At 72.1% G+C, this 48,227-nt stretch carries 48 protein-coding genes, 3 tRNA genes and 2 pseudogenes; 9 read left to right on the forward strand and 44 right to left on the reverse strand.

Annotated features, from left to right (window positions below):
* The 19 genes and pseudogenes from ASE20_RS25670 to ASE20_RS18005 form a co-directional block, all read right to left on the reverse strand.
* Positions 1-81 (reverse strand): annotated as a pseudogene (locus ASE20_RS25670) (P-II family nitrogen regulator); the annotation flags it as partial.
* Positions 78-1,406, reverse strand: coding sequence for an ammonium transporter (locus tag ASE20_RS17930; RefSeq protein ID WP_056895947.1), 1,329 nt, complete (start codon positions 1,404-1,406; stop codon positions 78-80). The gene ASE20_RS17930 and the pseudogene ASE20_RS25670, both read right to left, overlap by 4 nt.
* 91 nt (positions 1,407-1,497) lie before the next feature.
* Positions 1,498-1,737 (reverse strand): P-II family nitrogen regulator (locus tag ASE20_RS17935; protein ID WP_225869234.1); only part of this gene is annotated, 240 nt, incomplete at its 5' end.
* Position 1,738: 1 nt separating this feature from the next.
* A pseudogene (locus ASE20_RS25675) lies at positions 1,739-1,819 on the reverse strand (P-II family nitrogen regulator); the annotation flags it as partial.
* A 16-nt stretch (positions 1,820-1,835) separates the two neighbouring features.
* Positions 1,836-3,149: an ammonium transporter gene (locus tag ASE20_RS17940; protein ID WP_056895948.1), complete on the reverse strand. Its 1,314-nt coding sequence runs from the start codon at positions 3,147-3,149 to the stop codon at positions 1,836-1,838.
* 102 nt (positions 3,150-3,251) lie between these two features.
* Positions 3,252-4,397, reverse strand: a complete 1,146-nt coding sequence (gene ftsY / locus ASE20_RS17945; RefSeq protein WP_056895949.1) for a signal recognition particle-docking protein FtsY — start codon at positions 4,395-4,397, stop codon at positions 3,252-3,254.
* 80 nt (positions 4,398-4,477) lie between these two features.
* On the reverse strand, positions 4,478-4,666 hold the full coding sequence (locus ASE20_RS17950; RefSeq protein WP_056895950.1) for a hypothetical protein: 189 nt from the start codon (positions 4,664-4,666) through the stop codon (positions 4,478-4,480).
* A gap of 106 nt (positions 4,667-4,772) precedes the next feature.
* Positions 4,773-5,231 carry an acyl-CoA thioesterase gene (locus ASE20_RS17955; protein WP_056895951.1) on the reverse strand — a complete coding sequence of 153 codons (459 nt, stop codon included), beginning with the start codon at positions 5,229-5,231 and terminating at the stop codon, positions 4,773-4,775.
* Positions 5,228-8,824, reverse strand: coding sequence for a chromosome segregation protein SMC (gene smc, locus ASE20_RS17960; RefSeq protein ID WP_056895952.1), 3,597 nt, complete (start codon positions 8,822-8,824; stop codon positions 5,228-5,230). The genes ASE20_RS17955 and smc overlap by 4 nt, the downstream gene beginning before the upstream one ends.
* A 67-nt stretch (positions 8,825-8,891) precedes the next feature.
* Positions 8,892-10,172 carry an MFS transporter gene (locus tag ASE20_RS17965; protein WP_056895953.1) on the reverse strand — a complete coding sequence of 427 codons (1,281 nt, stop codon included), beginning with the start codon at positions 10,170-10,172 and terminating at the stop codon, positions 8,892-8,894.
* 267 nt (positions 10,173-10,439) lie between these two features.
* Positions 10,440-10,637 carry a hypothetical protein gene (locus ASE20_RS17970; protein ID WP_056895954.1) on the reverse strand — a complete coding sequence of 66 codons (198 nt, stop codon included), beginning with the start codon at positions 10,635-10,637 and terminating at the stop codon, positions 10,440-10,442.
* Between the two features lie 64 nt (positions 10,638-10,701).
* Entirely contained in the window at positions 10,702-11,565 is an 864-nt protein-coding gene (mutM, locus tag ASE20_RS17975; RefSeq protein ID WP_056895955.1) for a bifunctional DNA-formamidopyrimidine glycosylase/DNA-(apurinic or apyrimidinic site) lyase, read from the reverse strand.
* A 13-nt stretch (positions 11,566-11,578) separates the two neighbouring features.
* Entirely contained in the window at positions 11,579-12,412 is an 834-nt protein-coding gene (gene rnc, locus ASE20_RS17980) for a ribonuclease III (protein ID WP_082612546.1), read from the reverse strand.
* A complete protein-coding gene (rpmF, locus tag ASE20_RS24415; protein WP_028655951.1) occupies positions 12,333-12,518 on the reverse strand; it encodes a 50S ribosomal protein L32 in 186 nt (61 codons plus the stop codon). The genes rnc and rpmF overlap by 80 nt, the downstream gene beginning before the upstream one ends.
* Before the next feature lie 43 nt (positions 12,519-12,561).
* Positions 12,562-13,116: a YceD family protein gene (locus tag ASE20_RS17985; RefSeq protein ID WP_164483685.1), complete on the reverse strand. Its 555-nt coding sequence runs from the start codon at positions 13,114-13,116 to the stop codon at positions 12,562-12,564.
* Between the two features lie 73 nt (positions 13,117-13,189).
* Positions 13,190-13,669: a pantetheine-phosphate adenylyltransferase gene (coaD, locus tag ASE20_RS17990; RefSeq protein ID WP_056895957.1), complete on the reverse strand. Its 480-nt coding sequence runs from the start codon at positions 13,667-13,669 to the stop codon at positions 13,190-13,192.
* Positions 13,666-14,259 (reverse strand): 16S rRNA (guanine(966)-N(2))-methyltransferase RsmD, encoded by a 594-nt coding sequence (rsmD, locus tag ASE20_RS17995; RefSeq protein WP_056895958.1) that lies wholly within the window; start codon positions 14,257-14,259, stop codon positions 13,666-13,668. The genes coaD and rsmD overlap by 4 nt, the downstream gene beginning before the upstream one ends.
* Positions 14,259-16,499, reverse strand: a complete 2,241-nt coding sequence (locus ASE20_RS18000) for an ATP-dependent DNA helicase RecG (RefSeq protein ID WP_414858380.1) — start codon at positions 16,497-16,499, stop codon at positions 14,259-14,261. The genes rsmD and ASE20_RS18000 overlap by 1 nt, the downstream gene beginning before the upstream one ends.
* A 16-nt stretch (positions 16,500-16,515) precedes the next feature.
* The gene (locus ASE20_RS18005; RefSeq protein WP_056896376.1) at positions 16,516-18,237 is read right to left on the reverse strand and encodes a DAK2 domain-containing protein; all 1,722 of its coding nucleotides are present in this window, start codon (positions 18,235-18,237) and stop codon (positions 16,516-16,518) included.
* A gap of 144 nt (positions 18,238-18,381) precedes the next feature.
* Between ASE20_RS18005 and rpmB the strand changes: the two genes are divergently transcribed.
* Positions 18,382-18,567 carry a 50S ribosomal protein L28 gene (rpmB, locus tag ASE20_RS18010; protein WP_038680308.1) on the forward strand — a complete coding sequence of 62 codons (186 nt, stop codon included), beginning with the start codon at positions 18,382-18,384 and terminating at the stop codon, positions 18,565-18,567.
* A 70-nt stretch (positions 18,568-18,637) separates the two neighbouring features.
* Here rpmB and ASE20_RS18015 read toward each other — a convergent pair whose 3' ends face one another.
* The gene (locus tag ASE20_RS18015; protein WP_056895960.1) at positions 18,638-19,618 is read right to left on the reverse strand and encodes a thiamine-phosphate kinase; all 981 of its coding nucleotides are present in this window, start codon (positions 19,616-19,618) and stop codon (positions 18,638-18,640) included.
* A gap of 129 nt (positions 19,619-19,747) precedes the next feature.
* Between ASE20_RS18015 and ASE20_RS18020 the strand changes: the two genes are divergently transcribed.
* Positions 19,748-19,981, forward strand: coding sequence for an Lrp/AsnC family transcriptional regulator (locus tag ASE20_RS18020; RefSeq protein WP_198020224.1), 234 nt, complete (start codon positions 19,748-19,750; stop codon positions 19,979-19,981).
* A 2-nt stretch (positions 19,982-19,983) separates the two neighbouring features.
* A complete protein-coding gene (locus ASE20_RS18025) occupies positions 19,984-20,463 on the forward strand; it encodes a DUF3515 family protein (RefSeq protein WP_056895961.1) in 480 nt (159 codons plus the stop codon).
* A 7-nt stretch (positions 20,464-20,470) separates the two neighbouring features.
* Here the strand turns inward: ASE20_RS18025 and ASE20_RS18030 are convergent, their stop codons facing one another.
* On the reverse strand, positions 20,471-21,538 hold the full coding sequence (locus ASE20_RS18030) for a D-alanine--D-alanine ligase family protein (protein ID WP_056895962.1): 1,068 nt from the start codon (positions 21,536-21,538) through the stop codon (positions 20,471-20,473).
* A gap of 24 nt (positions 21,539-21,562) precedes the next feature.
* On the opposite strand from ASE20_RS18030, the gene ASE20_RS18035 reads away from it, so the two are divergent.
* Positions 21,563-22,654 (forward strand): trans-sulfuration enzyme family protein, encoded by a 1,092-nt coding sequence (locus ASE20_RS18035; RefSeq protein WP_056895963.1) that lies wholly within the window; start codon positions 21,563-21,565, stop codon positions 22,652-22,654.
* A gap of 138 nt (positions 22,655-22,792) precedes the next feature.
* On the opposite strand, the gene ASE20_RS18040 is transcribed toward ASE20_RS18035, so the two are convergent.
* The 7 genes from ASE20_RS18040 to ASE20_RS18070 all read right to left on the reverse strand — a co-directional run bounded on the left by ASE20_RS18040 (position 22,793) and on the right by ASE20_RS18070 (position 29,255).
* Positions 22,793-23,464 (reverse strand): response regulator, encoded by a 672-nt coding sequence (locus ASE20_RS18040; RefSeq protein WP_056895964.1) that lies wholly within the window; start codon positions 23,462-23,464, stop codon positions 22,793-22,795.
* The gene (locus ASE20_RS18045) at positions 23,461-24,663 is read right to left on the reverse strand and encodes a sensor histidine kinase (protein WP_056895965.1); all 1,203 of its coding nucleotides are present in this window, start codon (positions 24,661-24,663) and stop codon (positions 23,461-23,463) included. The genes ASE20_RS18040 and ASE20_RS18045 overlap by 4 nt, the downstream gene beginning before the upstream one ends.
* A 50-nt stretch (positions 24,664-24,713) precedes the next feature.
* Entirely contained in the window at positions 24,714-25,652 is a 939-nt protein-coding gene (locus ASE20_RS18050; RefSeq protein ID WP_056895966.1) for a D-alanine--D-alanine ligase, read from the reverse strand.
* Positions 25,649-26,797 (reverse strand): alanine racemase, encoded by a 1,149-nt coding sequence (alr, locus tag ASE20_RS18055; RefSeq protein WP_056895967.1) that lies wholly within the window; start codon positions 26,795-26,797, stop codon positions 25,649-25,651. The genes ASE20_RS18050 and alr overlap by 4 nt, the downstream gene beginning before the upstream one ends.
* Positions 26,794-27,417 carry a M15 family metallopeptidase gene (locus ASE20_RS18060; RefSeq protein WP_056895968.1) on the reverse strand — a complete coding sequence of 208 codons (624 nt, stop codon included), beginning with the start codon at positions 27,415-27,417 and terminating at the stop codon, positions 26,794-26,796. Before ASE20_RS18060 ends, alr begins: the two co-directional genes overlap by 4 nt.
* Before the next feature lie 81 nt (positions 27,418-27,498).
* Complete coding sequence (locus tag ASE20_RS18065; protein ID WP_056895969.1) at positions 27,499-28,503, reverse strand: NAD(P)H-dependent glycerol-3-phosphate dehydrogenase; 1,005 nt, start codon at positions 28,501-28,503, stop codon at positions 27,499-27,501.
* Positions 28,504-28,505: 2 nt separating this feature from the next.
* On the reverse strand, positions 28,506-29,255 hold the full coding sequence (locus tag ASE20_RS18070; RefSeq protein WP_082612548.1) for a lysophospholipid acyltransferase family protein: 750 nt from the start codon (positions 29,253-29,255) through the stop codon (positions 28,506-28,508).
* A gap of 73 nt (positions 29,256-29,328) precedes the next feature.
* On the opposite strand from ASE20_RS18070, the gene cofC reads away from it, so the two are divergent.
* Positions 29,329-29,952, forward strand: coding sequence for a 2-phospho-L-lactate guanylyltransferase (gene cofC / locus ASE20_RS18075; protein ID WP_056895970.1), 624 nt, complete (start codon positions 29,329-29,331; stop codon positions 29,950-29,952).
* A gap of 68 nt (positions 29,953-30,020) precedes the next feature.
* On the opposite strand, the gene ASE20_RS18080 is transcribed toward cofC, so the two are convergent.
* The 4 genes from ASE20_RS18080 to leuC all read right to left on the reverse strand — a co-directional run bounded on the left by ASE20_RS18080 (position 30,021) and on the right by leuC (position 34,837).
* A complete protein-coding gene (locus ASE20_RS18080) occupies positions 30,021-30,650 on the reverse strand; it encodes an HU family DNA-binding protein (RefSeq protein WP_056895971.1) in 630 nt (209 codons plus the stop codon).
* Positions 30,651-30,825: 175 nt separating this feature from the next.
* Positions 30,826-32,763: an LTA synthase family protein gene (locus ASE20_RS18085; protein WP_157538690.1), complete on the reverse strand. Its 1,938-nt coding sequence runs from the start codon at positions 32,761-32,763 to the stop codon at positions 30,826-30,828.
* A 65-nt stretch (positions 32,764-32,828) separates the two neighbouring features.
* Positions 32,829-33,422 carry a 3-isopropylmalate dehydratase small subunit gene (leuD, locus tag ASE20_RS18090; RefSeq protein WP_056895973.1) on the reverse strand — a complete coding sequence of 198 codons (594 nt, stop codon included), beginning with the start codon at positions 33,420-33,422 and terminating at the stop codon, positions 32,829-32,831.
* Positions 33,423-33,436: 14 nt separating this feature from the next.
* Positions 33,437-34,837, reverse strand: a complete 1,401-nt coding sequence (gene leuC / locus ASE20_RS18095; protein WP_056895974.1) for a 3-isopropylmalate dehydratase large subunit — start codon at positions 34,835-34,837, stop codon at positions 33,437-33,439.
* A gap of 90 nt (positions 34,838-34,927) precedes the next feature.
* Here leuC and ASE20_RS18100 point away from each other — a divergent pair, with 90 nt between their 5' ends.
* Entirely contained in the window at positions 34,928-35,650 is a 723-nt protein-coding gene (locus ASE20_RS18100; RefSeq protein ID WP_028655929.1) for an IclR family transcriptional regulator, read from the forward strand.
* A 7-nt stretch (positions 35,651-35,657) separates the two neighbouring features.
* Here the strand turns inward: ASE20_RS18100 and ASE20_RS18105 are convergent, their stop codons facing one another.
* Entirely contained in the window at positions 35,658-36,143 is a 486-nt protein-coding gene (locus ASE20_RS18105; protein WP_056895975.1) for a methylated-DNA--[protein]-cysteine S-methyltransferase, read from the reverse strand.
* A gap of 8 nt (positions 36,144-36,151) precedes the next feature.
* Positions 36,152-37,687: a DNA-3-methyladenine glycosylase 2 family protein gene (locus tag ASE20_RS18110; protein WP_056895976.1), complete on the reverse strand. Its 1,536-nt coding sequence runs from the start codon at positions 37,685-37,687 to the stop codon at positions 36,152-36,154.
* Positions 37,688-37,784: 97 nt separating this feature from the next.
* Here ASE20_RS18110 and ASE20_RS18115 point away from each other — a divergent pair, with 97 nt between their 5' ends.
* Entirely contained in the window at positions 37,785-38,240 is a 456-nt protein-coding gene (locus ASE20_RS18115; protein WP_157538691.1) for a hypothetical protein, read from the forward strand.
* Position 38,241: 1 nt separating this feature from the next.
* On the opposite strand, the gene ASE20_RS18120 is transcribed toward ASE20_RS18115, so the two are convergent.
* The 10 genes from ASE20_RS18120 to ASE20_RS18165 form a co-directional block, all read right to left on the reverse strand.
* Entirely contained in the window at positions 38,242-38,697 is a 456-nt protein-coding gene (locus ASE20_RS18120) for a DUF2231 domain-containing protein (RefSeq protein WP_056895977.1), read from the reverse strand.
* A 98-nt stretch (positions 38,698-38,795) separates the two neighbouring features.
* Complete coding sequence (gene lepB, locus ASE20_RS18125) at positions 38,796-39,506, reverse strand: signal peptidase I (RefSeq protein ID WP_056895978.1); 711 nt, start codon at positions 39,504-39,506, stop codon at positions 38,796-38,798.
* Positions 39,503-39,994, reverse strand: a complete 492-nt coding sequence (locus ASE20_RS18130; protein ID WP_157538692.1) for a SigE family RNA polymerase sigma factor — start codon at positions 39,992-39,994, stop codon at positions 39,503-39,505. The genes lepB and ASE20_RS18130 overlap by 4 nt, the downstream gene beginning before the upstream one ends.
* 94 nt (positions 39,995-40,088) lie before the next feature.
* Positions 40,089-42,482: a M4 family metallopeptidase gene (locus ASE20_RS18135; RefSeq protein ID WP_157538693.1), complete on the reverse strand. Its 2,394-nt coding sequence runs from the start codon at positions 42,480-42,482 to the stop codon at positions 40,089-40,091.
* A 196-nt stretch (positions 42,483-42,678) separates the two neighbouring features.
* Complete coding sequence (locus tag ASE20_RS18140; RefSeq protein ID WP_056895979.1) at positions 42,679-43,116, reverse strand: SRPBCC family protein; 438 nt, start codon at positions 43,114-43,116, stop codon at positions 42,679-42,681.
* A gap of 75 nt (positions 43,117-43,191) precedes the next feature.
* Positions 43,192-43,264, reverse strand: a tRNA-Glu gene (locus ASE20_RS18145).
* 165 nt (positions 43,265-43,429) lie between these two features.
* Positions 43,430-43,504, reverse strand: a tRNA-Gln gene (locus tag ASE20_RS18150).
* A gap of 44 nt (positions 43,505-43,548) precedes the next feature.
* Complete coding sequence (locus ASE20_RS18155; protein WP_056895980.1) at positions 43,549-44,538, reverse strand: CPBP family intramembrane glutamic endopeptidase; 990 nt, start codon at positions 44,536-44,538, stop codon at positions 43,549-43,551.
* Complete coding sequence (gene gltX, locus ASE20_RS18160; protein ID WP_056895981.1) at positions 44,498-45,961, reverse strand: glutamate--tRNA ligase; 1,464 nt, start codon at positions 45,959-45,961, stop codon at positions 44,498-44,500. Before gltX ends, ASE20_RS18155 begins: the two co-directional genes overlap by 41 nt.
* Entirely contained in the window at positions 45,958-46,770 is an 813-nt protein-coding gene (locus ASE20_RS18165; RefSeq protein ID WP_056895982.1) for a fumarylacetoacetate hydrolase family protein, read from the reverse strand. Before ASE20_RS18165 ends, gltX begins: the two co-directional genes overlap by 4 nt.
* Positions 46,771-46,802: 32 nt before the next feature.
* Here ASE20_RS18165 and ASE20_RS18170 point away from each other — a divergent pair, with 32 nt between their 5' ends.
* Positions 46,803-47,630 carry a 3-methyladenine DNA glycosylase gene (locus ASE20_RS18170; RefSeq protein ID WP_225869235.1) on the forward strand — a complete coding sequence of 276 codons (828 nt, stop codon included), beginning with the start codon at positions 46,803-46,805 and terminating at the stop codon, positions 47,628-47,630.
* Positions 47,631-47,642: 12 nt separating this feature from the next.
* Positions 47,643-47,719: transfer RNA gene (locus ASE20_RS18175), tRNA-Arg, on the forward strand.
* Positions 47,720-48,227 lie beyond the last annotated feature (508 nt).

Below are 48,227 nucleotides of genomic sequence, written 5' to 3' on the forward strand. Positions count from 1 at the left end.
GCCGTTGACGCCCACCGCCTCGAGCGCCTGGCGGACGTCCTCCCACTTGTGCGGCTTCACGACCGCGCTGATGAGCTTCATGAGTGCATGCTTCCAGTCCCGTGGCCGAAATGGGGGCGAGCACCGCCGGTGGCGTGCAGGTCGTACGCCGTCTCCGCGTGGATCACCTGGTCGACACCGGCCACCTCGTCCTCCGGATCGATGCGGAAGCCCATGGTCTTCTCGAGCACCCAGACCAGCGCCGCGGTCATCGTGAACGAGAAGGCGAGGGTGGCGCCGGCGGCCACCAGCTGCTTGCCGAGCTGGTCCGCGCCGCCGCCGTAGAGGAGTCCGTCGACGCCGGTGACGTCGGACGAGGCCAGCAGGCCGATCAGGATGGTGCCGACGAGGCCTCCGACGAGGTGCACGCCGACGACGTCGAGCGAGTCGTCGTACCTGAAGGTGTACTTGAGGCCGACTGCCAGGGCGCAGATCGAGCCGGCCGCGAGGCCGACGAGCATGGCGCCGATCGGGGTCACCGAGCCGCACGACGGGGTGATCGCGACCAGGCCGGCGACGACGCCCGAGGCCGCACCGAACGAGGTGGCGTGGCCGTCGCGGAAGCGCTCGACAGCGAGCCAGGCCAGCAGGCCGGTGCAGCCGGCGAGCAGCGTGTTGACGAAGACGATGGCCGCGGTGTTGTTGGCCGCGAGCGCGGAGCCGGCGTTGAAGCCGAACCAGCCGAACCACAGCAGGCCGGCACCGACCATGACGAGGGTCAGGTTGTGCGGCTTCATCGGGTCGCGGCCGAAACCGACGCGACGGCCCAGGACCAGCGCGGCGGCGAGGCCGGCGGCGCCGGAGTTGATCTCGACCGCCGTACCGCCGGCGAAGTCGAGGGCGCCGAGCTCGTTGGCCATCCAGCCGCCCACGTGCTCGCCGGCGCTGAAGTCGAAGATCCAGTGCGCGACCGGGGCGTAGACCAGCACGGTCCACAGCGCGGCGAACACCAGCCAGGTGCCGAACCGGGTCCGGTCCGCGATGGCACCGGCGATCAGGCCGACGGTGATCACGGCGAACAGGCCCTGGAAGGCGGCGAAGATCGTGATCGGGTACGGCGCGTCCGGCACCGCCTCGAGCATGCCCCTGAACCCGGCGTACTGCGTCGGGTCGCCGAGCAGGCCGCCGCCGATGTCGTCGCCGAAGGCGAGCGAGTAGCCGACGAGGACCCACACGACCATGACCACGGCGAGCGCGCCGAAGACCATCATCATCATGTTGAGCACGCTCTTCGAGCGGACCATGCCGCCGTAGAAGAACGCCAGGCCGGGGGCCATCAGCAGGACCAGGGCGGCAGCGGCGAGGAGCCACGCGGTGTCACCGGAGGCGGTGTCCGCGGCCGCGGTCACGAGGAGTGGTTCGAGCATCCTGAAACTCTGGGGGCGCATTGTTACCGCCGTGTAACGCGTCTCCCGGTACGCGTTACACGGCGGTGAATGGCTCTCGGGGCCTCGAGGGTCAGATCGCCGCGTTGTCCTTGTCGCCGGTCCGGACCCGCACGACGGTCTCGACCGGGCTCACCCAGACCTTCCCGTCACCGATCCGGCCGGTGTGGGCGGTCTTGGTGATGATGCCGACGACGTCCTCGGTGTCGGCGTCGTCCACGACGATCTCGATGCGGATCTTGGGGACCAGCGCGATGTCGTACTCCGCGCCGCGGTAGACCTCGGTGTGGCCCTTCTGGCGGCCGTAGCCGCTNCCCGGTGACCCCGAAGGTCTCCAGGGCCTCCCGGACGTCCTCCCACTTGTGGGGCTTGATGACTGCGGTGACCAGCTTCATGGCTCTACCTCTCGCTTCAGGGGGTCAGGACCGAGGAGCGACGGGCGCCGCCGCCGGTACCGAGGTCGTAGGCGGACTCGCCGTGCTCCACGAAGTCGATGCCGTCGACCTCGTCGTCGGCCTCGAGGCGCAGGCCGATGGTGAACTTGATCGCCAGGCCGACGACCAGCGTGAAGAAGGCGGACCAGACGATCGCGAAGAGTGCGACGCACACCTGGACGACGAGCTGCTTGGCGCCACCGCCGGTCAGCAGGCCGCCGTCGTTGGAGGCGAGGAAGCCGACGCCGATGGTGCCGATCAGGCCGCCGACGAGGTGCACGCCGACGACGTCGAGCGAGTCGTCGTACCCGAGCTTGTACTTGAGGCCGACCGCCAGGGCGCAGACGCCGCCGGCGACCACGCCGAGCACCATCGAGCTCCAGGGAACGAGGTTGCCGCACGCCGGGGTGATCGCGACCAGGCCGGCCACGACACCGGACGCCGCACCGAGGGAGGTGGCGTGCCCGTCGCGGAGCTTCTCGACCAGCAGCCAGCCCATCATCGCGGCGCAGGTCGCCAGCGTGGTGTTGAGCCAGACCAGGCCGGTCTCGGTGGTGTAGGCGTCGAGGTTGACGATCGAGCCGACGTTGAAGCCGAACCAGCCGAACCACAGCAGGCCGGCGCCGATCATCGTGAGGGTCAGGTTGTGCGGCTTGAACGGCTCCTTGCCGAAGCCGATCCGCTTGCCGACCAGCAGCGCCAGGACCAGGCCCGCGACACCGGCGTTGATGTGCACGACCGTGCCGCCGGCGTAGTCGATCGGCGCGACCTCCGCACCGTCGGGGCCGGAGAACAGCCAGTCGGCGAGGCCGCCCTCGACACCGCTGAGGAAGCCACCGCCCCAGACCATGTGCGCGAGCGGGAAGTACGACAGCGTCACCCAGATCGGCAGGAACACCAGCCACGCCGAGAACTTGAGCCGGTCGGCCACCGCGCCGCTGATCAGCGCCGCCGTGATGACCGCGAAGGTCAGCTGGAAGGCCACGAACACGTAGTTGTCCGGCAGCGTCTTCTCGAGCCCGAACTGGTTGAAGGGATCGGAGAACAGCTTCGCGATCTCCTTGCCCGCATGGCCGTCGGTGTTGCCGTACGTCGTGCTGTACGACATCGACCAGCCCCAGAGGGCGTAGACCATGCCGACGACGCCCAGGGCGGTGAAGGACATCATCAACATGTTGAGGACCGACTTGGTCCGGCTCATGCCGCCGTAGAAGAGCGCCAAGCCAGGGGCGGTCATCAAGAGGACGAGCGAGGCCGACACCAGCATCCAGGTGTAGTAGCCGTTTTCCATGCCCGAAGGCTGGCGCGCGTTGGTTTCCGCCGTCGCGGGAGTGTGTTTCGGGGAGGTAACGAGTTCCCGGAGATCGTTACGGGCTGATGTCCCGCGCGGGTGTCAGCTCAGCAGCGCGTCGACGAACGCCGCCGGGTCGAACGGCGCCAGGTCGTCGGGGCCCTCGCCCAGGCCGACCAGCTTGACGGGTACGCCGAGTTGGCGCTGCACGGCGACGACGATGCCGCCCTTGGCGGAGCCGTCGAGCTTGGTCAGCGCGATGCCGGTGACGTCGACGACCTCGGAGAACACCTTGGCCTGGATCAGGCCGTTCTGGCCGGTGGTGGCGTCGAGGACGAGGAGCACCTCGGTGACCGGGGTCTGCTTCTCGATGACGCGCTTGACCTTGCCGAGCTCGTCCATCAGGCCGGCCTTGTTCTGCAGGCGGCCGGCGGTGTCGACCACGACGGTGTCGACACCGCGGTCGATGCCCTCCTTGACCGCGTCGAAGGCGACGCTGGCGGGGTCGCCGGCCTCGGGGCCGCGGACGACCTCGACGCCGACCCGCTCGCCCCAGGTGGACAGCTGGTCGGCAGCCGCGGCGCGGAAGGTGTCGGCGGCGGCGAGGAGGGCGGTGCGCTCGTCGGCGACGAGGATGCGGGCGATCTTGCCGACGGTGGTGGTCTTGCCGGTGCCGTTGACGCCGACCACGAGGACGACGCCGGGCGCGCCGTCGGTGCCGCTGACCTGCAGGGCGCGGTCCATGGTCGGGTCGACGAGGTTGATGAGCTCCTCGCGCAGCACGGCGCGGGCGTCGGCGACCTGCCCGCCCTCGACGCGCAGGCGGCTGCGCAGCCGCTCGACCAGCTCCTGGGTCGGGGCGACGCCGATGTCGGCGGCGAGCAGGAGGTCCTCGATGGCCTCCCAGGTGTCCTCGTCGAGCTGGTCGCGGCTCAGCAGGCCGAGCAGGCTGCGGCCCAGCGCGTTCGAGCCGGCGAGGCGCTGGCGCAGGCGGACCAGGCGGGAGGCCGGCTTCTCCGGCGTCTCGACGGTGGGCGCGGCGGGCTCCGCCGGCGCCTCGGTGACCGGCGCCTCGACGGTGGGAGCGGTGGGCGCCTCGACCGTGTCGGTCGGCGCGGGGGCGATGACGTCGGTGGGCGCCTGCTCGGGGAGGCGGCCGGGGCGTCGTACCCGGGCGGTGACGAAGCCGGCGATGGCGAGCACGCCGACGACGGCGATGCCGATGATCAGGTAGAGCCAGTCGTGCATGGGCCCATCCCATCACGCAGACCGGGCGGACCCGGAATCGCGCGAGATCAGCGCAGGTTCAGCGCAGGATCAGCGCAGGATCAGCGCAGGCGCAGGAGGTCGCGCTCCTCGTCCTCGATCAGCGGGGCGGCGTCGGCGGCCCTGGCCATCGCGTCGCCGAGCCACGGGACACCCGGGACCTGCTCCCCGCGGTGCGGGTAGGCGACGTAGAGGACCACCACCCCCGAGAGGGCGAGGCTGAGCAGGATGGCCAGCACGACGAAAAGCACGTCGACTCCTCCGAGACAGGGATCGGTCTGTTCGACTCCATCGTGCCCCGCCGGCCAAGCGGATCACGAACCGGCGTGCCCTGATCCGGTCACCGAGCGGCGGACGTCACACCACCAGGGGCGCGACGGCCTCACGGATCACGTCGGGGATGGGGGTGACCGGCCGGGACGGGTCGGTGTTGTCGACGTAGACGTGGACGAAACGCCCCTCGGCACAGGCCTCGTCGCCGTCGCCCTGGAACAGCCCGACGCGGTAGACCACCGACGACGTGCCGAGCCGCTCGACGGCCAGACCCATCTCGATCGGGCGCGGGTAGCCCATCTCGGCGAAGTAGCGGCAGGTCACCTCCGCGACCACGCCGATCGCGGGCAGGTCACGGATGTCGCTGCCCGTCGCGTCGTGCAGGTGCGCGTTGACGGCCGTGTCGATCAGGTCGAAGTAGCGCGCGTTGTTGAGGTGGCCGTAGACGTCGTCGTCGGACCAGCGGGTGGTCGCCGTGCGCCAGGCCCGGTACGACGAGCGCGTCGGCCGGGTGCGGTCGGCGCTCGTTGCGGGATCGCTCATGCCGGTTCCGCGTCGCGGAGCCGCTGGCTGATCACGGCCGAGACGCCGTCACCGCGCATGGTGACGCCGTAGAGCGCGTCGCCGACCTCCATCGTGCGCTTCTGGTGGGTGATGACGAGCAGCTGGGAGTTCTCACGCAGCTCCTCGTAGATCTCCAGCAGGCGGCCCAGGTTGGTGTCGTCGAGCGCGGCCTCGACCTCGTCGAGGATGTAGAACGGCGAGGGGCGGGCCTTGAACAGCGCGACGAGGAAGGCCACCGCGACCAGCGAGCGCTCGCCACCGGAGAGCAGCGAGAGGCGCTTGACCTTCTTGCCCGGCGGGCGGGCCTCGACCTCGATGCCGGTGGTGAGCATGTTCGACGGGTCGGTCAGGACCAGTCGGCCCTCGCCGCCGGGGAACAGGCGGGCGAAGGTCGCGTCGAAGGCCTTGGTCACGTCGGCGTACGCCTCGGTGAAGACCTGCTCGACGCGGACGTCGACGTCCTTGACGATGTCGAGGAGGTCCTTGCGGGTCTGGCGGAGGTCCTCGAGCTGCTCGGAGAGGAACTGGTGGCGCTCCTCCATCGCGGAGAACTCCTCCAGCGCGAGCGGGTTGACCTTGCCGAGCATGGAGAGCGCCTTCTCGGCGCTGCGCAGCCGCTTGACCTGCTCCTCGCGGACGTAGGGCACCGTGCGCTGCTCGGGCTCGGCGCCGTCCTCGGACGCGGCAGGGGCGTCGGCAGCGGCGTCGTCGGCGGGTACGTCGAGCACGGGCACCGGCTGGTCGGGGCCGTAGTCGGCGACCAGACCGTCGGGCTCGAGGCCGAGCTCCTCGAGCGCCTTGACCTCGATCTGCTCGATGCGCATCCGCTGCTGGGCGCGGGCCATCTCGTCGCGGTGGACCGAGCTGACCAGCTCCTCGAGCTCCTTGCCGAGGTCGCGCAGCGACTGCCGCACGGTCATCAGCTCCTGCTCGCGGCCGCGCCGTGAGTCCTCGACGGCCTGGCGGCGCTCGGCGGCCCGGGCGACGGAGACCTCGAGCCGGGCGAGGACGTGGGCGGCAGCGGTGGCGACCGCCTGGCCGGCGCGGCCCTCGGCGATCAGGCGGGCGCGGCGCTCGGCGGCGCGGGCCCGGGCGACGCGCTCGGCCTCGGCCGCCTTGCGCATCTGGTCGACCCGGCCGTGGAGGGCGCGGGCGCGCTCCTCGGAGGTCCGCAGCGCGAGGCGCGCCTCCATCTCGCTCTGGCGGGCCGCGCGGGTGGCCTCGACGAGGCGCTCCTGCTCGGTGGTGTCGGGCTCCTCCTCGCCGCTGTCCTCCTCGGCCGCGGCGAGCCGCTGCTCGAGCTCGGCGAGACCGACGAGGGCCTGCTCGCGGGAGGTCTCGGCCTGCGCGATGGACGCGGTGAGGCGGTCGGCCTCGGCGCGGGCGGCGCGGGCGAGCGAGCCGTGCTGGCCCAGCTCCTCGGCGACGGCCGCGAGGGTCGCGTCGGACTCGTGCAGCTTGGCGAGTGCGACGTCGACGCGCTGCTGGGCGTCGGCCCGCTCGCTCTCGAGGCGGGCCAGGTCGAACGCCAGCCGCTCGGAGGCGGCGACGGCCTCGGCGAGCTGCTCGGTGGCCTCGTCGACGGCCGCCTGGATCTCGATCAGGCTCTGGGTGGCGTGCGAGCCACCGGACGCGAAGTGGGCGCCGAGCAGGTCGCCGTCGCGGGTGACCGCGACGAGGTCGGGCAGGTCGGCGACCAGCGTGCGGGCGCCGGGCAGGTCGTCGACGACGGCGACCTTGCGGAGCAGCCGGTTGAGCGCCGGGCGGACCTGTGCGGGGCAGTCGACGACGTCGGCGGCGTACGACGTCCCGGGCGGCAGCGCCGGCCACGAGGCGACCGCCTCCGTCTCTCCCCCGCCGAGCAGCAGCCCGGCGCGGCCGAGGTCGTCAGCCTTGAGGTGGTCGATCGCGGCGACGGCCGAGTCGGCGTCGGTGACCGCGACCGCGTCGGCCGCGGCGCCGAGGGCGGCGGCGACCGCACCCTCGTAGCCCGAGCGGACCGTGACGAGCGCGGCGACCGAGCCGAGCAGGCCGGAGACGGTGTCGCTGGCGGCGAGCAGCGCCCCGGCGCCGTCCTTGCGGGACAGGCCGATCTCGAGCGCCTCCTTGCGGGCGCTCAGCCCGGCCTTGTCGCGGTCGGCCTGCTGGGCCTCCTCGCGGACCTTGGCGAGCCGCTCGGTGATGTCGTCGAGCGCGGAGACCGCACCCTCGTGCTCGGCGTCCAGGCCCTCCTCGCCGGCGTCGAGGCCGGCGACCCTGGTCTCGAGGGCGGTGAAGTCACGCTGCGAGCGCTCGGCGCGCGCCACGGCGTCGGTGCGGGCGGCCTCGAGCCGGCCGATCTCCTCCTCCGACGAGGTCGCGCGCGAGCGCAACGTGTTGACCTGGCCGTGCAGGCGGGCGAGCCCCTCGCGGCGGTCGGCGGCGGCTCGGAGCAGGCCGGCGACCCGGCGCTCCTCGGCGGCGGCGGCCTCCTCCGCCCTGCGGCGGTCCTGGACCGCCGTCTCGAGCGCGGTCTGCTGCTCGGCGACCTGGGCGGCGATCTCCGCCTCGTGGGCGGCCAGGCGCGCAGCCTCGGCCTCGAGCTCCTCGGGGTCGCGGCCCTGCTCGACCTCTGTCTCGGCGACGCCGGAGGCGTTGCGGACGCGCTCGGCAGCCAGGCTCTGCGTGCCGCGGAAGCGCTCCCGCAGGGCGTTCAGCGACGACAGCGTCTCCTGCGCGGCGGACAGCGCCGGCAGGTCCTCGCGCAGCGCCGCCTCGAGCCGGGCCTCCTGCTCGCGCGCCTGCGCGACGCCCGCCTCGACCTCCTGGCGGCGGGCGAGCAGCACGCTCTCGTCGGCGAGCTCGCGCTCCAGCGCGGTCCGCGCGGTCACCAGGTCGTCGGCGAGCAGTCGTGCCCGCGCGTCGCGTACGTCGGCCTGCACCGTCGCCGCGCGGCGGGCCACCTCGGCCTGGCGACCCAGCGGCTTGAGCTGGCGCCGGATCTCGCTGAGCAGGTCGTTGAGCCGGTTGAGGTTGCCCTCGGTGGAGTCCAGCTTCCGCAGCGCCTTCTCCTTGCGCTTGCGGTGCTTGAGGACGCCGGCGGCCTCCTCGATGAACCCGCGGCGGTCCTCGGGGGTCGCGTGCAGGATCTGGTCGAGCTGGCCCTGGCCGACGATGACGTGCATCTCGCGCCCGATGCCGGAGTCGCTGAGCAGCTCCTGGACGTCGAGCAGGCGGCAGGTGGTGCCGTTGATGGCGTACTCGGACCCGCCCGTCCGGAACATGGTCCGGCTGATCGTGACCTCGGAGTAGTCGATCGGCAGCGCGCCGTCGGAGTTGTCGATCGTCAGCACGACCTCTGCCCGGCCCAGCGGCGGGCGGCCCGACGTACCGGCGAAGATGACGTCGTCCATCTTGCCGCCGCGCAGGCTCTTGGCGCTGGCCTCGCCCATCACCCAGGCGAGGGCGTCGACCACGTTCGACTTGCCCGAGCCGTTGGGCCCCACGATGCAGGTGATGCCGGGCTCCAGCTGGAGCGTGGTGGCGGACGCGAAGGACTTGAACCCCTTGAGGGTCAGGCTCTTCAGGTACACGCAGGCTCCCTTCGTCAGGGGTCGGTCAAGGAACGTTCCGACGCGGGGGAAGCTCGGCGGTCTCAGGCTACCCCTCGCCCGCGTCCGAACTCCGCACCCGTGTGTCGCCGGACTCCCCGTCCGGCTCCTCGAGGTGGGCGATGTGGGCGAGCTGGCGCCACACCAGCACCAAGGTGATCCCGGACCCCACGAACGCGAACCAGAACGGCGCCGTCACTCCCCCGTGCTGGGCGATGACGCCGCCCAGCGCGCTGCCGGCGACCACCCCGCCGTAGATCGCGACGCTGTAGACCGAGCCGACCCGGCCCTGGTACTCCGTCGGGACCGCACGCTGGCGCACCGCCTGCGACAGGGTGCCCCACACGAAGGCGTAGACGCCGAACCCGAACATGATCAGGACCGCGACCCACGCGACCCGGGTGACGGCGAAGCCGAGGTGCATCAGGACCTCGAGCGCGAGGCAGGCGCGCATCAGCGTCGCGAGCGGGACGTGGCGCTCGAGCCAGCCGTAGAGGAAGGTGCCGACCAGTCCCCCGGTGGCGCTGGCGGTCGTGAGCAGGCCGTAGCCGACCGGCCCCATGTGCAGCACGTCGAGGGAGTACAGGACGAGGATCGACCAGGCGGCGGCCCAGGTGATGTTGAAGGTGACGATGACCAGCGCGAGCGTGCGCACCGGCGGGTGACCCATCAGCCAGCGCAGCCCGTCGCCGATGTCGCGCAGGACGTGGGTGTCGACCTCGCCGCGCACCGGGCCCGGCGGCAGCGCGATCCGGGACACCAGTACGACGGCCAGCAGCCCACAGGCGACCTGGGCACCGAAGGGCACGCCCATCCCCACGGCGAAGAGCGCGGCGCCGATCGGGGCGCCGGCGAACTGGTTGAGCGTGATGAAGCCGGCCTGCAGTCGTGCGTTGGCGATGCCGAGGTCGCGCTTGTCGACCAGCATCGGCAAGAAGGTGCGGTAGGCGGTGTCCGCGAACACCTCGGCGGTGCCGAGCAGGAACATCGCGGTGAGGACCACCGCGATGCTGACCACGTCAGTGACGATCGAGCCGATCAGGGCGCCGAGGACCACGATCCGCAGCGAGTTGGCGACCATCACCATCCGCTTGCGGTCGACCCGGTCGGCGACCGCGCCGGCGAAGAGGCCGAACAGCAGCCACGGCAGCCCGACCAGCAGCATCGCCATCGAGACGAGGGCCGGCGAGCGGGTCTGGGAGGCGACGAGCAGCGGGCCGGCGGCCAGGGCGATGCCGTCGCCGAGGTTGCTCACCCAGGTCGAGGCCATCAGCCGCCGGAAGTCCGGCCCGAGCCGGGCCGGAGCGACTGCTTCGACGATCCGGCTCACAAGGTCGAGACGCTACGTCGGCAGCGCGTCACGCCGCCACCGGTTATCGAGGGCGGCGGCGCCTGCTACGTGCGCCCACCGGGTTTCGAGACGCGCATCGACCTCGCTTGCTGCGCGGCGCGAGCTCGGTGCGCTCCTCAACCCCCTCGCTGACCGTTGACCGTCCTCGTGCCTCGGACGGTCAACGCGCTCGGGAAAAATGCGTCGGACCACCATCGCCTGACGGCGAGGTGGTCCGTGGGTGTCGCACCTGACGGAGTCGACGACTCAGGCGGGCTGCATCTCCGCAGCGTCGCCCGTGAGGATCTCGGCCGCACGAGCCGACATCAGCTTGTCGTTCTCCTCCGACAGGCGGAGGACGAGGGACTCCAGCTCAGCGACCCGGTTGCGCAGACGAGCATTCTCGAGAGCGAGACGGGGGTCGCGGAGGTCGCTGTTCAGGTGACCGATCAGCGCCTTGGCCATGAAGTTGAGCCTTCCGGTTCGTGGATCCGGCCCGGGGGTGGGGGCCGTCTACAAGAGTCCCACTTCAGCGGGCGCGGGTCAATCTGGGAACCGGTTGGCACTTCGGGCAGAAGTACGACGAGCGGTTCATGAAGGCAACCCGGCGGATCGGCGTCCCGCACCGGTCGCACGCCTCGCCCTCGCGGCCGTAGGCGTGCAGCGAGCGGTCGAAGTAGCCCGACTCGCCGTTGACGTTGACGTAGAGCGCGTCGAAGGAGGTGCCTCCCTGGGCCAGCGCCGCGGTCATCACCTCGCGGGCATGCCCCAGCAGGGACACCGCCTGGACACGGGTGAGCCGGTCCCCCGGCCGCTCGCCGTGGAGCCCGGCGCGCCAGAGCGCCTCGTCGGCGTAGATGTTGCCGACGCCCGAGATCAGGCCCTGGTCGAGCAGCAGCCGCTTCACGCCGGAGGTGCGCTTGCGCAGCCGGGCGACGAAGGCCTCGTCGTCGAACTGCGGGTCGAGCGGGTCGCGGGCGATGTGTGCGATCTCGTGGGGCAGCTCGGCGCCGCCCGCGGAGACCGACAGGCCGCCGAACATCCGTTGGTCGACGAAGCGCAGCTCGCGGCCGTGGTCGGTGCCGGTGAGCGCGAAGCGGACCCGCAGGTGCCGCTCGGCCGGGGCGTCGACGGGCTGGACGAGCATCTGGCCGCTCATGCCGAGATGGCCCAGGATCGCGTCGCCGTTGTCGAGCGGGAGCCAGAGGTACTTGCCGCGGCGGCGGGCGCCCTCGATGCGGCGCCCGGTCAGGGCGGTGGCGAATCCGGACGCACCGCCGGGGTGGCGTCGTACCGGACGGTCGTGGAGGACGTCGACGAGCGTGATCGTCGCGCCGGAGACGTGCCGCTCGAGGCCGGCGCGGACGACCTCGACCTCGGGGAGCTCGGGCAAGCCTGGCTCCGGGTCAGCTGCCCGCGGCGAGCGGGCGACCGTGGTGGTCGAGGCCCAGCGCGGCGGCGATCTCGCCGTAGGCCGTCTCGGCGGCGCCCTGCTCGGCTTCCTTCTTCGACCGGCCGTGGCCGTTGCCGTAGAGCTTGTCGCCGACCCGGACCTGCGCGGTGAAGGTCTTCATGTGGTCGGGACCGTCGTCCTCGATGACGTACTCGGGCACGCCGAGCGTCTGGTCGGCGGCGAGCTCCTGGAGCGAGGTCTTCCAGTCCAGGCCCGCGCCGAGCGCGGAGGCCGCCTCGATGAGCGGGTCGAACAGGCGGTGGACGACATCCGCGGAGACCTCGATGCCACCGCTGAGGTGGATCGCACCGATCACGGCCTCGACCGTGTCGGAGAGGATCGACGCCTTGTCGCGGCCGCCGGTGGCCTCTTCGCCGCGCCCGAGCTTGATGTGGGCGCCGAGGCCGATGTCGCGGGCCACGCCGGCGAGGGCGCGGGCGTTGACGACGGCCGCGCGGAGCTTGGCGAGCCGGCCCTCGGAGAGGTCCGGGTGGGTCAAGTACAGCGTCTCGGTGACCACGACGCCGAGCACCGAGTCACCGAGGAACTCCAGCCTCTCGTTGGTCGGAAGACCACCGTTCTCGTAGGCGTAGGAGCGGTGCGTCAGGGCGCGATCGAGCAGCTCGGGGTCCAGCGTGGGATCCCCGAGCGCTCGTCGCAGCTCGTCGTAGGCGGTGATGCCGCTGGCCTGACGCGCGTCGATCAGGTCAGAGGACCTGGCGACGGTCGGCGCGCGCGCCGTACTGGCCGCAGGTGCCGCAGGCGCGGTGCGGGAGGTGCTTGGCACCGCAGGCCGGGTTGGCGCAGGTCACCAGCGACGGGGCGACAGCCTTCCACTGCGAACGACGGTGACGCGTGTTGCTGCGCGACATCTTCCGCTTCGGAACAGCCACTGTCTTCTCCTTGGTTCGGGTGCGCCCGGGTGTCGGGCGCTCGTCAGTCTGTGGGGTCTTGCTCGAGCTTGGTCAGCGCTGCCCATCGCGGGTCGATCGCAGCCTCGTGCGCGTGGTCCGGCTCGTCGATGAGTCGCACCCCGCACTCGGGGCACAACCCGGGACAGTCGTCCTGGCACAAGGGCTGGAACGGCAGTGCAAGCACCACAGCATCCCGCAGCAGGGGCTCCAGGTCGACCAGGTCGTCCTGCAGCATGCTGACCTCGTCGTCCTCCTCCGCCTCCGCGGAGTCCCGGATGTCGTCGTAGACGAACAGCTCCTGGAACGTCACCTCGAACTCGTCGTGGATCGGTTCCAGGCACCGCGCGCACTCACCCTCCAGCACGGCTGACGCCGTACCGGTGACGAGCACACCTTCCATGACCGCCTCCAGGCGCAGGTCGATCTCGACCGGCGCGCCCTCGGGAACGGAGAGGACTTCGATGCCCAGATCTGCCGGAGCCGGCACTGTCCGCGACACCTCACGCTGGGACCCCGGGCGGCGGCCGAGCTCGCGAGTATCGAGCACGAGCGGCGCTCTCGGGTCCAGGCCGTTCAGATGATCACTTCCAGGTCCGGGCACAACAGAACATCGCAATGGTAGTGGGGCGCGTGGGAGCCGACCAAATCACTCACCGTTCCGCGAGCCGCGCGGCGAGGCGTACCTGCACCGCGGGAGGGACGAGGCCGGAGATGTCGCCGCCGAGGGAGGCGACCTCCTTGACCAGGCTGGAGGAGACGTAGCCGAGGCTCGCGGTGGTCGGGACGAACACCGTCTCGACCCCGGTCAGGTGGGCGTTCATCTGCGCCATCGGCAGCTCGTACTCGTAGTCGTTGCCGCCGCGCAGGCCCTTCACGATGGCCTGCGCGTCGATCTGCCTGCAGAAGTCGACGATCAGGCCGGTGAAGCCCATCACGGTCACGTTCGGGAGGTCGGCGCACGCCTCGCGCAGCATCTCCAGGCGCTCCTCGGGGTCGAAGAGCCGCGACTTGGAGATGTTGGTGCCGGTGGCGACGACGAGCTCGTCGAACAGGGCAGAGGCGCGCCGGAAGATGTCGACGTGGCCGTTGGTGACCGGGTCGAAGGATCCGGGGCACACCGCGCGGGTCATGGGGCGAGGCTAGCGGTCGGGCCGGCCTCGGCGAGCCAGAGGTGGGTCTCGCCGTACTTCTTGAGCCTGCGCTTGCCGGCCAGCGGCTCGAGGCCGGCGGGCCAGGTCGGCTCCGGGCTGCGGCGGGAGCGCTCCACGATCACGAGGGCGCCCTCGGCGAGCCAGCCGTGCTCGACGAGCAGGGCGAGGTCGGTGGCGAGCGCCTCCTCCTCGAGCGGGTACGGCGGGTCGCTGAACACCACGTCGTAGGCCGCTCGGGCGGGCTCGGCCAGCACCGAGGCCACCGAGCGGGCCACCACGTCGGCGACGTCGCAGCCGATGCTGCGGGCATTGGCCCGCACCAGGTCGGCGGTACGGCGGTCGGCCTCCACGAAGGTCGCGGCGCCCGCACCACGGGACCACGCCTCGAGTCCGATCGCGCCGGACCCGGCGTACAGGTCGAGGAAGCGCAGGTCGTGGAGGGAGCCGGCCCACGACTCGATCGCGGAGAAGAGTGCCTCGCGCACGCGGTCACTGGTGGGGCGGGTGCGGTCGCCGGGGGGCGTCTGCAGCCGGCGGCCGCCGGCACTGCCCGCGATGATCCGGGTCATCAGGACTTGTCCACGAAGTCGGCCTGCTGGGACAGCTCGAGGTCGCGCACGGCATCGGCCAGCCCGGGCGCCTGGGACAGGTCGGTGTCGACGTCGAGCAGGGCCTCGGCGGCCTCGCGGGCGGCGAGGATGGTGTCCTCGTCACGCAGCACGCGGAGGTTGACCAGGCTCGATCGACGGCCGGCCTGCGAGGCGCCGAGCACGTCGCCCTCGCGGCGCATCTCGAGGTCGACCCGGCTGAGCGCGAAGCCGTCGGTGGTGGCGGCGACCGCCTCGATCCGCTCGCGGGCGGGCGACTCGGCCTCGGCGTGGGTCACGAGCAGGCAGAGCCCGGGCAGTCCGCCACGGCCGACCCGGCCACGCAGCTGGTGCAGCTGGGAGACGCCGAAGCGGTCGGCGTCGAGGATGACCATGCCGGTGGCGTTCGCGACGTCGACACCGACCTCGATCACGGTCGTGGAGACCAGCACGTCGATGTCGCCGGCGGCGAAGGCGCGCATGGTGGCGTCCTTCTCGTCGGCCGGGAGCCGGCCGTGGAGCAGGCCGATCCGCAGCCCCTCCAGCGCCCCGGACGAGAGGCGCTCGACGACCTCCTCGACCGCCGCGGCGGGCGGCTTGGGCCGCTGCTCCTCCCCCGTGTCCTCGTCGGGCAGGTCGACGACCTCGACCTGGCCGGCCTCGGTCTCGTCGCCGGAGATGCGCGGGCACACGACGTAGACCTGGTGGCCCTTGGCGACCTCCTCGCGGACCCGCTCCCACACCCGGCCCAGCCAGGCGGGCTGCTCGGCGAGCGGGACGACATTGGTCTGGATCGGCGCACGGCCCGCGGGCAGCTCGGTGAGGGTGGACGTCTCGAGGTCACCGAAGACGGTCATCGCGACCGTGCGCGGGATCGGGGTCGCGGTCATCACCAGCAGGTGCGGCGGGGCCGCCGCCTTGTCGGTGAGCGCCGCGCGCTGCTCGACGCCGAAGCGGTGCTGCTCGTCGACGACGACCAGGCCGAGGTCGGCGAAGAAGACGTTGTCCTGGAGCAGGGCGTGCGTGCCGATCACGATGCCGGCCTCGCCACTGGCGATCCGTGACAGGGGTCCGGTGCGCTGGGTCTTGGTCATCGAGCCGGTCAGCAGCTCGACACGCGTGCCGGTGCCGGAGCCGAAGATCGTGCCGCCGTCGGCGAGCTCGCCGAGCATGGCGACGATCGAGCGGTAGTGCTGCTGCGCGAGCACCTCGGTGGGCGCGAGCAGCGCGGTCTGGCCGCCCGAGTCCACGACGCGCAGCATCGCCCGCAGCGCGACGAGGGTCTTGCCGGAGCCGACCTCGCCCTGCAGCAGGCGGTTCATCGGGTGCGGCTGGGCGAGGTCGTGGTCGATCTCCTTGCCGACCGCGGCCTGGCCGGCGGTCAGCTCGAAGGGCAGCCGCTCGTCGAACGCACCGAGCACCGCGCCGTCGCCGCCGTCGCGGACCGTCGCGCCCTGTGACCGGATCGCGCGGCGCCGACGGCCGAGGACCAGCTGGGTGACCAGCGCCTCCTCGAAGCGGAACCGGTGGTGGGCCCGCTCGACCTGCTCACGGTCCTCCGGCCGGTGGACCCAGGCGTAGGCGTCGGCGATGCCGGCGACGTCGTAGTGGTCGCGGACGGGGGCGGGCAGGATCTCCGGGACGTCGTCGACCAGGTCGCGGGCGACCTTCACCGCGCGGGCGACGTCCCAGGTCTGCAGGCCCTTGGTCAGCGGGTAGATGGGGTAGAGGGCGCCGAACTCGAGGACCTCCTGGACGGCGCTGTCCTCGTCGCCGTCGGCCATGCCGAAGATGCTGAGCTGCGGGTTCGTCAGCTGCCACTGGTCACGGAAGCGCCCGGCCTTGCCGAGGAAGACACCACGGTTGCCGACCGCGACCCGGTTCGCGTGCCAGTCGGCCATGCGCTGTCCCTTGGCGAAGAAGGTCATCTTCAGGCTCGGGCCGGCGGTGCGCAGGATCGCCTCGACGCGGTAGGCGTAGCGGCCGGACCGCCGGTCGGTGTAGCCGATCGTCTCCGAGTGCGCGATCTCGCCCACGACGCACAGGAGCTGGCCGATCCGGAGGTCGGACACGCGCGTGAGCGAGCCGGTCTCGAGGTAGCGCCGCGGGAAGTGGTGCAACAGGTCGCCGACCGTGCGCAGGCCGAGCCCGTCCTCGAACTTCTTGCGCTGCGCCGGCTTGGCCGCCCCGAGCACGGCCGTCAACGGGGACTCGAAGGTGATCGCCACGGTGCCTTCCCTACTCGACGGACATCAGGAGCGGGTACCGCTCCTGGCCACCGTCGTACACCACGACGTCGACATGGGGGTGGAACTCCTCGACCCACGCCGTGGCGCGATCGGCCAGCTCGCCGCTGTCGACGCCGCCGACGAGGGTCACCAGCTCACCGCCGGCCGCGAGCAACCGGTCGAGGACGACGAGGGCGACGCTGCCGAGCTCGTCGCCGACCACCGCGAAGTCGCCGGCGATGACGCCGAGCGCGTCGCCGGGCTCGCAGGGACCGGCCATGGTCATCGCCTGGCGGGCCGCGATCGTGACCGCGCCGTGGCGCACGTGGCGCGCGGTCGCGGTCATCTCGGTGACGTCCTGGTCGAACGCACGGCCGGGCTCGTGGACGGCCAGCGCCGCCAGGCCCTGGACCTGCGCGTGGGTCGGGATCACGGCGACCCGCAGTCCGCGGGCGCCGTGGTCGGCCTCCGCCGTACTGGCAGCGGCCAGCGCGGCCCGGACCGTCGGCTCGTCGTTGGGGAGGACGACGACCTCCTTGGCTCCGCAGGCGGTGATCGCCTCCAGCAGCTCGCCGGTCGAGGGGCGTCGCCCCGGTCCACCGGGTACGACGACCGCCCCCGCCTCCTCGAACAGCACGGCCAGGCCGGGGCCGGCCGCCACCGCGACCACCGTCCGGCCGGCGAGCGCGGGCAGGGCCGGCTGGGCAGGGGTCTCCGCCGGCGCCTTCTGCGCCTCCTGGCGCGCGATCTGCTCGGCGAAGTGGGTGACCCGGATCCGGTGCGGCCGCCCGTCCTCCAGGGCCGCCTCGATGGCGGCGCCGACGTCGTCGGTGTGCACGTGGACGTTCCAGAGCCCGTCACCGCCGACCACGACGACCGAGTCGCCGAGCTCGCCGAGCCGGGCGCGCAGGCCGGGGGCCACGTCGTCCGGCGCGTCGAGGAGGTACATCACCTCGTAGGCCGGGCCGTCCTCGCACAGGTCCGCGCCCGCGGTCGCGACGTGGGGCACCGGGATCGCGTGGCTGCCGAGCGGCGCGGTGACCGGGATCGGCCGGCGCCCGGTGAGCACGGTCTCGGCGGCGTCGAGGATCACCGAGAGCCCGCGTCCGCCGGCGTCGACGACACCGGCCTGCGCGAGCACGGCGAGCTGCTCGGGCGTGTGGCCCAGCGCCTCGCGCGCGGCGGCGGCCGCGTCGGCGAGGACGTCGCTGCTGCGGGCACCCGGCTTGTCGGCACGCACGGCAGCGGCGTCCGCGGCCGCCCGGAGCACGGTGAGCATGGTGCCCTCGACCGGCTCCCCGACGGCGGCATAGCTCGCGATCGACGCCTGGCGCAGCGCGTCGGCGATCACCGTGGCGTTGTGCTCCTCGCGGGTCGCTGCGGCGATGCGTCGTACGACGGCCCCGAGCATCTCGCTCAGGATGACCCCGGAGTTGCCGCGGGCGCCCAGCAGCGCACCGCGGGCGAGGCCGGTGAGGATCGCCCCGCGTTCGGCCGAGGGGTCGGCCTGGGCGTCGCGGATGGCGTCGCGCGCGGCGACGACGGTGAGGTACATGTTCGTGCCCGTGTCGCCGTCGGGGACCGGGTAGACGTTGAGCGCGTCGATCTCCTCGCGCGCCTGGGCGAGCGCGTCGACGGCGATGTCGACGAAGCGGGCCACGGTGTCGAGCGCGATGCCGCCACCGGCGCCAGCGCCTGCACCGGCCGCCGCGGCCGTCGTCCCCTCGTCCATCGGGGTCACACTAGTGGGCGGAGCAGGGGGTCCGGCGATTTCGGTCGTGCGACCTTCCTCGGCTATTCTCTTCCGGTTGCCCGAAGCGCCGTCGCGCGCGGGCCGACCGATCTTGCAAGCTGACCGCAATCCCAGGAGTTACCCATGGCCGCCGTGTGCGACATCTGCGACAAGAAGCCGACCTTCGGCAACAACCGGCCGTGGTCCCGCAAGATCACGAAGCGCCGCTTCGACCCCAACATCCAGCGCGTGCGCGCCGTCGTCAACGGCACCCCGAAGCGCCTCAACGTGTGCACCGGCTGCATCAAGGCCGGCAAGGTCACCCGCTGACCTGATCAGCACTTCCCAACAGCCCGTCGCGATCGCGGCGGGCTGTTGCGCTTCTCGGCTCGGTGGCGGCTCAGAAGTGGGCCCACCCCGTCGGCCCCTCGTACGACGCCCCGTCGACCGTCACGAACGGCTCGCCGCCCTGCGGCGCCGCACCGACGGAGCCGATCCGCGTCCAGCCCTCCGGCAGCGCGACGTCGGACGGGAAGGTGGCCAGCAGGGCGTGGTCGTCTCCCCCGCCGAGGATGAACTGCAGCGGGTCCGCGCCGGTCGCCTGGCCGACGGCGAGCAGCGGCTCGGGTACCTCGAAGGCGTCCGTGGTGATGTCGATCGAGACGCCGGAGGCCTCGGCGACGTGCTGCGCCTCGGCGAGCAGCCCGTCGGAGATGTCGACCATCGCGGTGGCGCCGGCCTCGGCGGCGACCTGCCCGGCGTCGTACGGCGGCGCGGGGCGCCGGTAGGCCTCGACCAGCACGCGCGGTGACCGGAAGCCGCGGCCCAGCACCGCGAGACCGCCGGCGGCCCACCCCTGCCGACCGCAGAGCGCGACGACGTCGCCCGCCGCGGCACCCGACCGCAGGACGGGTGAGACCGTGCAGGCGCCGATCGCGGTCACGGAGACGACGATCTGGTCGGCGCGGCTGACGTCGCCGCCGACCAGGCCGGCGCCCACCCGGGCGCACTCCTCGGCGAAGCCGCGGGTGAAGTCGAGCGCCCACTGGGCAGGAAGGTCTGCGGGAGCGGCGAGGCCGACGGTCAGCCACTGCGCACGCCCGCCCATGGCGTTGATGTCGGACAGGTTCTGGGCGGCGGCGCGGGCGCCGACGTCGGCCGCATCGGCCCAGTCGCGGCGGAAGTGGCGGCCCTCGACCATCACGTCGGTCGAGACCACGACGTGCCCCTTGCGCACCCGCAGCACCGCCGCGTCGTCGCCGGGGCCGACCAGCACGTCCTCACCGGGGGCGGTGGCCGCGACGATGTCGCTGATCCGGGCGATCAGGCCGAACTCCCCCACGTCGGCGAGGGTGGCGTCGCTGGCGGCTCCGGAAGTCATGGCCCCATCCCACCAGACCGGTCGGGGGGATCCGGACAGGACTCCCGCGGGTTATCGGACCTGCAGCGGATCGCGGTAGGTTGAGGCGTTCGACAACCGACCCACCCAGCGAAGGAGGCGTGACCCATGGTGGTTCAGGCCTACATCCTCATCCAGACCGACGTCGGCAAGGCCGCGGAGGTCGCCCGCGAGGTCGGCAACATCAAGGGCGTCACGCTGGCCGAGGACGTCACCGGCCCCTACGACGTGATCGTGCGCGCCGAGGCCCGCAACGTCGACGAGCTCGGCAAGCTGGTCGTCTCGAAGGTCCAGAACCTCGAGGGCATCACCCGTACCCTCACCTGCCCGGTCGTCCACATCTGATCGTGCGGAGACCCGCAGCAGCCCTCGCGCTGCTGCTGATCGCTCCTGCCCTGGCTGCCTGCGGCGGTCCGGTCGACGTCGACGTCCCCGAGATGTCGGACGCCGACCGCGCCGCCTGCGACGCCTTCACCGCCGCGCTCCCCTCGACCCTGGCGGAGCACGAGCGCGAGGAGGTGGACCCCGCCGACGCGCCCGCGGCGGCGTACGGCGACCCGGCGATCGTGGTGCGCTGCGGCGTCCCCGAGCCCGAGGGCTTCAGCCTGGCCTCGTCGTGCGAGCAGGCCAACGGGATGGGCTACTACATCCCGGACGAGCAGTACGGCGACCGGGACCTCGACCTCACGATGACCGCCGCCGGCTACCGGCCGCGCGTCGAGGTCGTCGTGCCGGCGCAGTACCGCCCCAACGCCAATGCGGCCGCGATGGCCGAGCTCGCCCCGCTGGTGAAGGAGTACCTCACCCTCGTCGACGACTGCGACTGAGGCCGACTCAGCGCAGGCCGGTGGGCCGGTCCAGGGCCAGCGTCAGCAGCCGGTCGACCAGGTCGCCGTACGGGACCCCCGTCGCGGCCCACATCTGCGGGAACATCGACAGCGGGGTGAAGCCCGGCATCGTGTTGAGCTCGTTGACGACGAGCGAGCCGTCGGGCATCAGGAAGAAGTCCACGCGCGCCAGGCCCTCGCAGCCGGCGGCGCGGAAGGCGTCGGCAGCCAGGCCCTGCATGCGCAGCATGGTCTCCTCGTCGAGGAGGGCCGGGACGTCGAGCTGCGTGGCCTCCTCGGGGAGGTACTTCGCCTCGAAGTCGTAGAACTCGTGGTCGCCGGTGATCCGGATCTCGGCCGGGACGCTGACCTCGACGGAGCCGTCCGACGAGTCCAGCACGCCGCACTCGATCTCGCGGGCGCCCTCGGCGGACACCTCGATGATCACCTTCGGGTCGTGGGCGAGCGCGCCCTCGATCGCGGCGGCGAGCTCGTCGCGGCCGTGGGCCTTGGCGATGCCGATGCTCGAGCCGCCGCGGGCGGGCTTCACGAACAGCGGGTAGCCCAGCTCCTCGCAGCGCGTGTGGACGGAGACCTCCTGGTCGGCCCACTCGCGCGCCGTGACGGTGATGCCGGGCATGACGGGCAGGCCGGCGGCCTGCAGCGCGATCTTCATGAACGCCTTGTCCATGCAGACCGCGGAGGCGAGCACCCCCGAGCCGACGTAGCGGACGTCGCTCATCTCGAGCAGGCCCTGGATCGTGCCGTCCTCGCCCCACGGGCCGTGCAGCAGGGGGAAGACGACGTCGACGTCGAGGTCGCCGAGCACCGCAGGGGCACGGTCGCCGTCGACCGACGGGAGCTGGCCGGGGCCGGTGATCCGGTGCCGTGCCGGGTCGTCGGCCTCGAGCACCCAGCGGCCGTCGGTCGCGATGCCGATCGGCACGACGTCGTACTTCTCGCGGTCGATGGCCTGCAGCACGCTGCCGGCCGTGACGCACGAGATGGCGTGCTCGCTGGAGCGGCCGCCGAAGACGACGGCGACGCGGATACGGCGGCCAGTGGGAGCGTTCATCGCCGATGACCCTACCTTTGGGACATGCCAGGTCCCACGTTGCGCCCCGCCACCCTCGCCGTCACCGCCGGGCGTCCGCCGCACGAGCCGGACCAGCCGCTCAACGTCCCGATCACGATGACGTCGACGTACGTCGCGACCGGCGACCTGGAGTACGGCCGCTTCGGCAACCCCACCTGGACCGCCTTCGAGGAGGCGCTCGGCGCGCTCGAGGGCGGCCGCGCGCTGTCCTTCGCGTCGGGGATGGCGGCCGTGACGACGCTGCTCGACCTGGTCGGCCAGGGCAGCAGCGTGATCGCACCCCGGCACGCCTACAACGGCACGGTCGCCGCGCTCGCCGACGCCGAGGCCCGCGGCCGGCTGCGCGCGAACCTGGTCGACATCACCGACACCGCCGCGGTGGTCCGGGCGATGCACGACGACGAGGACTGCGCCTTCCTCTGGCTCGAGTCGCCGACCAACCCGGCCCTCGAGATCGCCGACATCCCGACGCTGGTCGCCGCCGCCCACGAGCTCGGCATCCAGGTCGTCGTCGACAACACCTTCGCCACTCCCCTGCTCCAGCAGCCGCTCGCCGACGGCGCGGACATCGTGCTCCACTCCGCGACGAAGTACATCGCCGGCCACAGCGACGTCCTGATGGGCGCGCTGGTGCTCCCGGGCGACAGCGCCCACGACGAGGCGTACGACGCCCTGAAGGCCCGTCGCGGCCTCGCCGGCTCCACGCCCGGACCGTTCGAGGTCTGGCTCGCGCTGCGCGGCCTGCGCACGCTGCACGTCCGTCTCGAGCGGGCGTCGGCGAACGCGGCCGAGCTGGCGCGCCGGCTCGCCGAGCACCCGGCGGTCGAGGAGGTCCGCTACCCCGGCTTCGGCGCGATCGTCGCGCCGGTGCTGGCCGGTGGCGCGGACGCCGGCGACTTCCTCGTGCGCGCGACCTCGCTGTGGGTGCACGCCACCTCGCTCGGCGGCGTCGAGTCGACCTTCGAGCGGCGCCGGCGCTGGAAGCTGGAGGCCGCGTCGATCCCCGAGGGTCTGGTCCGCATGTCCGTCGGCATCGAGGACGTCGACGACCTGTGGGACGACCTGGTTCAAGCCTTGGATCGCATCAACGCCTGAGTCCGCCGGTGGTTGAGGTGCGAGGCGCCCCGGCGCCGAGCCTCGAAACCTCGCGCGATGATGCAGGGACTGTGCCCCACCAGGTTGGCTGCACCGGACCCGGAGGTTTCGAGGCTCCTCGCTGGCGCTCGTCGCACCTCAACCACCGTGAGCCAACCCGTGCTCGTGGGCGAACACGACGATCTGCACGCGGTCGCGGAGGCCGAGCTTGCGCAGGATCGCGCCCACGTGGGTCTTCACCGTCGACTCGCTGAGGAAGACCACGCCAGCGATCTCCTGGTTGGACAGGCCACGGGCGACGGCGGCGAAGACGTCGCGCTCCTTGTCCGTCAGCCCCTGGTACGACGGCGGCGGGGTCGCCGGCGCGCGGAACTGCGTGTCCAGCAGGGCCGAGAGGTCCGTCGGGGCGAGCACCGCGTTGCCGGCGTGCACGGTGCGGATCGCGTCACGGAGCATCACCGGGGTGGTGCCCTTGAGGAGGAACCCGCTGGCGCCGTGGCGGATGGCGGTGGCCGCGCGGTCGTCGAGGTTGAAGGTGGTCAGCACGATGACGCGGACCGCCCGTCCACGGCGCGCGACCCGCTCCGGCAGGAAGACCTGGCGGGTCGCCTCGACGCCGTCCATCTCGGGCATCCGGATGTCCATCAGCACCACGTCGGGCTCGAGCTCGTCGACGAGGCGCACGGCCTCGACGCCGTCGGCGGCGGTACCGACGACCTCCATGCCCTCCTGCGCGTCGACGATCACCCGCACGCCCTCGCGGAAGAGCTCCTGGTCGTCCACGAGGAGGACGCGGATCGGCGCGGTCACCGGGCCCTCACCGGCACCCAGGCCGTGACGGTGAACGAGTCCGGCCGGCGTCGTACGTCGAGCCGGCCACCGACCGCCTCGACGCGACGGCGCATGCCGTCGAGCCCCTGGCCGGTGCCGTCGCCGGGAGCCGCGTCCGGAGGCACGGCGTTGCGGATCTCCATGCGCAGGTCGCCCTCTCCCGCTCCGTCGGCCCAGTGCCGCTCGACGTGGACCGGCTGGTCGCGCCGACCGTGCTTGATCGCATTGGTCAGCATCTCCTGGAGCACCCGGAAGGCCACCACCTCGAGCTCGGGGGGCATCGGCCGCGGCGTACCGATCTCGGTCGCGACCACCTCGTGCCCGCTCGCACGCACGCCGTCGATGAGGCTGTCGAGGTCGGCGTGCCGTCCTCCGCCGCTCCCCTGGCCCGCGGTCGACGAGAGCACCTGGCGGACGTCGTCGAGTGACGTACGGGCCGAGGTGGCGATATTGGCGAGGGTGGTCTTGAGGCGGGCGGGGTCGCTGTCGTCGAGGTACTGCGCCGACTCGGCCTGGGCGAGGATCACCGCCAGGGAGTGGCCGACGACGTCGTGCACGTCGCGGGCGAGCTGGGCCTGGTCCTCGCGCAGGCGGGCGATCTCCTCGGCCTGGTCACGCTCGGCCTCGGCAGCGACCTGCGAGCGCCGCGACGCCTGCGAGCGCGCGGCGAAGCGGAGGGCCAGGCCGAGGAGCCACGGGGTCGCCAGGAAGACGATGCCGAGAAGGCCTGCCGTCAGCCGCCAGTCGTAGGGGCCGCTGCGGTAGGCATCGGCAGCGAGGCGCTCCGCCCCCAGGACCTGCAGGGCCTGGTCGAACGCGTACGGCGTCAACCACACCACCGCGACCGCCGCGCTGACCGGGATCGACAGGCCGCTGAGCCACACGGTCCCCAGCCGACCCCACCGGGCGCAGCCGAAGGCGACCACGGCGAACAGTGCCTCGGCCAGCAGCGGATCGATGCCGAGGAGCACCTGGACCAGACCGGCGAACCAGGCCACCGCGAGCGCCGCCCCCGGCACCGCCCGGGAGAGCCCGACGGCCACCGCGACGCACACCACGAGCAGGACCGGCCACACGACCCGCTCGGCGTTCCAGTAGCGGTCGATCTCGAGGAGCCCGACCACGAGCGCGGCGAGACCCGCCAGCAGGTCCGGCAGCCAGCGCCGTACGTCGTTCAACGCGGCTCCTCCTGACCCGCTCGGTGAGATGTGCGCGGTCAGTCTCGCACTCACCTGTGCGCGCCGCGGACCAGCTCGTCGAGCAGCTCCGGGTACGACATGCCGGCGGCCGCGAACATCTGCGGCGCCTGCGAGTGCTCGGTCATGCCCGGCACCGTGTTGACCTCGTTCAGGACCGGACCGGCCTCGGTGAGGAAGAAGTCGACGCGCGCGACACCGGCGCACCCGAGCGCCTCGAACACCGCCGTGGCGGCGTCCTGCAGCGCCTTCGCGTCGGTGTCGACGAGCTCCGCGGGGATCCGGAAGTCGGCGTGGCCGCCGTACTTGGCGTCGTAGTCGAAGAGGCCCTCGACCACGATCTCCAGCGCGGGCGGCACGAACAGGCTGCCGTCGGCGCGCCGCAGCACGGCGACGTCGACCTCGCGACCGGTCATCAGGTCCTCGACGAGCACGCGGTCGTCGATCGCGAGTGCTGCTGCCAGGGCGGGCTGCAGCTGCTGGGGTACGTCGACGCGGCTCACGCCCTGGCTCGACCCGGCCGCGACCGGCTTCACCACCACGGGGTGCGTCCAGCGCAGGTGCGCGGCACTCGCGCGGGTGACCAGCACGCCGGGGGCGGTGGCGATCCCGACGGCCCGGGCGACCAGCTTGGTGGCCCACTTGTCCATCGCCAGCGCGCCGGGGCGGATGCCGGAGCCGACGTACGGGAGTCCGGCGAGCTCGCACAGCGCGGCCAGCGCACCGTCCTCCCCGCGGGGGCCGTGGACGACCGGGAAGACCACGTCACAGCCGCGCAGCACCTGCGCCGCGCCGGCCAGGCCGATCGGGCGCAGGCCGCGGTCGCGCCAGGTGCCGTCGCGGCCGATGGTGAGCGGGACCACGTCGTAGTTCGCCGGGTCGAGCGAGGCGGCGACGGAGGCCGCCGAGGAGAGCGAGACGTCGTGCTCGCAGTTCTGCCCGCCGCCGATGACGGCCACACGAGTCCTCACGACAGGCTCCTCAGGTGCGATGCTGCGACGGTCCGCCGGGCGACGCGCGCTCCGATGCCGGTGACGACCTCGTGCTCGATGGTGCCGGCCCACTCCGCCCACTCGGCGGCGGTCGGCGCGCCGCCGGCGCCGGGCCCGAAGACGGTCACGAGGTCGCCCGCCTCCGCCCCCGTGCTGCCGAGGTCGACGACGAGCTGGTCCATCGAGATCCGGCCGACGACGGGCCGCCGGGCACCGCGCACCGACACCTGCGCGCGGCCGCTGGCGGCGCGGGGCAGCCCGTCGGCGTACCCCAGACCGACGAGGCCGAGGTACGTCGGGCGCGTGGTCCGGTGCGTGTGGCCGTAGCCGACGGGCGTGCCGGCCCGGACGCGTCGTACCTGCAGGAGTGGCGCGGCGAGGGTCATCGCCGGCTCGAGCGTCGTCCGGCCGGACGGGTCGATGCCGACGAGCCCGGCGCCCACCCGGCTCATCGTGTGGTGGGAGCGCGGGTCCGTGAGGGTCGCGGCGGTGGCGGCGAGGTGGCGGTCGCGCGGGCACAGGCCGGCACTCCGAGCGACCTCGACGGCCCAGGCGAAGCGGTGGCGTCCCAACGCGTTGCAGTCGTCGTCCGGGTCGTCGGCGCAGCCGAGGTGGCCCATCACGCCGACGACCTCGAGCTGCCCGCGCTCCTCGGCGCGGCGCGCGGCGCGGCACAGCGCGGGCCAGGCGGCCGGCTCGGCGCCGTCGCGGGCCATGCCGGCGTCGACGTGCAGGTGCACGCGCTGGCGGCCGGGCGCGGCGGCGACGGCAGCGAGGTGCGGAACGCCGGGGACGGCCACCTCGACGTCGCGCGCGGCAGCGCCGGCGAAGTCGGCGTCGGCACCGTTGAGCCAGCTCAGCACCGGCGCCACGAGACCCGCGTCGCGCAGCGCGAAGGCCTCGGCCAGGCTGGTGACGCCGAGCCGCGTCGCGCCGTGCGCGAGGGCGGTCCGCGCGACGTCGGCGGCGCCGTGACCGAAGCCGTCGGCCTTCACGACGGCCATCAGCTCGCCGGCGGTGCGGCCCGCGATCAGCTCGGTGTTGCGGGCGACGGCGGCGAGGTCCAGGGTCAGCGACGGCGCCGTCTCCTCGGTCCGGCGCGGACGCAGGGCGATCGCGCTCATGCAGCCACCGCTGACGCGATCGGGCCGTAGAGCGCCTGCGGCGCGCCGGTCATCAGCGCCCAGTAGCGGTCCCCGAAGCTCCAGTGCCACCACTCGGTCGGGTAGTTCACGAGCCCCTGCGACCCGAGCACCTTCGCCAGCACCGTGCGGTGGGCGCGCGCGTCCGGGCCGATCCCCGCGGCGGAGAACCAGCAACGGCCGTCGCTCTGCTCGGGGGTGGCGTCGATCGCCGTACCCATGTCCAGCTCGTCGCCGCACACGTCGACCAGGGTCAGGTCCACCGCCGCACCGGCGACGTGGGGCGCGACCTCGACCGGCGACACGAACCGGCTGGTGAGCCGCTCGAGGGCGACCGGTCCGATCTGCGGGTGGAGCGCGCGCAGCTCGGCGGTGTACGACGCGATGATCGCCTGCTGCTGCTCGACGGGGCGGAAGCCCTCGACCACGCGCAGCCGGATGCCGCGCGGCAGCAGGCGGTCGGCGGCGACCAGCCGGTCCGCGAGGTCGGTGCGGACGAGCGCGCCGGCCGGCGACAGGTCGTGCGGCAGGCGGACCAGCGGCTCGCCGGTCTCGGTCACGGGGACCGCACGGACGCGGGGATCGGACAGGAGGATCGTCATGCCAGCAACGCTAGGAAGCCGGCGCCCTCCGGACGTCCACCTGAGGTGCCGGGCGGCGGTCCTCAGGTACCGACGTCCGGCTCAGCTCAGCTCGGCCTTCGTGTCGCGGGAGATGAAGGCCTCCATCAGCTGGGACGTGGTGAGCCGGCCCTGGACCACCTCGTCGACGGCGTCGACGATCGGCGCCTCGACCCCGGTCTCCGCCGCCAGCGCGCGCAGCGAGGAGCAGGACTTCGCGCCCTCGGCGACCTGGCGGGTGGAGGCGTAGATCTCGTCGACGGTCATGCCCTGGCCGAGCTTCTCGCCGAAGGTGCGGTTGCGGGACAGCGGCGAGGAGCAGGTCGCGACGAGGTCGCCGAGACCGGCGAGACCCATCAGGGTGAGCGGGTTGGCGCCCTGGTTCATCGCGAGGCGGGCGGTCTCGGCCAGGCCGCGGGTGATCAGCGAGGCCGTCGTGTTGTCGCCGAAGCCGAGGCCGACGGCCATGCCGACGCAGAGCGCGACGACGTTCTTGTAGGCGCCGCCGAACTCGCAGCCGAGGACGTCGACGCTGGTGTAGGGCCGGAACGCCGGCGAGTGCACACGCTTCTGCAGCTGGGTGGCGACGTCCTCGTCGGCGCACGCGACGACGGATGCGGCCGGCTCGCGGCGGGCGATCTCGCGGGCCAGGTTGGGACCGCTGACGACGGCGATCCGGCTCGGCGCGATGTCACCGACCTCGGCGACGACCTCCGACATCCGCTTGAGCGTGCCGAGCTCGACGCCCTTCATCAACGACACCAGGACGGCGTCCGGCTCGAGGAAGGGCAGGAAGGTCGGCAGGTTGTCGCGCAGCGACTGCGACGGCACGGCGAGGACGACCACGTCGGCACCGGCCAGCGCCTGCTCGGCGTCGGCGGTCGACGTGATCCGCCGCGGCAGCTCGATGCCGGAGAGGTAGTCGACGTTCTCGTGGCGCTCGTTGATCGACGCCGCGACCTCCTCGCGCCGTGCCCAGATCGACACGTCGTTGCCCGCGTCGGCGAGCACGATGGAGAACGCCGTCCCCCAGGAGCCGGCGCCGAGCACCGCGACCTTGCTACCCATGCTCACTTCGCCTTCTTCTGCTTCTTGAACCGGTCACCCTGGACGGCCATGTCGTAGCGCTCCGCCGGCGCCTGCTCACCGCGCACCAGCTCGAGCTGGTGGGTGATGGCCGTCATGATCCGCTCGGTCGCCTCGTTGACGACGGCGGCCGTGCGCTCCTGCGCGCGCAGGTCGTCGAGCTCGACGGGCGGCCCGACGCGCATCGTGATCCGGTGGCGCGGGACGAGGTGCGGGTTCTTCGTGTACGGCGCCAGCATCTCCTGCGCGCCCCACTGCCCCACCGGGATCACCGGGCAGCCGGTCTCGAGCGCGATCCGTGCAGCGCCGGACTTGCCCTTCATCGGCCACATGCCGGGGTCACGGGTGATGGTGGCCTCCGGGTAGATCACCACGCACTGCCCGTCGCGCACCGCGTCGACGGCTGCGGCGTAGGCACCGACGGCGTCCTTGGTCTCGCGCTTCACCGGGATCTGGCCGGCGCCGCGGAGGAAGTGGCCGAGGACCTTGCCGTCGAAGAGGCCGGCCTTCGCGAGGTAGCGCGGCATGTAGCCGTGGTCGTAGACCAGGTGCGCGGCCGTCAACGGGTCGACGTGGGAGATGTGGTTGAGCGCGATGATGAAGCCGCCCTCCTCCGGGATGTTCTCCCCACCGATCCACTCCCGCTTGGTCGTCGCCTTCAGCAGCGGCTTCAGGATGGGGACCGCGATGTTGAAGGCCCAGCCCCGCTTCTCCCGCAACTTGCGCACCGTCACGAAGATGCAGGTTACCGCTCGTCACGGGTGGGGTCTTGCAGGACGGGGCCATCCCGGCTGGGAGGATGGCGCGGTGGTCGTTCGTCCGGGTTCCTTCGCGGTGCTCCTGCCGGTGAAGTCCCCCGGCACCGGCAAGTCGCGGCTGTCCACGCTGCCCGACGCCGAACGCCGCCGCCTGGCCGCGGCGTTCGCCGCCGACGCCGTCGCGGCCTGCCTCGCGAGCCCGCTGGTGGGACTGGTGGTCGTGGTCAGCGACGACGCGCAGTTCGCTGCGTCGCTGGTGCGCGAAGGCGTCGTACCTGCGGCGGACCCGGGGGCCGGCCTCAACGCCGCCCTCCGGGCCGGAGCAGCCCTTGCCCACGACCTGCGGGCCGACCTCCAGCCGGCCGCGCTGCTCGCCGACGTCCCCGCACTCACCGCGCCCGACCTCGACGTCGCGCTGAGGCACGCGCAGGAGGCCGGCGGGGCCTGGTACGTCGCCGACGCCGACGCGACCGGTACGACGCTCTACACGGCTCCCTACGACGGCTTCGATCCCCGCTTCGGCGCGGGTTCCGCCGCCGCCCACGCCGCGACCGGGGCCGCCGCCGTCCCCGGCGAGCTGGCGACCCTGCGCCGCGACGTGGATGACGCGGCTGGTCTCGCCGCCGCCGTCGCCCTCGGCGTCGGACCGGCGACGACGGCCGCGCTGGGCTGACCCGCGCAAAAACGGCGATCGGGTCGCCCTCCCGAGGAGGACGACCCGATCGACTGCGATCAGTGAGGTCAGGCCTTCTTGGCCGGAGCCTTCTTCGCGGGCGCCTTCTTGGCCGGAGCCTTCTTGGCGGGCGCCTTCTTGGCGGCCGGAGCAGCCTTCTTGGCCGGAGCGGCCTTCTTGGCGGCCGGAGCCTTCTTGGCAGCCGGAGCAGCCTTCTTGGCGGCCGGAGCCTTCTTGGCCGGAGCCGCCTTCTTGGCCGGAGCCGCCTTCTTCGCGGTGGCAGCAGCCTTCTTGGCCGGAGCGGCAGCCTTCTTGGCAGCCGTGGTCGCGGCCTTCTTCGCCGGAGCGGCGGCCTTCTTGGCCGCAGCAGCCGGAGCCGCAGCAGCCTTCTTGGCCGGCTTCGGCAGGGCGGGCAGCTTCTTGGCACCCGACACGACGTTCTTCAGGTCAGCGCCGGCGCTGAACTTCGGGACGGCCTTCTTCTTCGTCTTCACACGCTCGCCGGTCTGCGGGTTGCGGACCCAACGGGCGTTGCGGACGGCCTTCTCGAACGAACCGAAGCCGGTGATGGCGACCTTCTCGCCCTTGGCGACCTGGCGCGTGATGGTGTCGAGCACGGAGTCGAGAGCGTGAGCCGCGTCCTTGCGGCTACCCTCGAACCGGTCAGCCAGCGCATCGATCAACTGAGACTTGTTCACTACCTGTCCTTTCGAAACGCACCGCCGTGGGCGTCCCTTGGGCTTGCGGCTGAGCCCTCGCCCAGCCGTCCTTCCAGCGAACGCTAGGCACTAGTGGGCACAGTCACAATCACCACGCCGTGCTTTATCGCCTTTTTTTCGCCAATTCGGCGCTATTTGGGCCAATTCGGGCAATTCAGGAGACCGCACCGGGCCACATGCGGTCCAGGGCGAACCTCCGGCCGATCGAGAAGTCGAACTGCACCAGCCGCATGTCCGCGAGCAATTGGGCCGATTGCGCGTCGAGATCGGACTCCTTCACGAGCTCTCCGGACCCGTCGAGGAGACGGCCCTGCTGGATCGCACTGACGTGTCGGTGCACCTCGTCGAGCAGGGCGAGGTACGGCGGCACGGGCGCGTCCGCGGCGGCGTACAGCAGCGGGAGGAAGAAGGCAGGACTGGTCGTCGGCAGCTGGCGCGGGACGTTGTGCCCGGGCTGGCTGCTCCAGATGAAGAAGGGCGTGCGGTAGAGCGAGAGCCCGTCGTTGGCATGCTTCACCGACGAGCCGTAGATGCCGGGCAGGTGGTCGCCGTAGAACAGCACGATCGTCTTCTCGGGCCCCTTGGCGAGGTCGTCGAGGAAGGAGGCGAGCGCCTCGTCGGTGTGCTCGAGACCCCGTGCGTACTGGCCGATCCGCTTGTCCTGGCCCTTGCCGGCACCCCGCACCTTCACCGGGTCGTCGTAGTTGCCGTCGACCGGGATGTGGTTCTGCATCGTCACGAGGTTGACCATCAGCGGCCGCTCGTGTGCGTCGATCTGGTGGAGCACCTCGTCGAACGCCGACTTGTCCGAGATGTAGGGGTTGTCGTCGATCGTGTCGGTCTCGCTGATGGTCGTGTCGTGGATGAACGACTGGAAGCCGAAGCGGTCGTAGACCTGCTCCCGCTTGTACATCCCCACCCGGTAGGGGTGGACTGCGATCGCGTCGTGCCCCTGTCCGCGGAACCAGCCGACGGCCGACGGGTAGTCCGCGAGTCCCGGCACCAGCATCTGGTACGGCGACATCATCTGCGGCCGGAAGAGCCCCAGGGACTGGCCGGTCAGGGTCTCGAACTCCATGTTGGCCGTGCCGCCGCCGTACATCTGGGCGAGCATGTGGCCCGACGTGGTCGTCGCCATCCGCGCACGGGTGCGCGCGATCGGGTCGTGGTCGAGCTCGAAGCCCTTCAGCTCGGTCGGGTCGGTGAAGGACTCACTCAGCACCAGCACGACGTTGACGTCGTCGAGGCTGCCCTTGCGGCCGGCGTTGATCCGCTCGGCCAGCGCGGTGGCGCGGTCGGCGACCTCGGACATCGTCTGCTCGTCGTACCCCTTCGGGGTGGCCATCGCCTTGACCGGCATGTTGAAGAGGAAGCCGCCGACGAAGCCGTTGGAGCGGTAGTTGGTCTTCTGGTTCCAGTAGCGCCAGTCGTTGCCGCGCAGCTCGTAGAGGCCGCGCCAGACGTTGCCGGGCTGGTTGAAGTGTGCGGCCTGGACCAGCAGCAACGTCGTCACGAGGCCGACGGCGAGGCGCAGCCCGAGCACCGTGACGAGGTCTCGGCGCGAGAGCCGGCGCAGCGGCGGACGTGGGAACCGCTTGTCGTAGCGGGCGCTGAGCCGCAGGGCGCCGACGAGGATCGCGACCACCAGCACGCCGGCGACCACCAGCAGCACCGGCGAGACCAGTGAGGTCAGGAAGCCCGGCTCGCTCAGGAAGTCCTTGTCACTGGGGTAGATCGGCTCCTCGCGGTACTGCATCTTCACGAGGTTGGCGATCGCGGCGACGACCGCGGTCGTCAGCACCAGCGCGATCGACCACGACAGCCGGCCCAGCACCGCCCAGAGGAAGCCGATCAGTACCCACAGCACGAGGGTGTCGAGGTAGAAGGCGCCGCTGTCGAAGAAGAGGTCCTTGAACCAGCGCGGCATGAAGATGCCGAGCGTGCCGATCTCCAGCACCAGTGCGGCGATCGCCGCCCCCTGGATGCTCGCGACGAGGCCGCGGCGGAGCACGGCGCCGACCGGCGGCAGTGCCGCGGGCTCCGGGGCGACCTCCGCAGCGGCCCTGTCGTCAGGCAGAACGGAAGAGGGCACGAGGTGAACTGTAGTTGTCCACCTCGTGCCCTCGCGTCAGGGTTTCCCCCGAGGAGACACGGAATTCAGGCGCGCTGGGTGACCGGCTTGAACCTCGGCCGCGTCGCCTCGTACGCCGCGATGTCCGCCTCGTTGCCCAGCGTGATGCCGATGTCGTCGAGGCCGTTGAGCAGGCGGTGGCGGGTGTAGTCGTCGATCTGGAAGGGCGCGACCAGGTCGCCGCAGGTCACGGTGCGGGCCTCGAGGTCCACGGTGATCTGCGTCGTCGGGTCGGCCTCGATGGCCGCCCACAGCTGCTCGATGACGTCCTGCTCGACGGGGACGGAGAGCAGGCCGGCCTTGCCGGAGTTGCCGCGGAAGATGTCGGCGAACCGGCTCGAGAGCACGACCTTGAAGCCGTAGTCCATGAGCGCCCACACGGCGTGCTCGCGCGAGGAGCCCGTGCCGAAGTCGGGGCCGGCGACGAGGATCGAGACGCCCTGGTACTCGGGCTTGTTGGCCACGAACTCCGGGTCGTTGCGCCACGCGGCGAACAGGCCGTCCTCGAAGCCCGTGCGGGTGACGCGCTTGAGGTAGACCGCGGGGATGATCTGGTCGGTGTCGACGTTGCTGCGACGAAGCGGCAGCGCCGTACCGGTGTGCGAGGTGAACTTCTCCATGACTGTCGTTCCTCTCAGACCAGGTCGGCGGGGGACGCGAGCGTGCCCTTGACGGCGGTGGCGGCAGCGACGGGCACCGAGACCAGGTGGGTGCGACCACCCTTGCCCTGCCGGCCCTCGAAGTTGCGGTTGGACGTCGACGCGGAGCGCTCCTGCGGCTGCAGGGTGTCGGGGTTCATGCCCAGGCACATCGAGCAGCCCGCACCGCGCCACTCGGCGCCGGCCTCGACGAAGACCTTGTCGAGGCCCTCCTCCATGGCCTGCAGGCGCACCCGCACCGAGCCCGGTACGACGAGCAGGCGCGTGCCCTCGGCGACCTTGTGGCCCTTGATGATCTCGGCGGCGAGGCGCAGGTCCTCGATCCGGCCGTTGGTGCAGGAGCCGACGAAGACGGTGTCGACCTTGACCGAGCGCAGCGGCTGGCCGGCCTCGAGGCCCATGTACTCCAGCGCCTTCTCGGCGGCGATGCGGTCCTGCTCGTCCTCGAAGTCGGACGGGGTCGGGACGTTGGCGCCGAGGGGCGCACCCTGGCCGGGGTTGGTGCCCCACGTCACGAACGGCGTGATCTGGGCCGCGTCGATCACGATCTCCTTGTCGAAGGTCGCGTCGGCGTCGGTGACCAGGGTCTTCCAGTGCGCGACGGCGGCGTCCCAGTCGGCGCCGGTCGGCGCCTCGGGCTTGCCCTCGATGTAGGCGAAGGTGGTCTCGTCGGGCGCGATCATGCCGGCCTTGGCGCCCCACTCGATCGACATGTTGCAGACCGTCATGCGGCCCTCCATCGAGAGCGCCTCGATGGCCTCGCCGCGGTACTCGACGATGTAGCCCTGGCCGCCACCGGTGCCGGTCTGCGTGATCAGGTAGAGGATCAGGTCCTTGGCGGTGACGCCCTCGGGCAGGCTGCCGTTGACCGTCACGGCCATCGTCTTCGGCTTGGCCTGCGGCAGGGTCTGGGTGGCGAGCACGTGCTCGACCTCCGAGGTACCGATGCCGAACGCGATCGCGCCGAAGGCGCCGTGGGTGCTGGTGTGCGAGTCGCCGCAGACGATCGTCATGCCCGGCTGGGTCAGGCCCAGCTGCGGGCCGACGACGTGGACGATGCCCTGCTCGACGTCACCGAGCGGGTGCAGGCGCACGCCGAACTCGGCGGCGTTCTTGCGCAGCGTGTCGACCTGGGTCTTGCTCACCGGGTCGGCGATCGGCTGGTCCCAGTCGAGGGTCGGGACGTTGTGGTCCTCGGTCGCGAGGGTGAGGTCGGGGCGTCGCACCTGCCGACCGGCCAGGCGCAGGCCGTCGAAGGCCTGCGGGCTCGTCACCTCGTGGATGAGGTGGAGGTCGATGTAGAGGAGATCAGGCTCTCCGGGGGTCGACCGGACGACGTGCTCGTCCCACACCTTCTCCGCCAGGGTCCTGCCCATGACTCGCTCCTCACTGTCTTTCCGGCCTGTTTGACCGGTATCACCACCCTACCCCTTGCATCCCATGATCTGAGACGGCAGTATTGCCATATGGACAACTCGAGCGGCGTCGGCGTACTCGACAAGGCGGCCCTGGTGCTCACCGCACTGGAGTCGGGCCCGGCCACCCTGGCCGGGCTGGTCGCCGGCACGGGCCTGGCCCGCCCCACGGCCCACCGGCTGGCGGTCGCTCTCGAGCACCACCGGCTCGTGGCCCGCGACATGCAGGGCCGCTTCGTGCTCGGCCCCCGCCTCGCGGAGCTCTCCGCCGCGGCCGGCGAGGACCGCCTGCTGGCGACCGCCGGGCCGGTGCTCGCCCGCCTGCGCGACATCACCGGCGAGTCCGCGCAGCTGTGGCGCCGCCAGGGCGACCACCGCGTCTGCGTCGCGGCCGCCGAGCGTCCCTCCGGCCTGCGCGACACCATCCCCGTCGGCTCGCAGCTGACCATGCGCGCGGGCTCCGCCGCACAGGTGCTGCTCGCCTGGGACGACCCGGAGCGGATCCACCGCGGCCTGCAGAACGCCGCCTTCTCCGCCGCCGAGCTCTCCGCCATCCGCCGCCGCGGCTGGGCGCAGTCGGTCGGCGAGCGCGAGCAGGGCGTGGCCTCCGTGTCCGCCCCGGTCCGCTCCCCCGGCGGCAAGGTCATCGCCGCCGTCTCCGTGTCGGGCCCGCTCGAGCGGCTCTCGCGCCAACCCGGTCGCATGCACGCGCCCGCGGTGCTCGCGGCCGCCGAGCGGCTCTCGGAGTCGCTGCGCCGCGCCGCCGCGGAGTGACCACCTCCTAGAAGAGGGCCTCCGCGTCGCCCTCCAGCTCGAGGAGGAGCTGCTTGCGGTCCAGGCCGCCGGCGTACCCGGTGAGGGTGCCGTTGGCTCCGATCACGCGATGGCACGGGATGACGATCGGGATCGGGTTCGACCCGTTCGCGTAGCCGACCGCCCGTGAGGCGGCGTTGGTCTTGCCGAGGCGGAGCGCGATCTCGCCGTACGACGCGGTCTCGCCGTAGCCGATCTTGAGGAGCTGGTCCCACACGTCGCGCTGCCAGCTGGTGCCGGACGGCGCGAGGGGCAGGTCGAACTCGGTGCGCTCGCGCGCGAAGTACTCGTCGAGCTGGCGCGCGGCCGCGACGAGCACGGGCGCGGCGTCGGCGCGCGGCCCGCGGGGGCGGCCGTCCTGGTCACGGAACGGCGAGAACTCGATCGCGGTGATCGCGCCGTCCTGCTCCACGAGGCGGAGCGGGCCGATGGGCGATTCGATGACGGTCCACATGGTGCAACTCATTCTCCTGGCTCGGGGTCGGACGGCTCGGGGTCGGACAGGGACGTCCACAGGTGCAGCAGGGCGTACGAGCGCCAGGGCGCCCAACGGTCGGGGTCGGCGTCGTTGCCCCCCGGCAACGCGGACAGGGCATTGCGGACACCGACATCGGTCGGCAGCCACACGTCGGGATGTCCCAGCGTGCGCAGCGCGATGTAGTCGGCCGTCCAGGGGCCGATGCCGGGCAGCGCGAGCAGCTGCTCGCGCACGGCACCGCGCTCAGGACCTCGGTCGAGCACGAGCTCGCCGCCGGCCAGCGCGGCAGCCAGGCCGATCAACGCACGGCCGCGCGCCCGGGGCATCCGGAAGTCCGTCGGGTCCATCGCAGCGACGGTCCCGGCGTCGGGGAAGAGGTGGGTCAGGCCGTCGACGTCCGTCGTGACCGGGCGGCCGTGCTCGGCGACGAGCCGCGCGGCCGCGGTGCGGGCCGCGACGACGGTGACCTGCTGGCCGAGCACCGCCCGCACGGCCAGCTCGGTGCCGTCGACGTGCCCGGGCACCCGCAACCCCGGACGTCGTACGACGAGCGGGGCGAGCGCCGCGTCGGCGGCGAGGTGCGCGTCGACCGCAACCGGGTCGGCGTCGGCGTCGAGCAGCGCCCGCATCCGGGCCACGGCGGCCGCGGTGTCGCGCAGGTCCTCGAGGCCCAGCCGCAGCCGGACGTACGACGTGCCGGCGCCCGCCGCGTCGGCGATGTCGCCGAGCTCGACCCGCGCGGTGCCGGGTCCGTGCGGCAGGTCCAACGTCCGTGCGTACCAGCCCGAGCCGTCGTCGCGGACCTCCGCGACCTCGATGCCCGCAATGGCGCGGTCGGCGAGGAACCGGAGCAGCGCACTGCCCAGGAAGGGCGTGCGGACCGCGATGCGCAGCTCGATGCCGCCCGTCGACGACCTGCTCCCGGCGGCGCGGCGGCCGCGGAGCTCACTCGGCGTCGCGGCGTAGACCTCCTGCATCGTGTCGTTGAACTGCCGGACGCTGGAGAAGCCCGCCGCGAAGGCGACGTCGGTGAGGCTGAGGTCGGTGCTCTCGACGAGCGCCCGCGCGGTCTGCGCGCGCTGGGTGCGGGCGAGCGCGAGCGGGCCGGCGCCCAGCTCGGCGGTCAGCAGCCGCGAGAGGTGGCGCGAGGTGTAGCCCAGCCGGGTCGCCAGGCCCTCGACGCCCTCGCGGTCGACGACGCCGTCGCCGATCAGCCGCATCGCCCGTCCGGCGACGGTGGCGGCGACGTCCCAGTCGGGGCTGCCGGGGGTGGCATCGGGGAGGCAGCGCTTGCAGGCGCGGTACCCGGCAGTCTGCGCGGCGGCCGCCGTACGGTGGAAGGAGACGTTGGCCGCGGCGGGCGTGCGGGCCGGGCACGAGGGCCGGCAGTAGATGCCGGTGGTGCGCACCGCGGTGTAGAACACGCCGTCGAAGCGGCGGTCGCGCGACTGCACGGCGGTGTAGCAGCGGCCGAAGTCCAGCTGCCCCACGTCGCTCGCGCGCTCCGTCGTCGTCTCCATGTCCCCCATCCTGCCTGCCGCCACCGACAGTGACTGGCGGAAATCGGACACCACGGGAATCCTCGCCGCGAGGACCCGCGTCTGTCACGCTGTCGCCATGGCGGACGCGCTCAACCCTCTCGACCTGCTGATCAAGTCCCAGCAGGTCGCGCTCAAGCTGACCACCGACGTGCTCCGGACGGTGCGCGACACCGCCGTCGCCGGGGTCACCCAGCCCGACGAGCTCGCGAAGCAGGTGGGCGAGCTCGCCGGCGCGGTCGCCGGCATGGCCACCGCCGTGACCGGCATCGCCGGCGCGACGGCCCAGCCGCTGCAGGACTTCATCGTCCGCCAGCGCGAGCTCGCCGACACGGTGCACACCCTCGCCGAGGCACAGGCCGAGCTCGCCGGTGTCGTCTCCAAGCTCGCCGAACGACACGCGGAAGCGGTCGCTGCGCTCGAGAAGCTGACCGCTCCCGTCTTCGCGATCGTCGGCACCGAACCGACGCCGCCGAAGACGCGCGCGGCGAAGAAGACCGCAGCGGCGCGCAAGGCGGCGGGCACCGGGGAGTGACTCAGCGGGCGGCCGAGGTCACCTGGTCGCCCCATGCCGCACGGGCACCCGAGTCACCGACCCGGTAGACCTGCACGCCTGCAGCCACGGCGGAGACCAGCGCGACCGCCGCGACCACGCGCACCGCCGTACGACCACCGTCGGCTCTCCGGTCCAGCCACACCAGCAGGGCCGATGTCGCCAGCAGGGCGACGGCGAACCAGATCAGCTGGTCCCCCAGAGCCGCGTGACGGCCGGGATCGCCGACACGGTGCTCCAGCTCCTCGCCGCTCGACGTCGCGACCGGCACCAGGGCGGTCGCCACCGCGGCGCAGCCGACGACGAGGTGGCCGTACGGTCGCCGCCAGGCGGGCCGCAGAGCGATCGCCGCGGTGCCGACGACCGCGAGCGGCAGCAGGACCACCACGGCGTGCACCACCAGCGGGTGGATGGGCAGGCCGTTGAACAGGTCGAACATGGGGCGACTCCTCGTGGCAGGCGCGACCCGGCGGGCCGACGCTCCCAGCGTGGTCGAGCGAACCTGGCACCAACCTGACTGCGTGCCGACGCGGCGCCTCACTCCACCTGCGCGACCCCGGGCACCGGCGGGGGCCCCGGCAGGTCAACCAGGTCGCTGTCATCCGGCGGCCGGTGACGGGGTGCGCCGGGGATCGCGACGTAGTCGTCGCCGCTGCGGATCGCGACAGCGACGCCGGTGACGTCGTCGAGGGGGACCGGCCCGAAGGTCCGCGAGTCCAGGGCGTACGCGCGGTTGTCGCCGAGCACGAAGACCTCGCCCGCCGGCACCTGCACCGCCGCGAAGGGCTCGGTGACCAGCGCGTCCACGTAGTCGTTGCCGAGCACCCGTCCGTCCACGAGCACCGCGGCACAGGTCCCGTCCGTCCGGGCAGGACAGCTCACCGTCTCGCCGCCGACCGCCACCACGCGCCGCAGCAGGGGCACGGGGACGTCCGCGACCTCGAGCTCGACGAGATCGCCGGGGACGGCGACGAGGTCGCGGTGGAAGGCGACCACGTCGCCCGCTGCCACCGTCGGCGCCATGCCCTCGCTCGGCTGCCGCTCCTCGTAGTACGGCCCCGAGCCGATCAGGCCGGCGCCCCACGAGACGCCGGCGCCGACCACCACCACACCGGCGGCCACCGCCGCCCTGCGTCGTCGGGTACGACGCGCGCCCCGCAGCGCCCGGGCAGCCAGCCCCGGCGGCGCACTGATGTCGTCGGCAGCCCGTCGGGCGAGCGCGCGGATCTCGGTCTCGGTGGTCGTCATGTCGTCTCCTGGAGATCGCCCATGCGGCCGCGCAGACTCGCCAGGGCACGAGAGAGGTTGCTGCGGACCGTGCCTTCGGCACAGCCCAGGAGGCGAGCCGTCTCGGCCTCGCTGCGGTCCTCGACGATGCGCAGCACGACCGTCGCACGCTGCTTGGCCGGCAGGCCGGCGAGCAGCATGTCCAGCTGCTTCCGTGCGGCGACGGCGTCCGCGTGGTCACCCGTCGTGGTCTCGGGGGCCGCGTCCGTCGGCCGGGCGACGAGGTGGCGGCGACGCCCTCGGTCGCGGGCGAGGTTGAGCAGGATCTTGCGGGCGTAGGCCTCGGGCGTCACGGTGCGGTGCCAGTGCCGAGCGAGACGGGTCAGCGCCTCCTGCAGGGCGTCCTCGGCCTCGCCGTGGTCGAGAACGAGCATCCGCGCGAACCGGAGCAGCCGGTCCCCCGCATCGGCCACGAACGCGGTGAACGCGGCCTCGTCGACGTCCTTCACACCCTGCAAGACGAGCCGCGCCCCGGATTCGTTGCATCGTGCCGACGGGCGGCCACCGGAGCCCGGTGACCGCCCGCCTTGCTGGATCGGCTCGCTAGCCGACGTTGATCGCGGTGTCGTCGATGACGAAGCTCGTCTGCAGCGACGAGTCCTCGTTCATCAGGAACTTCAGCGTGATCGTCTTGCCCTTGTACGACGCCAGGTCGAACGTCTTCTGGACGTACCCGCTCGACTTGTTGAGGTTGGAGTACGTCGCCAGCGTGGTGGTCGTCGTACCGCTGACCACCTGCACCTTGGCCGTGTCGTAGGCCGTCGAGGACGTCGACTCCGCGGTGTCGATCGCCACCCAGAAGCTCAGCGTCGCCGTCGTCGCGGTCGCCGGGATGGTGACCGTCTGGCTCTCGTTCTCCGTGGAGGTGCTGCCGTTGCCGCCGAGCCACAGCTTCCAGCTGCCGGTGCGCGCCGCGCGGCCGGTGTTGTTGGTGATCGGGCCGCTCGTGCCGGTCCAGTCGACCGCGCCGGACTCGAAGCCCGGGTTCTTGAGCAGGTTGCCGGTCGGCGTGCCACCGCCGCTGATCGTCCAGGTGAAGCTGGTCGAGCCGGTGGCGCCGGTGGTGTCACGGGCGGTGACCGTGACGTTCGCGGTGGTCGCCGTGGTCGGCGTACCGGAGACGAGGCCGGTGCCGCTGTTGATGGACAGTCCGGCGGGCAGGCCGGTGGCGGACCAGGTCAGCGTCTGGCCGGCGCCGGACGACGTACCGGTCAGCTGCAGCGAGGTCGCGGTGCCGACGGTGCCGGTGCGGTTGCCCGGGTTGGTGACGGTGACCGTGTTGCCGGCCGTGGTGCAGGTCGGGTCGGCCGTCTGGGCCGGGACCGAGACGGCGTTCCACGCGGCCTTGACCGCGTTGAACTCGGTGCAGGAGCCCGGGAAGAGGTTCTTCGCGGCGGTGAGCGTCCACGTGCGGTACTTGAGGTAGCTCGAGCTCGTGGTCTTCATGAGCATCGCGTTGTAGAAGATCTTGCCGGCCTTCTGGATGCCGATGCCGGTCAGCGTGCCGCCGCTGTTGCAGGTGGTGCTGGTCGGCCCGCCCGCGGGGTTGGTGCCCTCGGCGAGCAGGTAGAACCAGTGGTTGCCGGGGCCGGCGGCCGAGTGCACCTCGGCATTGGGGATCGAGCTGGAGTAGCAGTTCGGGTCACCCTTGGCCGACGGGTTGTACATGTTGCGGATCTCGCCGTCGCCGACGAGGTTGACCTCTTCCCCGACGAGGTAGTCCGGCTCGTCGTAGGTGCTGGACTCGTTGGCGAAGTGCTCGGTCAGGGCACCGAAGACGTCACCGACGAACTCGCCGGTGTTGCCGTTCGAGTGGCCGCCGGGGGTGTTCTGGTCGACGCCGTGGCCGTACTCGTGGCCGACCACGTCGAGGTTGGTGAGCCACTCGGTGTTGGCCTGGTTGTGGCCGATCCGCACCCACTCCGTGCCGGTGCAGTAGCCCGGCTCGCTCAGGCCCGGCGGGCAGTAGAACGCGTTGACCTCGTCCTTGCCGACGCGCGCCTGCCAGCCGCCACCGTTGCCGTTGAACCCGTCGCGCCCCAGCCACTGGCTGAGCATCCGGTCCTGGACCTGCAGCGCGTACAGCGTGTCGACGCAGCCGGTCTCGGTGCTGGTGCCGCTGCCGTCGCCCCACGTGTTGTCGGGGCCGGCGAGGACCGGGACGCTGTTGGTGGTGTTGTTGTCGATCCGGCAGTCCACACCGGGGTTGTTCGGATCGGCCAGCGTGTACGACGACGCGGACGCCTGGGTCGTCTCGATCGCCAGGCCCGGGCCGTTGTGGTGGCCGTTGCCGGTGCCCGTGGCGAAGTGGACGAGCTCGTCGGACTCGATCACCGAGCCCGTGCGCGCGTCGACGTAGAGGTCGCGGACGGAGCGGTCGCCGTCGGCCGTGAGACCGCTGACCCGCACCTTCCACGCCAGGCGGGGCGTGGTGAGCGCGTGCACGACCAGCTCGGGGGCGCCGCGTCGTACCGACTGGCGGAGGGTGGCCCGCGCCGTCGACGTGGCGGCCTTCGCACTCACCGTCGGCGTGGCCGACAGCTTCCCGATCGCGCGCTTCTGGGCGACGCTCGTGCCGAGGATCTTGCCGTCGCGGTTGGTGACGACGACGAAGTCGCCACCGCGCACCGGCAGGCCGCGCCAGGTCCGCGTGTACGCGGCGTACTGCAGGCCGGCACCGCCGCTGACGACCGGCTGCGCGACGAACGCGTCGCCGCCGCTGGCGCGCAGCTGCGGGGCCCGGCTGTCGATCAGCGCCTTGGCGGAGCGCCGCGCCTTCTGGTGCGCGTCGTCGCGGGGTGCCGCCGAGGCCGCGGAGGCCGCCGTCGCCGTGGCGCCGGGATCGGCGTGCGCGGACGGACTGGCGAGCGGCGCCGCGGCGAGCGCCGAGGCGGCGACGAGGGTGGCCATCAGGCCGCCCATCAGGTTGCGTTTCACTTCTAACCCACACTCCTCTTGAGAGTCGGGCCCGCCGTACCTCAGGTTCCGAGGGGTCGCGAGCCGGCCGATGGCCGACCCGGCGAAGGTGGGGTGCCGGGCAGCCAGAGGCAAACCTCGTCCCCGGCGGTTTTCACCGTCAATGGAGCGGGTCCTGCGAGTTGAAGCAATGCAAGAAGATGAGGCAGGTCAGCGATCAGGCGGGGAAGCGCGCGGCGAGGTTCGCCAGCAGCTCGCCGTGGATCCGGCCGAGGCCGAGCGGCGCGAAGGTCTTCTCGAAGAAGCCCCCGATCCCGCCCGCGCCCTGCCAGGTCGTCGTCGCCGTGACCTTGCTGCCGGCACCGTCGGAGGTGACGGCGAAGGTGGTCACCATCGTCGAGTTGCGGTCGGTCTCGACCACGGCGTCCGGCGTGACGGCGACGTCGGCGATCACGTGCCGCACCCGCTTCTTGGTGGCCTGCAGCCGCCAGGTGGCGACGGTGCCGTCGCCGACGCCGTTCTCCAGGACCTGGTACGACGAGTAGCTCGCCGGCAGGATCGCCGGACGCACGTCGACGTAGTCGGAGAGCGCCGCGAGCACCTCCGCCGGCGGGGCGGGGACGGTCGCGTCGACGGTTGCAGTCACCTGGGCCATGCGGCCGACGCTACCGGGCGGGAGGTGGAGGAAATGCAGCAGGGCCCGGTCCGAGGACCGGGCCCTGCTGTGTTGTACCCCCGACCGGATTTGAACCGGCGTTACCGCCGTGAGAGGGCGACGTCCTAGGCCGCTAGACGACGGGGGCACGCTGTCTTCGGCGCGTGGCCTCGACAACGAAGAGAACTCTAGAGGATGCCGTCGGCAGAGACCAAATCGGCTCGACATGAGGACGCCACAGCGGTGAACACCCGCCAAAACACGGGCGAAAACGAAGGAAGCCGGGCGGCTGCCCGGCTTCTCGTCGTCACTCTGGCTGGTCTACTAGGACTCGAACCTAGACTGAGGGAATCAGAATCCCTAGTGCTGCCAATTACACCATAGACCACTGTTGTCGACCGGGTCCGGCGAGGACCTGATCGACGTGAAACTCTACACGCGCCGTCCGCGCGACTCCAAAATGGCCGCGCTCGTCCGCGTCGCGACGCCCAGGCGGCGAGCCGCCCACAGGGTCAGCCCGAGGTAGGCCAGCGACTGGGTCAGGGTCACCGGGACGGCCCACCAGGTCCCGTCTGTCGGCGTCAGCGTCTCCCCCATGTCGCCGAACGCGAGCGCGAGGCCGAAGGCGAAGAAGTTGTTCAGCACGTGCATCGCGATCCCCGCCTCGAGGCCGCCGGTCAGCAGCACGAGCAGGCCCGCGACCACGCCGAACGCGAACCGGTCGAAGAAGATCGGGAGGTCCTGGCCGACGCCGTGGGCGAGCGCGAACAGCACCGCCGGTACGACGACCGCCACCGTGCCGCTCACCGCGGCACCGTGCCGCCCGGTCACCGCACCGCAGGCCTGGGCGAGGTAGCCCCGGAAGGCGAACTCCTCCCCCGCTGCCTGCAGCGGCGTCAGCAGCAGGACCACGAGCAGGAAGTCGCGGGTGGTCGAGCTCCAGGAGTTGAGCCCGCCGCCGAGGTCGACCGTTCCGGCACCCTGGTCGGGAAGCAGGAGCGAGACCCCGAAGGTGACGGCGAGCGCGACCACGGCGAGGCCGAGGCAGGTCGCCAGCCAGCGCCAGCGCACCGCGCCGGCCACCGACACCACCCAGCCCGGCGCCATCCGGTGCACCAGCAGGGCGACCACCAGCACCGACGGGATGACTGCGGCCCAGCCCAGGTTCACCAGGGCGAGGAAGGACGGCGTCGCCGGGTCGCCCGAGAGCTCGTCGGTGATCCGGGCCGCCGAGTCGCCCGAGGTCGCCAGGAACACGGTGACCACCGCGCCGACGACGAACTGCCCGACGACGAAGAGCACGACCAGCAGGCCGACGCCGGCGTAGGGCCGCCAGGCGTCGGCGGGGCCGACCTCCTGGAGCCGCTCGTAGCGGAGCCCGTCAGCCGAGGGCACGCTGCAGCCGCCCGAGGCTGCGGTCACGGCCGAGCAGCTCGAGCGACTCGAACAGCGGCGGCGAGATCCGGCGACCGGTGACGGCGACGCGGACCGGCCCGAAGGCGTTGCGCGGCTTGAGACCCAGGCCGTCGACCAGTGCGGCCTGCAGGGCGGTCTGGATCGCGTCGGTCGACCACGTCGGGAGGGCGGCCAGGGCGTCGTAGGACGCCTGCAGGACGGGAATCCCGGCCTCGCCGATCTGCTTCGCGGCGTCGTCGGCGTCGACCTCGAAGGCGTCCTCGTCGACGAACAGGAACGCCAGCAGCGCGCTCGCCTCGCTGAGCTTGTTGATGCGCTCGGAGATGAGCGGCATGGCCAGCTCGAGCAGCTGCGCGTCCGCGTCGTTGACCGGGTCGCTGACCACGCCGTCGGCCTTGAGGAACGGCAGCGCCCGGTGGGTGATGTCGCCGATGGTCAGCAGGCGCATGTGGGCGGCGTTGATCGCGTCGCACTTCTTGAGGTCGAAGCGCGCCGGGTTGGCCACGACGTCGCTGATCTCGAACGCCTCGACCATCTCCTCGAGGCTGAACACGTCGCGGTCGGCCGCGATCGCCCAGCCCAGCAGGGCGAGGTAGTTGAGCAGGCCCTCGGGCAGGTAGCCCTGGTCGCGGTAGGCCAGCGCGTGCGCCTCGGGGTCGCGCTTGGACAGCTTCTTGTTGCCCTCGCCCATGACGTAGGGCAGGTGGCCGAACTGCGGCGTCTCCTTCGCGATCCCGACCTCCTTGAGCGCCTCGTAGAGGGCGATCTGGCGCGGCGTGCTCGACAGGAGGTCCTCGCCGCGCAGGACGTGGGTGATCTCCATCAGCGCGTCGTCGACCGGGTTGACCAGCGTGTACAGCGGGTCGCCGTTGGCCCGGCAGAGGGCGAAGTCCGGCACGAACTCGGTCTCGAAGGTCACGTCGCCGCGCACCAGGTCGTTCCACGTGATCGAGCCGTCGGGCATCCGGAACCGGACGACCGGCTGGCGGCCGTCGGCGACGAACGCCGCCACCTGCTCCTCACTCAGCTCGCGGCAGAAGCCGTCGTACCCCTGGACCTTGGAGCCGGCGGCCTTGCGGCGCGCGGCGGCCTCCTCGGTCGTGCAGTAGCAGTCGTAGGTGAAGCTGCTGTCCTTGAGCTTCGCCAGCGCGTCGAGGTAGAGGTCGCTGCGCTCGCTCTGCTTGTACGGCGCGTGCGGGCCGCCGACCTCCGGGCCCTCGTCCCAGTCGAGGCCCAGCCACCGCATCAGGTCGATGATCGAGCTCAGCGACTCGTCGGTGCTGCGCTCCTTGTCGGTGTCCTCGATGCGGAACACGAACGTGCCGCCGTGGTGGCGGGCGAACGCCCAGTTGAAGAGCGCCGTGCGGACCAGGCCGACGTGCGGGCTGCCCGTCGGGGACGGCGCCATCCGGACTCGTACGTTGCTCATGAGCGTGCTTCCACCTTGTTGATCAGTGTTCCGAGGCCCTCGATCGAGACCTCGACCTCGTCGCCGACCTCCAGGGGACCGACGCCCTCGGGGGTGCCGGTGAGGATGACGTCGCCGGGCAGCAGCGTCATCACGCTGGAGACGTGGGCGATCAGCGCGGGGATGTCGAAGACCATGTCGGCCGTCGTACCGTCCTGGACGACCTCGCCGTTGAGGAAGGTCTGGACGCGGCGGCCCGCGGTGAAGTCGTTCGGGTCGAGGTCGGTCTCGATCCACGGGCCCAGCGGGCAGAACGAGTCGAAGCCCTTGGCCCGCGTGAACTGGCCGTCGGACTTCTGCAGGTCGCGCGCGGTGACGTCGTTGGCGATCGTGTAGCCGTGGATGACGTCCGTCGCCTGCTCGGCCGGCACGTCGCGGCAGATCCGCCCGATCACCACGGCGAGCTCGCCCTCGTAGTGGACGTTGCTGCTCTGGCGCGGGTACTGGATCGCGTCGCCCGGGCCGACCACGCTGGTGTTCGGCTTGAGGAACATCAGCGGCTCCTCCGGCACCGGCCCGCCCATCTCGGCGGCGTGGGCGGCGTAGTTCTTGCCGATCCCGACCACCTTGCTGCGCGGCAGGACGGGCGCCAGCAGGCGCACCTCGTCTAGCCGGTACTCCTTCTCGAGCAGCTTGATGCCGACGTACAGCGGGTCGCCGGCCAGACCGACGATCACGGCGTCGTCGGCAGGCTGGCCGTACTCGTCGAGGTCGCCGGTCAGGACGCCGTACGACGGCTCCTCACCCTGGGTGAATCTGACGATGCGCACCTGCCGAGCCTATCGACCTACGCTTGCTGCTCGTGAATGCGGAGGAGTGGGAGCAGCGCGCCGCTGCCCACACGGCGCGGCTCGGCCCGTACGTCGAGCCCCACCTGGAGCGCCGGCGCCTCCAGGTGAAGCACCCGGTGCACGACTTCCTCTTCACCTACTACTCGTACCGCCCGTCGCAGCTGATGCGCTGGCAGCCACCCGGAGAGCTCGACGCGGCGAAGCTGCCGCTCGCCAGGTCGACGCTGGCCCTGCTGCGTGCGACGGCCGGGCGCGAGGGCAACTTCGGCTGCTTCGGCCTGCACGAGTGGGCGATGGTCTACCGCGACCCCGAGACGCGGCACCCGCAACCGCTGCGGCTCGGCCACGACGGCACGAACCGGGTCGTGGACAGCCACCGCATCGGGTGCAGCCACTGGGACGCGTACCGCTTCTTCACGCCCGCGGCCCTGCCGCTCAACACGCTGCGCCCCTTCAAGGACGACCGCACCGACTTCGAGCAGCCCGCGTGCCTGCACGCCACCATGGACCTCTACAAGCACGCCTACCGCCTCGCCGGCGTCCTCGGGTCGGACCTCGTCGCGGATGCCTTCGAGCTCGCGTGGGACGTGCGGATCATGGACATGCGCGCGGCGCCGTACGACATGTCGGGCCTGGTCATCGATCCCTACGGGATCGAGTGGACGCCGATCACGATCGAGACCTCGGAGGGCAAGCGCGAGTACGCCGCGCTGCAACGCCGGTACGCCGAGCGGGCGACGCCGATCCGCGAGCGGATGGTCGAGGCGCTGGACCAGGCGGTCGATGCGATCGACGCGATCGACCGATCTCCGTCATCGGGCACGGCGATCCGCCACTAGGCTTGGCACCAGGCCTCCGTAGCTCAATTGGATAGAGCAGCCGGTTTCTACCCGGCATGTTGCGGGTTCGATTCCTGCCGGGGGCGCCAAGGTCGTTTCGAGCCGGCCGACGACTCCTCACGTGGACGTCACCGACCGGACGGCGCGCCTCCCCCGGCCCGCCATCCGGTCGTCGTACAAAGGTGGTGGCCCCGCGGAAGGTATGAGCTCCGTGGGGCCCGAAGCTTTTTCGGGCGAGTGGGCTGTGGGCTCGGTGCGTTGACCCACCGAGACCTCGACCGTCGTCGCCTCCGGTGGTTGAGGTGCGAGGCGCCCTGGCGCCGGGCCTTCGAAATCTCTGTTGTTGGTGCTGGGACCTCCCCTTCGGGTTCCGTTGGTCGGTGGTGGCGTTTTCAAGCGGCAGCGACGAGAGGGCTGGGTGGATGGGCGGGTNNCACTGGCGAAAGTGCCCTGTGGAGAACCCGCTCCCCAGTAGCGTTCGAACAGGTGTTCGAGTAGAATGGATCCATGATCTCGGACCCCTCGACCGCCGCGCCGGCCTTGTTGCTGGCGCGTGCCGAGGACCTCGTGACCGAACGCCGCCTGGTCGAGATCGAA

Source organism: Nocardioides sp. Root240, assembly GCF_001428825.1.
Classification (GTDB): domain Bacteria; phylum Actinomycetota; class Actinomycetes; order Propionibacteriales; family Nocardioidaceae; genus Nocardioides.

Bases quoted from the DNA above. Each gene is read 5' to 3' on its own strand.
- ASE20_RS17930 (WP_056895947.1), bottom strand. From the start codon at position 1,406: ATGCTCGAACCACTCCTCGTGACCGCGGCCGCGGACACCGCCTCCGGT.
- ASE20_RS17940 (WP_056895948.1), bottom strand. From the start codon at position 3,149: ATGGAAAACGGCTACTACACCTGGATGCTGGTGTCGGCCTCGCTCGTC.
- ftsY (WP_056895949.1), bottom strand. From the start codon at position 4,397: ATGCACGACTGGCTCTACCTGATCATCGGCATCGCCGTCGTCGGCGTG.
- ASE20_RS17955 (WP_056895951.1), bottom strand. From the start codon at position 5,231: ATGAGCGATCCCGCAACGAGCGCCGACCGCACCCGGCCGACGCGCTCG.
- ASE20_RS17970 (WP_056895954.1), bottom strand. From the start codon at position 10,637: ATGGCCAAGGCGCTGATCGGTCACCTGAACAGCGACCTCCGCGACCCC.
- coaD (WP_056895957.1), bottom strand. From the start codon at position 13,669: ATGACCCGCGCGGTGTGCCCCGGATCCTTCGACCCGGTCACCAACGGC.
- rsmD (WP_056895958.1), bottom strand. From the start codon at position 14,259: ATGACCCGGATCATCGCGGGCAGTGCCGGCGGCCGCCGGCTGCAGACG.
- ASE20_RS18005 (WP_056896376.1), bottom strand. From the start codon at position 18,237: ATGGACGAGGGGACGACGGCCGCGGCGGCCGGTGCAGGCGCTGGCGCC.
- rpmB (WP_038680308.1), top strand. From the start codon at position 18,382: ATGGCCGCCGTGTGCGACATCTGCGACAAGAAGCCGACCTTCGGCAAC.
- ASE20_RS18015 (WP_056895960.1), bottom strand. From the start codon at position 19,618: ATGACTTCCGGAGCCGCCAGCGACGCCACCCTCGCCGACGTGGGGGAG.
- ASE20_RS18030 (WP_056895962.1), bottom strand. From the start codon at position 21,538: ATGAACGCTCCCACTGGCCGCCGTATCCGCGTCGCCGTCGTCTTCGGC.
- ASE20_RS18035 (WP_056895963.1), top strand. From the start codon at position 21,563: ATGCCAGGTCCCACGTTGCGCCCCGCCACCCTCGCCGTCACCGCCGGG.
- alr (WP_056895967.1), bottom strand. From the start codon at position 26,797: ATGAGCGCGATCGCCCTGCGTCCGCGCCGGACCGAGGAGACGGCGCCG.
- ASE20_RS18060 (WP_056895968.1), bottom strand. From the start codon at position 27,417: ATGACGATCCTCCTGTCCGATCCCCGCGTCCGTGCGGTCCCCGTGACC.
- ASE20_RS18065 (WP_056895969.1), bottom strand. From the start codon at position 28,503: ATGGGTAGCAAGGTCGCGGTGCTCGGCGCCGGCTCCTGGGGGACGGCG.
- leuD (WP_056895973.1), bottom strand. From the start codon at position 33,422: ATGGAGAAGTTCACCTCGCACACCGGTACGGCGCTGCCGCTTCGTCGC.
- leuC (WP_056895974.1), bottom strand. From the start codon at position 34,837: ATGGGCAGGACCCTGGCGGAGAAGGTGTGGGACGAGCACGTCGTCCGG.
- ASE20_RS18100 (WP_028655929.1), top strand. From the start codon at position 34,928: ATGGACAACTCGAGCGGCGTCGGCGTACTCGACAAGGCGGCCCTGGTG.
- ASE20_RS18105 (WP_056895975.1), bottom strand. From the start codon at position 36,143: ATGTGGACCGTCATCGAATCGCCCATCGGCCCGCTCCGCCTCGTGGAG.
- ASE20_RS18110 (WP_056895976.1), bottom strand. From the start codon at position 37,687: ATGGAGACGACGACGGAGCGCGCGAGCGACGTGGGGCAGCTGGACTTC.
- ASE20_RS18115 (WP_157538691.1), top strand. From the start codon at position 37,785: ATGGCGGACGCGCTCAACCCTCTCGACCTGCTGATCAAGTCCCAGCAG.
- ASE20_RS18120 (WP_056895977.1), bottom strand. From the start codon at position 38,697: ATGTTCGACCTGTTCAACGGCCTGCCCATCCACCCGCTGGTGGTGCAC.
- lepB (WP_056895978.1), bottom strand. From the start codon at position 39,506: ATGACGACCACCGAGACCGAGATCCGCGCGCTCGCCCGACGGGCTGCC.
- ASE20_RS18140 (WP_056895979.1), bottom strand. From the start codon at position 43,116: ATGGCCCAGGTGACTGCAACCGTCGACGCGACCGTCCCCGCCCCGCCG.
- gltX (WP_056895981.1), bottom strand. From the start codon at position 45,961: ATGAGCAACGTACGAGTCCGGATGGCGCCGTCCCCGACGGGCAGCCCG.